The 50168-nt window shown below is 45.8% G+C and carries 42 protein-coding genes and 4 tRNA genes; 27 read left to right on the plus strand and 19 right to left on the minus strand.

Annotated elements, in window-relative coordinates; translation table 11 throughout:
- Positions 1-148 precede the first annotated feature (148 nt).
- On the minus strand, positions 149-1969 hold the full coding sequence (locus tag JFC06_RS11115; protein WP_193005872.1) for an acyl-CoA dehydrogenase C-terminal domain-containing protein: 1821 nt from the start codon (positions 1967-1969) through the stop codon (positions 149-151).
- Between the two features lie 398 nt (positions 1970-2367).
- Between JFC06_RS11115 and JFC06_RS11120 the strand changes: the two genes are divergently transcribed.
- Positions 2368-3495 carry an FUSC family protein gene (locus JFC06_RS11120; RefSeq protein ID WP_198335101.1) on the plus strand — a complete coding sequence of 376 codons (1128 nt, stop codon included), beginning with the start codon at positions 2368-2370 and terminating at the stop codon, positions 3493-3495.
- 96 nt (positions 3496-3591) lie between these two features.
- Here JFC06_RS11120 and aroE read toward each other — a convergent pair whose 3' ends face one another.
- Complete coding sequence (aroE, locus tag JFC06_RS11125) at positions 3592-4452, minus strand: shikimate dehydrogenase (RefSeq protein ID WP_198335102.1); 861 nt, start codon at positions 4450-4452, stop codon at positions 3592-3594.
- Between the two features lie 588 nt (positions 4453-5040).
- On the opposite strand from aroE, the gene JFC06_RS11130 reads away from it, so the two are divergent.
- The 4 genes from JFC06_RS11130 to tmk all read left to right on the plus strand — a co-directional run bounded on the left by JFC06_RS11130 (position 5041) and on the right by tmk (position 8905).
- Positions 5041-5715, plus strand: coding sequence for a hypothetical protein (locus JFC06_RS11130; protein ID WP_198335103.1), 675 nt, complete (start codon positions 5041-5043; stop codon positions 5713-5715).
- A 15-nt stretch (positions 5716-5730) separates the two neighbouring features.
- Positions 5731-6675, plus strand: coding sequence for an aminotransferase class IV (locus JFC06_RS11135; protein WP_198335104.1), 945 nt, complete (start codon positions 5731-5733; stop codon positions 6673-6675).
- Between the two features lie 184 nt (positions 6676-6859).
- Positions 6860-8116, plus strand: a complete 1257-nt coding sequence (gene mltG, locus JFC06_RS11140) for an endolytic transglycosylase MltG (RefSeq protein WP_198335105.1) — start codon at positions 6860-6862, stop codon at positions 8114-8116.
- 87 nt (positions 8117-8203) lie between these two features.
- Positions 8204-8905 carry a dTMP kinase gene (tmk, locus tag JFC06_RS11145; protein ID WP_198335106.1) on the plus strand — a complete coding sequence of 234 codons (702 nt, stop codon included), beginning with the start codon at positions 8204-8206 and terminating at the stop codon, positions 8903-8905.
- Positions 8906-9045: 140 nt separating this feature from the next.
- Here tmk and JFC06_RS11150 read toward each other — a convergent pair whose 3' ends face one another.
- Positions 9046-11337 (minus strand): cation:proton antiporter, encoded by a 2292-nt coding sequence (locus JFC06_RS11150; RefSeq protein WP_198335107.1) that lies wholly within the window; start codon positions 11335-11337, stop codon positions 9046-9048.
- A gap of 816 nt (positions 11338-12153) precedes the next feature.
- On the opposite strand from JFC06_RS11150, the gene JFC06_RS11155 reads away from it, so the two are divergent.
- The 6 genes from JFC06_RS11155 to JFC06_RS11180 all read left to right on the plus strand — a co-directional run bounded on the left by JFC06_RS11155 (position 12154) and on the right by JFC06_RS11180 (position 17511).
- Positions 12154-13518: a Do family serine endopeptidase gene (locus JFC06_RS11155; protein ID WP_227670217.1), complete on the plus strand. Its 1365-nt coding sequence runs from the start codon at positions 12154-12156 to the stop codon at positions 13516-13518.
- A 627-nt stretch (positions 13519-14145) separates the two neighbouring features.
- Positions 14146-15051: a 4-hydroxy-tetrahydrodipicolinate synthase gene (gene dapA, locus JFC06_RS11160; RefSeq protein ID WP_198335109.1), complete on the plus strand. Its 906-nt coding sequence runs from the start codon at positions 14146-14148 to the stop codon at positions 15049-15051.
- Between the two features lie 103 nt (positions 15052-15154).
- On the plus strand, positions 15155-15490 hold the full coding sequence (locus JFC06_RS11165; RefSeq protein WP_198335110.1) for a hypothetical protein: 336 nt from the start codon (positions 15155-15157) through the stop codon (positions 15488-15490).
- A 131-nt stretch (positions 15491-15621) separates the two neighbouring features.
- Positions 15622-16335: a phosphoribosylaminoimidazolesuccinocarboxamide synthase gene (purC, locus tag JFC06_RS11170; RefSeq protein WP_193005893.1), complete on the plus strand. Its 714-nt coding sequence runs from the start codon at positions 15622-15624 to the stop codon at positions 16333-16335.
- A gap of 162 nt (positions 16336-16497) precedes the next feature.
- A complete protein-coding gene (locus tag JFC06_RS11175) occupies positions 16498-17148 on the plus strand; it encodes a DNA-3-methyladenine glycosylase (protein ID WP_227670206.1) in 651 nt (216 codons plus the stop codon).
- Positions 17149-17199: 51 nt separating this feature from the next.
- Entirely contained in the window at positions 17200-17511 is a 312-nt protein-coding gene (locus tag JFC06_RS11180) for a Nif3-like dinuclear metal center hexameric protein (protein ID WP_198335111.1), read from the plus strand.
- Between the two features lie 140 nt (positions 17512-17651).
- On the opposite strand, the gene JFC06_RS11185 is transcribed toward JFC06_RS11180, so the two are convergent.
- The gene (locus JFC06_RS11185; RefSeq protein WP_198335112.1) at positions 17652-18098 is read right to left on the minus strand and encodes a hypothetical protein; all 447 of its coding nucleotides are present in this window, start codon (positions 18096-18098) and stop codon (positions 17652-17654) included.
- A gap of 844 nt (positions 18099-18942) precedes the next feature.
- Entirely contained in the window at positions 18943-19146 is a 204-nt protein-coding gene (locus JFC06_RS11190) for a CsbD family protein (RefSeq protein ID WP_193005902.1), read from the minus strand.
- Positions 19147-19556: 410 nt separating this feature from the next.
- Here JFC06_RS11190 and JFC06_RS11195 point away from each other — a divergent pair, with 410 nt between their 5' ends.
- Both JFC06_RS11195 and JFC06_RS11200 read left to right on the plus strand, forming a co-directional pair.
- Positions 19557-20309 (plus strand): TetR/AcrR family transcriptional regulator, encoded by a 753-nt coding sequence (locus tag JFC06_RS11195; RefSeq protein ID WP_198335113.1) that lies wholly within the window; start codon positions 19557-19559, stop codon positions 20307-20309.
- Between the two features lie 25 nt (positions 20310-20334).
- Complete coding sequence (locus tag JFC06_RS11200) at positions 20335-22545, plus strand: molybdopterin oxidoreductase family protein (protein WP_198335114.1); 2211 nt, start codon at positions 20335-20337, stop codon at positions 22543-22545.
- Between the two features lie 65 nt (positions 22546-22610).
- Here JFC06_RS11200 and JFC06_RS11205 read toward each other — a convergent pair whose 3' ends face one another.
- Complete coding sequence (locus JFC06_RS11205) at positions 22611-23936, minus strand: D-amino acid dehydrogenase (RefSeq protein WP_198335115.1); 1326 nt, start codon at positions 23934-23936, stop codon at positions 22611-22613.
- Positions 23937-24043: 107 nt separating this feature from the next.
- Positions 24044-24796: a CAF17-like 4Fe-4S cluster assembly/insertion protein YgfZ gene (gene ygfZ, locus JFC06_RS11210; protein ID WP_198335116.1), complete on the minus strand. Its 753-nt coding sequence runs from the start codon at positions 24794-24796 to the stop codon at positions 24044-24046.
- 257 nt (positions 24797-25053) lie between these two features.
- Here ygfZ and JFC06_RS11215 point away from each other — a divergent pair, with 257 nt between their 5' ends.
- Together JFC06_RS11215 and hemL are read left to right on the plus strand one after the other, a co-directional pair.
- Positions 25054-25407, plus strand: coding sequence for a zinc ribbon domain-containing protein YjdM (locus tag JFC06_RS11215; protein WP_286741306.1), 354 nt, complete (start codon positions 25054-25056; stop codon positions 25405-25407).
- 90 nt (positions 25408-25497) lie between these two features.
- Positions 25498-26799: a glutamate-1-semialdehyde 2,1-aminomutase gene (gene hemL, locus JFC06_RS11220; RefSeq protein WP_198335117.1), complete on the plus strand. Its 1302-nt coding sequence runs from the start codon at positions 25498-25500 to the stop codon at positions 26797-26799.
- A gap of 269 nt (positions 26800-27068) precedes the next feature.
- On the opposite strand, the gene JFC06_RS11225 is transcribed toward hemL, so the two are convergent.
- On the minus strand, positions 27069-27485 hold the full coding sequence (locus JFC06_RS11225) for a DUF962 domain-containing protein (RefSeq protein WP_198335118.1): 417 nt from the start codon (positions 27483-27485) through the stop codon (positions 27069-27071).
- A gap of 390 nt (positions 27486-27875) precedes the next feature.
- Here JFC06_RS11225 and ppx point away from each other — a divergent pair, with 390 nt between their 5' ends.
- The 5 genes from ppx (at position 27876) to JFC06_RS11250 (ending at position 33794) form a co-directional block, all read left to right on the plus strand.
- Positions 27876-29411, plus strand: a complete 1536-nt coding sequence (ppx, locus tag JFC06_RS11230) for an exopolyphosphatase (RefSeq protein WP_198335119.1) — start codon at positions 27876-27878, stop codon at positions 29409-29411.
- 192 nt (positions 29412-29603) lie between these two features.
- Positions 29604-30407 (plus strand): acetyl-CoA carboxylase carboxyltransferase subunit alpha, encoded by an 804-nt coding sequence (locus tag JFC06_RS11235; protein ID WP_198335120.1) that lies wholly within the window; start codon positions 29604-29606, stop codon positions 30405-30407.
- Positions 30408-30538: 131 nt separating this feature from the next.
- Positions 30539-32104 carry a tRNA lysidine(34) synthetase TilS gene (gene tilS, locus JFC06_RS11240; RefSeq protein WP_198335121.1) on the plus strand — a complete coding sequence of 522 codons (1566 nt, stop codon included), beginning with the start codon at positions 30539-30541 and terminating at the stop codon, positions 32102-32104.
- 163 nt (positions 32105-32267) lie between these two features.
- Positions 32268-33101, plus strand: a complete 834-nt coding sequence (gene proC / locus JFC06_RS11245; RefSeq protein ID WP_193005915.1) for a pyrroline-5-carboxylate reductase — start codon at positions 32268-32270, stop codon at positions 33099-33101.
- A gap of 123 nt (positions 33102-33224) precedes the next feature.
- Positions 33225-33794 carry a YggT family protein gene (locus tag JFC06_RS11250; RefSeq protein ID WP_193005917.1) on the plus strand — a complete coding sequence of 190 codons (570 nt, stop codon included), beginning with the start codon at positions 33225-33227 and terminating at the stop codon, positions 33792-33794.
- A 176-nt stretch (positions 33795-33970) separates the two neighbouring features.
- Here JFC06_RS11250 and JFC06_RS11255 read toward each other — a convergent pair whose 3' ends face one another.
- Positions 33971-34765 (minus strand): hydroxymethylpyrimidine/phosphomethylpyrimidine kinase, encoded by a 795-nt coding sequence (locus JFC06_RS11255; RefSeq protein WP_198335122.1) that lies wholly within the window; start codon positions 34763-34765, stop codon positions 33971-33973.
- A 340-nt stretch (positions 34766-35105) separates the two neighbouring features.
- On the opposite strand from JFC06_RS11255, the gene JFC06_RS11260 reads away from it, so the two are divergent.
- From JFC06_RS11260 to JFC06_RS11270, 3 genes are all read left to right on the plus strand, one after another.
- Positions 35106-35195 (plus strand) — tRNA-Ser (locus JFC06_RS11260).
- Between the two features lie 184 nt (positions 35196-35379).
- Positions 35380-35456, plus strand: a tRNA-Arg gene (locus JFC06_RS11265).
- A 199-nt stretch (positions 35457-35655) separates the two neighbouring features.
- Positions 35656-36315: an RDD family protein gene (locus JFC06_RS11270; RefSeq protein ID WP_193005920.1), complete on the plus strand. Its 660-nt coding sequence runs from the start codon at positions 35656-35658 to the stop codon at positions 36313-36315.
- Positions 36316-36388: 73 nt separating this feature from the next.
- Here JFC06_RS11270 and JFC06_RS11275 read toward each other — a convergent pair whose 3' ends face one another.
- The 10 genes from JFC06_RS11275 to JFC06_RS11320 form a co-directional block, all read right to left on the minus strand.
- Positions 36389-37366 carry a calcium/sodium antiporter gene (locus JFC06_RS11275; RefSeq protein WP_193005922.1) on the minus strand — a complete coding sequence of 326 codons (978 nt, stop codon included), beginning with the start codon at positions 37364-37366 and terminating at the stop codon, positions 36389-36391.
- 189 nt (positions 37367-37555) lie between these two features.
- Positions 37556-37936: an aspartate 1-decarboxylase gene (gene panD / locus JFC06_RS11280; protein ID WP_010196068.1), complete on the minus strand. Its 381-nt coding sequence runs from the start codon at positions 37934-37936 to the stop codon at positions 37556-37558.
- A gap of 100 nt (positions 37937-38036) precedes the next feature.
- Positions 38037-38618: an aminoacyl-tRNA hydrolase gene (gene pth, locus JFC06_RS11285; RefSeq protein WP_198335123.1), complete on the minus strand. Its 582-nt coding sequence runs from the start codon at positions 38616-38618 to the stop codon at positions 38037-38039.
- Between the two features lie 177 nt (positions 38619-38795).
- Complete coding sequence (locus JFC06_RS11290; RefSeq protein WP_198335124.1) at positions 38796-39485, minus strand: 50S ribosomal protein L25/general stress protein Ctc; 690 nt, start codon at positions 39483-39485, stop codon at positions 38796-38798.
- A 396-nt stretch (positions 39486-39881) separates the two neighbouring features.
- The gene (locus JFC06_RS11295; RefSeq protein WP_193005928.1) at positions 39882-40829 is read right to left on the minus strand and encodes a ribose-phosphate pyrophosphokinase; all 948 of its coding nucleotides are present in this window, start codon (positions 40827-40829) and stop codon (positions 39882-39884) included.
- A 110-nt stretch (positions 40830-40939) separates the two neighbouring features.
- Positions 40940-41015 (minus strand) — tRNA-Gln (locus tag JFC06_RS11300).
- A gap of 244 nt (positions 41016-41259) precedes the next feature.
- Positions 41260-41335: transfer RNA gene (locus JFC06_RS11305), tRNA-Gln, on the minus strand.
- Positions 41336-41496: 161 nt separating this feature from the next.
- Positions 41497-42465: a 4-(cytidine 5'-diphospho)-2-C-methyl-D-erythritol kinase gene (gene ispE, locus JFC06_RS11310; RefSeq protein ID WP_198335125.1), complete on the minus strand. Its 969-nt coding sequence runs from the start codon at positions 42463-42465 to the stop codon at positions 41497-41499.
- 47 nt (positions 42466-42512) lie between these two features.
- Positions 42513-43145 carry a lipoprotein insertase outer membrane protein LolB gene (gene lolB, locus JFC06_RS11315; protein ID WP_198335126.1) on the minus strand — a complete coding sequence of 211 codons (633 nt, stop codon included), beginning with the start codon at positions 43143-43145 and terminating at the stop codon, positions 42513-42515.
- A gap of 177 nt (positions 43146-43322) precedes the next feature.
- On the minus strand, positions 43323-45308 hold the full coding sequence (locus JFC06_RS11320) for a tetratricopeptide repeat protein (RefSeq protein ID WP_227670207.1): 1986 nt from the start codon (positions 45306-45308) through the stop codon (positions 43323-43325).
- Positions 45309-45823: 515 nt separating this feature from the next.
- On the opposite strand from JFC06_RS11320, the gene hemA reads away from it, so the two are divergent.
- The 4 genes from hemA to JFC06_RS11340 all read left to right on the plus strand — a co-directional run bounded on the left by hemA (position 45824) and on the right by JFC06_RS11340 (position 50056).
- Positions 45824-47224 carry a glutamyl-tRNA reductase gene (gene hemA, locus JFC06_RS11325; protein ID WP_198335127.1) on the plus strand — a complete coding sequence of 467 codons (1401 nt, stop codon included), beginning with the start codon at positions 45824-45826 and terminating at the stop codon, positions 47222-47224.
- 585 nt (positions 47225-47809) lie between these two features.
- A complete protein-coding gene (locus tag JFC06_RS11330) occupies positions 47810-48946 on the plus strand; it encodes an aminotransferase class V-fold PLP-dependent enzyme (RefSeq protein ID WP_198335128.1) in 1137 nt (378 codons plus the stop codon).
- A gap of 172 nt (positions 48947-49118) precedes the next feature.
- Positions 49119-49556, plus strand: coding sequence for a YeeE/YedE family protein (locus JFC06_RS11335; RefSeq protein ID WP_198335129.1), 438 nt, complete (start codon positions 49119-49121; stop codon positions 49554-49556).
- 77 nt (positions 49557-49633) lie between these two features.
- Positions 49634-50056 carry a DUF6691 family protein gene (locus JFC06_RS11340; protein ID WP_198335130.1) on the plus strand — a complete coding sequence of 141 codons (423 nt, stop codon included), beginning with the start codon at positions 49634-49636 and terminating at the stop codon, positions 50054-50056.
- Positions 50057-50168: the final 112 nt, after the last annotated feature.

Here is a 50168-nt window from a genome sequence, read left to right on the forward strand (position 1 = left end):
TCGTAACGCATAAAAATACCCCATAAGTTGTGTCCAACTTATGGGGGTCGGTTCAAAATGATAGGCACTTTTTTATGACAGGCACTTTTTATGACAGCTACTTTTTTAACAATGATCGACTAGGTGTGATTTACACTTAGCCCAAATTCTAATCGAGGAAAGAGAAGTGGTCAATTTCCATTGATGTCATGCTTTCGCTTGGTGCCACCATGGCTTCGGCATGACCGGAAGTACGTGGTAACAGCTTATCAAAGTAAAATTCGGCCGTTTGGATTTTCGCTTGGTAGAATTCTGGTGCTTCTGTTCCGCCATTTTTTAGCTTTTCATAAGCGACAGCGGCCATACGTGCCCAATGATACCCCATCATCACATAGCCTGAGTACATCAAGAAATCGTCTGAGGCAGCAGAGATGATTTCACGGTCTTTACGTGCCATGAGCATCAAACGTACGGTTAGGGTGTTCCACTCAGCACACAGCTTGGTTAGGGCCCAAACGAATTTACGCATGTCTTTATCAAGGGCATACTCGCCACACCACTTCATGATGCTTGAGGTGTAATCGCGGATGATTTTACCTTTAGACTGCAAGATCACTTTACGACCTAATAAATCAAGCGCTTGTACGCCAGTCGTACCTTCGTATAGAGTGGCAATACGAGCATCACGAGCGATGAGCTCCATACCCCATTCTTTGATATAGCCATGGCCACCATAGATTTGCTGACCATGTTTGGCAGCTTCGATGCCCAGTTCGGTTAAGAAACCTTTTAAAATAGGGGTGTAGAATCCCAGTTTATCATCCCATTTTTCGAACTCTTCATCATTGCCGTTTGCGATGCCTTGTGCCATTTTATCTGCATAGCGCGCTGAATGATAAATCATTGAGCGGCCACCTTCAGCAAAGGCTTTTTGCGTCAATAGCATACGGCGTACGTCCGCATGATGAATGATGGCATCAGCCACTTTTTCAGGGTCTTTAGTGCCTGATAAAGCACGCATCGAGCGGCGCTCTTTTGCATATGGTAGCGCGTTTTGGAAAGACAGCTCAGTATGCGCCAATCCTTGGATACCAGTCCCGATACGGGCCGTGTTCATAAAAGTGAACATGGCTTTTAGACCCTTGTGCGGCTCACCAATCAAGTAACCTGTCGCACCATCAAAGTTCAACACACAGGTAGAAGATGAGCTGATACCCATTTTGTGTTCGATGGAACCACAGACTACCGCGTTACGCTCGCCAGATTCACCGTCAGCATTTGGGGTGAATTTTGGGACGATGAACAGCGAGATACCGCGTGTGCCTTCTGGTGCATTTGGCAGGCGGGCTAAGACGATATGAATGATATTGTCTGTTAGGTCATGCTCACCGCTTGAGATGAAAATTTTGGTACCGCTAATTTTATACGTGCCATCATCTTGTGGGATGGCTTTTGATTTGACCTGTCCTAAGTCGGTACCACACTGAGGTTCAGTCAAGCACATGGTGCCGGCCCAAGAACCTTCGACCAATTTAGGTAAGTAAAGCTCTTTTTGCTCGTCCGTACCGTACTGGAGGAGGGTGTTGATACAACCGGTTGATAAACCTGTGTACATCGCCCACGGCCAGTTAGCCGTACCAATCATCTCAGCTTTGATGAGGTTGATTGAGGTTGGCAAATTCATACCACCGTATTCCTCAGGGTAGGAGATGCCTTGCCAGCCGCCTTCGACAAACTGGTTATAAGCTTCTTTAAAACCTTTTGGCGTAGTCACTTCTCCATTGTCAAAATGACAGCCTTCTTCATCAGCTGACTGATAGATAGGGGCAAGGACGTTTTCGGCAAAATCTGCCATGCCTTGTAAAATCATATCGATCGTTTCAGGATCGGCGTTTTCGCCGTTGTCCAAATCTTTATAATGAGTTTGAAAGTCAAAAACATCATTAATCAAAAACTTGATATCACGCAAAGGGGCTTTGTAAGTTAACATAGTCGCTCTCTTTAGTTATTCGCTATCGTAGCCTGTTGGCTCATCACAATGGAGCCACGGTTTACATAAACGGTTATTTAATGAGTTGGGGTAAAGGGGGTCAATACTACTGGTCGTCACTCAGCTATATGAAAAACAGCGTGTCCATTTTGATGGCCGTTAAGGCGTCCTTGATAAAAAACAGCTGTTCAGGCGTTAAGGTCAGTATAAGTCTTCTATAGCGACAAATATATAACTAATAACTAATATTCATGATTTATATATATAATTAAAACTTTAAGTGTTGCATTGTAAATTAAATTTTCACTAGTGCTGCTGATTAAGCGCGGATTTATCGTCAATATTCGCGTATAAAAACTCCCGTTTAAGCGCATTTATAGTAATAAGGAGGGCCAACCATGAGCGCATCAACGCGCAAGACAAAGCGAGCATCTTGGCTGACAAAGTTATTGGCTCGCATAAAAATTTTACTGGATGGTGAGCTGACCCATTTGTTGACAGTGAATCGTAGCAAAAGACCTTGGCATATGCCGATTATCGCGACGATCGCCATCAGCTTTCCTGTGTTTGTGGGGGCTTATTTTGGTGCTTTGCCATCAGGCATTAAGGCGTCTTTGGGTGCGATGGTGATTTTAAATACCCCATTAGCGGGTAAGCTGTCCTATCGCTTGGTCACGGTGATGGCGTGGGGGTTTGCTATGTCGCTGTGCTTTGCGCTGGGTTTGATTGCCCAGCAAGCTCCTTTATTAAAATTGCCAATATTTACCTTGATGGCTTTTGGTATCGTCATTTTCGGGCGTTATTATCGACAGCCGCCGCCAGCAGGATTGTTTGTGATGATGGCTGGGGCTATTGCGTTATTTATACCACTGCCTTTAGAGGACATTATGCCAGCCATAGGTTTGGTGATGCTGGGTAGTGGTTTCGCGCTCGTCATGGCGCTCGCGTATTCCTTGTTTCTATTAGCGACGCGGCCATCGACTCCTACGCCCACTTATAGCTACGAGCCAGACACGATCACTGAGAGTGTTATCGTGGCGGGTTTCGTCAGTTTAGCCCTGCTCATAGCATTAGGCCTCAATCTGACCAATCCTTATTGGGCAGCGGTCAGCTGCTTTCTTATTATTCAAGGTATTCATTTGCGTACCATGTGGATTAAGCAAATTCATCGCTTACTAGGAACGATCGTGGGCGTGAGTCTGGCGGGCTGGATGTTATCTTGGGGGCTATCGATATGGGGAGTGGCAGTGTCAATCCTGACGATGATGCTCTGTATTGAATCGTTGGTCGATCGACATTATGGACTGGCAGTGATATTCATCACGCCGTTGACGATATTTATCGCTGAGTATGGCAGTGGTTTACCACTTTATGAGCAAGCCTATCAGACAGTGATTCTTGCGCGCTTGTTTGATACGTTGATTGGTTGCTTAGTCGGTCTGGGTGGTGGCGTAGTGATGCATTCAACCAATTTACGAGTGCCGCTACGGCGTATGGAGAACTGGCTGCTGGCTCGTTTTGGGTAAATGACGCCCTTTAAATAAAGTGTTGTGAGTAAATAGTAATGAATAGTGAAAGGCGTATAAACCAGAGTTATACGCCTTTTTCATGCACGCTTTTCATTAATGATTGAGCAAAGTATGAGTGACTTTCGCCACATCAATGTGCTGACCTGTCCAGCGCTCAAAACTTAATGCGGCTTGTCCGATAAGCATGCCATAGCCGTCGGATACCTGCGCGCCACGGGCGCTAAAACGCTGTAAAAACGGCAGCGGGCGACCATACATCATATCGTAAGCATAGTGACAGTTGAGTGCTTCGCTAAGGGGTAGCGTATCACCTGATAAGCCAATAGACGTGGCATTGATGATGATATCAAATTGTCCGTTTAATTCAGCTGTGCGACAAGTGTCAATCTGTTGCTTATCAATAGTAGGACTGGCGGCACTCAGCTCATGGACCAAATCCGTCGCCTTGCTTAGGGTGCGATTAGCGATGGTAAGTGATGCAATACCCGCTTCTACCAGTGGCAGTACCACACCACGGGCTGCTCCGCCTGCGCCAATGAGTGCAACGCGTGCGCCCGCGAGCGGCCAGCGCAAACTCATGATGTGATTGACCAACCCTTGACCGTCGGTGTTATCACCATAGATGGCCTCTGCTATCGGTGTGCCGTTCTCCCGCCACGTTTTATTTAACAATAGCGTATTGACCGCACCGGCAACCTTGGCATGCTCTGATAAACCGCCGCGCGCCAGGCAGCAGTCATAAGCCACTTGCTTGAAGGGTACGGTAACGTTGGCTCCGATGCCGCCACCATGAAAAAACGCCTCAATCACCGCGGTAAAGCTGGCAGCATCAACGGGGCAATACTGACGTTGATAGCTAATATCGATGCCCGTTTGCTCGGCGAATCGCGTATGGATTTCAGGAGATTTACTGTGGGCAATCGGATTGCCAATAACGATAAAATGCTGAGTCATAAATGCTCCACTGGCGGTAAAAGGCAAAAAGTCATGTTTAAAAGAGGGGTCAAAACGCATTCATCATAAGGGATACTGCCACATTTAACAAACGCGGCTTAATGAATAAATAGTTAACGCAGGCGAGCGTTTTTTCACGTTAGAACTTTAACAAATTTGTCCTCTCTGGGAGTGGTACGCGTAACGTAAAGGGTAGTCAAGTGTTAAGCAGTTGGGTACACTAGGGCGTGTCCTCAGTTCAATCGATTATCCTCTAAATGGACTAAGAATAGCTAAATTTTGCCAAACAGCGGCAAATAGTTGGTTAATATCTCGATATTATCTGCACTATTTTTCTTGTTTGACGGCAATTTATCTTATTTTTATCACCGTTTTTAAAATGTGGACACGGCCTAGGGCGCATGAAATTGGTATGTCATTTTTGTGTCAATAGGCCACTAACGATGGCTAAATGATAAAAACTGAGGAATAACGTGCTCAGTGATAAGCAAGCTTATTAATAAAAACAGTCTTTATTAACCGCGGCATCTATCTGCCAGCTCGTTAATAATATTTTGAGACCAATCTGAAAATGTGAGTAAATTGTCCATGTGGAATAATACCCTACAGACGCTTCTGGTCGGTACGATAATGGCCGTTGGTGTGTCGATCAGTGGCTGTGATAGTAGCCAAGGTGATGCCCAAAATCAAGACGCTAACGCGCAAACCAGTGAACAGACAGATGCTGCTGATACGGCCGTACCGGCTAGTACGCCGACCAAGGCTGACTTAGATGGTGCGACGGTTCAGCAAGGCACACCAGTCAGATACGATGTCTCGGCATGGCATACTGATAACGTAGAGTCAGTTAATGTGGACGATTTAGACAGTATCAGATCGACTTTTGGTAAAGTGATCAGCACCGATGAAAACAGCTTAGACTATGCCAGCAACCCAGCAACCAAATACCGTTTTATGAACACGGACGCGCCTTATTTAGACATTATCGACTCTGAGAAGTATCTTGAACTTGGCTGGTATTATGCCAATCCTACCGACTCTGATAAAGAAAAAGAGCTGAGTCAAAATCATGCCAAAAAAGCTTATAAGCTCGCGCGGCAGCTGATGGGCGAAGAGGGTGGCACACTGATTGCTGACATGCTCAACGGTCAAATCGTCAAAAATAAAATGGTCGGTGGACAAAAAATAGAGCTGGCAAAATGCGAGTTTTATAGCTGTATGTTGGTCATCAATAAATCTGCCGCCCAAACAGACAATAACTAATGTGTGGTAGCTGTCATGCCGTCTAATAAGTGGCTACGTTTACCTGTATCAGGCGATATGACAGATGCCTCGGTGGCCACCATGTCACCGGACAATCGTGGTTTGGCATATGGTGATGGTTTTTTTACGACCATGGGCGTCATTGATGGGCGAATACTGTGGTCAGACTATCATCATCAGCGCCTTATTTCCCATGCTAAAGCCTTGCAACTCAAACTAGATAGCCATTCACTACTGACCATCTTACAAAGCCATGCTCAGCAATTGGCGCAGGGCATGCTCAAACTTGTGGTGACTCGTGCCGTGCAAGACGTTCGAGGTTATGGCTATACGCCCAGCCCCTCTGGGAGCGCTTGTGAGGCGTGGCTAAAAACCTCTGCAATGACTCTTGATACTGGTAAGCAATTACCTCTGTCTGATGGGCGCTTAATCCCTGTACAGCTTACCAGCGCTGCTATGTGTCTGTCTTCAAAAATTGCCTGCTTGCCATCATCACTGGCAGGACTCAAAAGTCTCAATCGGCTTGATAATGTGCTGGCGAGTGGTGAGTTACAGCGCATGCAGGCTGAGCCATTAGCGGCTGGCATCGTCACGCGTCTTGGTGAAGGGCTGCTGCGTGATATGAGCGGTAACTGGGTTGAGGGCACGATGAGTAATGTGTTCTATCAACTGTCAGAGCCAACACCCAGTATTAAGATTGATATAGATGCTCCCAATTATTTAACCACTGGTCAATGGTATACGCCTTCTATGGCACAATCAGGTGTCGCAGGCGTCATGCGGCAGGTGATTATTGATGCTTTATCTGATACTGAACGGCCCGTCGTGATAAGGTCGTTAACAGATGAGGATTTGCCCAGAGTAACCCGACTATTCTTTTGCAATGCGCTGCGCGGTATCATGCCTATGAGCAGCTTGAGGTTATTGTCAGGTGATATTGTGGATTTTGCCCCTATTTAATATTATTCGAAAAACTAAGTTTGTTATCGACAAATAGACACGCTAGCAATACCCACAAAAGCGATGAGTTTTAAGGCAGATAAATAAGCACCAACGACAAGTTAGTTCATAAGCTAAGCAAATACCATTGAAAATGGCACAGTTCAGTGCTAAATTCTAGCAAACATCTGCCTCGCGAGTTGCCATGAGTAAGCCTACACCTGAACGCCCTAATGAGTCACCACCCAATAAACAAGATAGCACTGTGGGAGAACGTGTCGACACCGCGCAACCGGACCCACAGCCAGTCAAAGAAGCGCCTGCGACAGATGTCTCGCTCATTAGCGGAGAGAGTAAGCCGCGTGAGTATAAAGTGGACAACCCCTCGTTCTTTATGCAGCGTGGTTATCAGGTACTGCTCGTACTTGGGCTTATTGCCGCGTTTTTGTTGGTGATGGTCTATCAAACGTTGTTTGGGCGTATTGAGCAGCCAGCGCAGATGGTCACCATTGAGAAGGGCCAGACCTATTATGGTTTGCTACCGCAGTGGCAACAGCAGATTCCGCTGTTTTCTGCTAGCGTTGCCAAGCTGTATATCAAGTCACAAGTTGATGCCCCACTCCATGCGGGTATTTACCAGTTACCAGAAAACCCCACCATGGCTGAGGCGCTGCAAGTGTTAGAGCAGGGCGCAAAAGCAGCGATGGTAAAAGTGCAGATTATCGAAGGGAAAACCTCTCAAGATTTGTATCAAACACTACGGGACAATAATGGGATCAAAAAAGAAGTCCTAACCGCTGATAGCGATAATACCAGTATTGCCCAAGCGCTAGATTTGGTCGGTATATTGCCAGCTGCCGTGGTGAATAGTAGCGATCCCATTGTCAATCACAATCTGGAGGGCTGGTTTGCGCCTGATACATATTATTATGGTGAAGGCACCAGTGATAAGCAGGTGCTGACAGACTTGTATAAACGTCAGCAGCAAACACTGACCGAAGCGTGGGAAAACCGGGCAGCAGATTTACCTTATAAGACGCCTTATGAAGCGCTGATTATGGCATCCATTATCGAAAAAGAAACCAGTGTGGTGGAAGAGCGTCCATTGGTCGCTGCAGTGTTTAAAAATCGCTTGGATAAAGGCATGCGTATGCAAACAGATCCAACCATTATCTATGGGATGGGTAGCCGCTATGATGGCAATATTCGCCGTAAAGACATTGACGAAAAAACGTCTTATAATACGTATCAAATCGATGGTTTGCCGCCAACGCCAATCGCGCTTCCTTCTGCCGCTTCTATCGAAGCGACTTTGCATCCAGCAGACAGTGACGCGCTATACTTTGTGGCGACTGGTACGGGTGGCCACAAGTTTACCAGTAGCTTGGCTGAGCACAATCAAGCGGTAAAAGAGTATTTGAGCGTCATGCGTGAGAAAAAATCACAAACGCCGCCGCAGTAAGTTACTTTTTGCGTATTGTTCATTAAGCAATTTATCATTTAATGAGTGTTATAAATATAATGCTCATGAGTGACATAAGGTCATATCATGTCAGCATCTGTACAAGAGCGTGTGTCTCAAACAATCTTGCCTACATCAACCAATGACACCGCGCCCCATCACGGGCGCTTTATCAGTTTTGAGGGTACCGAAGGCGTGGGTAAAACGACGGCTATTGAGCAGCTGTGCGCGCGTTTACAAGACAGCGGTATCGAATACCAGCGTACCCGTGAGCCAGGTGGTAGCCCGTTTGCGGAGCGGTTGCGTGCTATATTATTAGACCCTACGACCGATATTAATGACGATACAGAGCTATTGTTACTATTTGCGGCGCGCTGTGACCATATGCAGCAAGTGATTCTGCCAGCGTTGCAACGCGGTACATGGGTGATATGTGATCGGTTTACCGACTCGACCATTGCCTATCAAGGTTTTGGTCGCGCGCATGGTGATGATGTGATGCGTGCTAAGATTGACACACTTATCAACCAGTTTGTGCCGCAGTTACCAGATTTGACCTTGTGGTTGGATTTGCCCGTATTAGAGGGGATGGCACGCGCCAACAAACGCGGTGCTGCCGATCGGTTTGAGCAGCAGGCTACGGAGTTTTTTACTTGGGTACATAAGGGATTTAGTACCCTTGCTACTGAGTACCCTGCGCGGATACAGCGTGTTGATGCCTCAGGCACTGCTGATGACGTTAGCGCGAGAGTGTGGCAAACGGTGCAGGACAAGTTAGCGGCTCCCTAACTGAAATGTACTCTCAAAAATCATTGAAGCATTGAAGCATTGAAGCATTGAAGCATTGAAGCATTGAAAAAGCCCCAACATCGCGTTGGGGCTTTTACGTTTTATTACCGTTTAGACGGTCGTTAATAGTCTGTCAGTTATTACTTGTCTACGTTGTTGTCTGTGTTTTGACGCTCAGCATTTTTCGTGATATCGACGTCAGAGCTGACAGTATGGTCTTGGTTAGAGTCGGGTAGGCGATTTGGGTCAAGCGAACCTTTTTTGTTTTTAGGGGCGCTGCCATTGCCATTGGTACTGCTGTTATTGGCCGTTTTGTTCTTTGACGTTGCCGTCGCATTGGCTGACATTACCCCTTTATTCGCGGTATCAGTTAAGGCCTCTTTTGGCTCTGTCGCTTTGTCATTGGCCCCTTTTGCTGTGCTAGGGGATTTAGACTCCGAGCTGTCGTTTGGTTTAGTTGACGAGTCACTAACCGCATGTGTGGTCGTGTCTTTTTCGCCGTCTACTAGTGCCTCTGGTTTGATAGCATGATTACTATCATCGCTCAGCTCCTTTTCTTTGCGTTTTTCAGGCGCTTTTGAATTGGACTCAAAGTTAGCGTCTGCGGTCAGACGGGCTTGTTCTTGTTTAGCCGTTACATCTACTGGCTTTGGTTGCACCTCATCCTCTACCACTAACGAGATAAGCTTGCGATCACGTGGCACGGTACCATCAAATTTATCGGTAAAGACATGCAGCTTACCTTCTTTGTCGATGGTATAAAGCGGTACAAACTGTTTGTTGTCGGCTTTGTATTGCTCAAAGCTGTAGCTATCAGTGATGTTGGTAATTTTGATACGGGCTTTTTTTGACAGCATGCTGGCAAGCTTGGTGTAAGTGACGTCTTTGCCAAACAGCCACTGTGAGTGGAAGTTTGATTGCTTGTCCTCACGCTCGCTTCTGACTTTTTCATCACTGAATTTAAGACGGTATATTTTACGCTCACCGAATTCATGACGGTAATGAATCTCGGATAAGGTGTTCATCTCTTTATCCATACTCATGGCAAACAGGCGACCAATACCGATAAGGTCAAGATGATGATCTGCATGATCAGAGATGGGGTTACCAAAATAAGTACGCAAACCACTCATGCGGGCACGAGCAATATTGGTATAGTTATTGTGGGCGACGATGACGTCAAACCCTTGATCTTTTAAAGAGGTGGCGATCAAAAGGGCGATTGGGTTTGAGCCAACGATCAGGATACCATTGGTCTCAGGCTCACGGACCCCAAGTAAATTGCCGATCACTTTTGCCCCCAAGCCCTGAATCATCACCGTACCAATGATGACCATAAATACCAAAGGCACCAGTAGCTCAACTCCTTGGATATCATACTCTTGCAAGCGAATGGCAAACAATGATGAAATCGCAGCAGCGACGATACCGCGAGGTCCAATCCAGCTGATCATCAGTTTTTCATTGGTCCTGAGGTTTGAGCCAATAGCCGATGCCCACACCGATAAGGGGCGTGCCACAAACATCACGATAGCAAGTAGTACCAAGCCTGCGAAACCAACGCTCAATAAACTTGCCAACTCCACACGGGCGGCCAAAATAATAAAGAGCACAGAAATCAGTAGGATGGTTAATGACTCGTTAAACTCTAAAATCGTCTCGCGGGGGAACTTTGGCCAGTTCGCTAAGGCCACACCCAGCACAGTCACGGTCAATAGGCCAGACTCGTGCTCTAAATGGTTGGAGATAGAAAACAACACCAAGACGAAGGCAAGGGTAAACACATTACGCAAAAATTCTGGAATCATATGACGGCGCATCAAAAACGCCAGTAACCAAGCACCCGCCATACCAAGAGCCGTCGCCAGTATCACAATTTTGGCAAACAGTAAGATACTGCTGGCTTCACCACCTGAGATAATATACTCATAGACCAATACCACCGCGATAGCGCCGATTGGGTCAATGATGATCCCTTCCCACTTTAGGATATTGGAGATCGTCTTATTAGGGCGCACACTACGCAGTAGCGGCATGATCACGGTCGGACCAGTGACGCACACTAGGGCACCAAACAATAAGGCGATCAGTGGGTCGACATCGAATAACAAATAAGTCGATAACGCGACGATAGCAATGGTGATCAGGACGCCAACTGATACCAGCATTTGCACCACAGTACCGTGTTGTTTAATCTCATCAAACTCTAAGGTTAGCGAGCCTTCAAATAAGATAATCGCCACCCCCAAAGAGATGAAAGGGAACATCAGCTCCCCCAGTACCAAATCAGGGTCGAATACACCGAGCACTGGCCCCACGATAATGCCAATCAGTAATAAAAATAAAATGGACGGTTGCTTTAAATACCAAGCCAACCATTGGGCGGCAATGCCAATCCCAACCACGCCGGATAATAATAGGGCGGTATCCATAAGTTAATCCTTTTGTAATCTTGTCATATTTTATATCTATCAATCGCTTTTATAAAAAGGGCAGGCAGTGTCATCAATGAGATACCAGTACTTTTTATAAAGTTTGAGCTACAGTAACGCTAGCCGTCATGAGGTAAAACAGGCGCTAGATATGATATATATACTATAAAGTAGTAAAGACAAAAGCATTCCTAAATACATCTAGATATATAGAGTCACTTTAGAAATGCAAAAGATGAAAAATAAGGGTAATGATTGCCAATCTGATAAACTTATAGTTAGTAAAATTAACTTTTGTTTGTTTATAAAGTTATTTGGCTTGCTATCATAACATGGTTTTATTTCATACCTATCATGGCTGCTCTGACCACGATATCGTCGTTCAGCTATAAAACGGGATCAGGTAATGATGAAATAACTGCGCTTTAGGTGGTCTTGTACTGTCGAAACCATGACAAGATTACGTTACTATTTATCATACAGTAGCCGTGTTTATCCTGCACGCTCGAGTAGAACACTCGTCTTTGGGTGATTGGATATTGATACAGCCGCTGTGAAAACTTTATCCCAGCAGTACTATGTGGCTTTAAAAGCGTTTTCACGGTAGTAAACTGACTCATAGCGTTTAAGGCCATACTTTTTAAGATTATTTAATACAAATTACTACCAATAATAGCCAAAAATGGCCCTTAACAATAATAATTGACCACTCATATGGAAGACGATATGCCTATCAATATGTTTACAGCGCACGCTAAATTTGGAATACAGCATTGGTTGCAACGTGGCGCGTTGGCGCTTGCCGTCAGCACGGCGATGGTTTCTGGCATCACGGCCACGACCATAACCAGTGCACAAGCAGCAGTGACCACGGCAGACTTTTCTGGCTTGGTACAACAAGTCACGCCAGCGGTTGCTCGCGTGAATGTCACAAAAACGGTGAGTGAGGCCGAGCTTGCCAAGGCGCAGACGGCAGAGTTACTGCGGCAGTTCTTTGGTGATCGTCTGCGCATCCCCGATCAGGCCACCACGCCTGCGATTGAACACGCTTATGGCACTGGATTTTTTGTCACATCTGATGGTTATATGCTGACCAACCATCATGTGGTAGCCGGTGCTGATAATATTACTGTCACGCTCAATGATAGAACGGAGCTTGATGCGACCTTGGTTGGTAGTGATGAGCGCTCAGATGTGGCGGTACTAAAAGTAGCAGGTAGTCAGTTCCCAGCGCTGCCTATTGGTGATTCAAATGCCTTGAAAGTCGGGGAGCCTGTGCTAGCGATTGGTTCACCATTTGGTTTTGATTATTCAGCGTCTGCTGGTATCGTCAGTGCCAAGTCCCGCAGCTTTTCTCGTGAGACTAGTGTGCCGTTTATCCAAACAGATGTGGCACTAAATCCGGGCAACTCAGGCGGCCCACTATTTAACCAGCGCGGTGAAGTCATTGGTATTAACTCACGTATTTTTAGTGGGACGGGCGGTTATATGGGTCTGTCGTTCTCCATTCCGATTGACGCTGCCATGGACATCTATGAGCAATTAAAGACAGAGGGAGAAGTGGTACGGGCCTATTTAGGAATTTATCCACAAGATATCGATCGTAATTTGGCCGAAGCTTATAACTTAGACCGTCCGCAAGGCGCTTTATTGACACGGGTATCGCCGGACTCACCCGCACAAAAAGCCGGGCTAAAACCTGGTGATATTATTTTACAATATAACAATGTGCAAATTATGCGCGCCTCAGATTTATTGAACTTGCTCAATCGTGCCAAACCTAGCGATACATTTCGTGCCCAGATTCAGCGTAATGGTAAGCAGATGATCGTCAGCGGTAAACTCACTTATGCGCCCAATGATGTCAGAGCCCAAGGCGGCGATCAGCAAAATGATGACATACAATTAGGCCTGCGTTTGCGTAATTTGACTGCTGATGAGCAAGCAGAAATCGCCGTGGACAATAAAACGGGTATCTTGGTTACCGCGGTTGATCCGACGGGGCTGGCGGCGCGCTCAGGTATCTTGGCAGGGGATGTGATTACCAATTTTCACCAAAAGCCGATTCAGAAAGTCACTGATTTTTCCAGTGCTATCTCATCATTGCCCAAAAAAGGTGTGGTGACCATTGAGGTGATTCGCCAAGGCATCCCTGCTATTATCGGCCTCCGTATTGAGTAACAGTGATATGGTACAGGTATAAAGATGACCGGTAAAAACAGCGTGGCAGTATTCAAATAGTGTGCCCATAGAATTATTCATAGCGATAGTGGCAATCGGCACGCGAGGATTGCCTTTTCGTTTGTATCGTCCCACGATCGATGTGTTGAAAATTCGTTAACCGTGTCCAAGATTCTGATGTATATTTGCATTGGGCTTACTAATGACCAAGGGTTTAATCTATTACGTTGCAAGGTTAAAGCCCAGTATCTATAATTTATAAACAATAAAAAAGACGCTTGATTTGTTATTCACTGATTATATTGAACGTTAATTGATTGATAGCGGTCAAATCAAAATATGCTACACTAGCAGGCGTTTTTATTATTATATGTTTATTATTTAATCGCTATGATCAGTAACGGACGGAAATAACGCCAATACCGATTTGAGCACATAAAATTTATGCAGCGTACGCCATAATAATAAGCAAACATTTAGCATTACTATCAAGCAAGAGAACGGCCATATTGTTTATGCATGCACCTATGATGAGTGCCGACATAAACACGCGGAGGTTGGCACTTGCAAACGACCTATCATGTGACAGCTTTGAAAAAAGCTAGGATAATACAGTAAGGCACGGTTATGAGCACAGCATACGACGAGATCAAAACCCGACTACAAGGCTCAATGGTAGCTTTGGTAACGCCCATGCATCCTGACGGCACGGTTGATTATAAACGTCTGGCAGACCTCATAGATTGGCAGATTGAGCAAGGCACCCATTGCCTCGTTGCGGTCGGTACCACTGGCGAGTCGGCGACATTGTCTATGCAAGAGCATAGCGATGTTATTCGCTATTTTGTACAGCATGTCAAAGGTCGTGTACCGGTCATCGCTGGTACAGGTGCTAACAACACGATGGAAGCCATTAAGCTGACTCAAGATGCGGCGGATGCTGGTGCAGACTGCGCGTTATTGGTCGCCCCTTATTATAATAAGCCGCCCCAAGAAGGCTTATATCAGCATTATAAAGCAATCGCAAAAGCGGTGAATATCCCGCAAATGCTTTACAATGTGCCTGGTCGTACGGTCGTTGATATCGCCCAAGAAACCGTTGAGCGCTTAGCCGATATAGACAATATCGTAGCGATTAAAGATGCGACAGGTTCAGTGATCCGCGGTGAGCAATTGATCAAAGCCGTTGGTGACAGAATGGTGGTGTTATCTGGAGATGACGGCACGGCACTTGAGCTAATGAAGTTTGGCGGTAAAGGGAATATCTCAGTGACAGCCAATGTGGCGCCAAAAGCCATGAGTGAGACCTTTGGTGCAGGCTTGCGCGGCGATTTTGACACGGCTAATAAAGTACATGATGTGGTCAAGCATTTACACCGTGACTTATTTATCGAATCAAGCCCTATTCCCGCAAAGTATGCCCTCAATAAAATGGGTATGATAGATACGGGTATTCGCCTGCCATTAGTCTGGCTGGCTGAGCAACATCATGCGACCATCGATGACGCCCTAGTACGTGCAAACTTACTATAAAAATTTTGCTGATAAATGCTAAGTCAGTTAGTGATGACGTAGGCTTAGCAACCGCTTATAAGATTTTATCAAACGATAAGTCCATTGCCCAAATAAGCCATACTTGCTAATTCAGAGAGATAACATGATGAAGACATCATCAACGACTACAAAGATATTCCCTGTCATGCTCACCATAATTATGGGAAGCACCTTAGTGTTGAGCGGTTGCCAAGCAACAAAAAACTTACTTGGTAAACGTGACAATGGTAGCTTAGAGTATCAGCAAAGCAAAAAGCTTGCACCCGTAGAGCTACCGGCTGATCAAGAAACCGCGCCTTTTGTGCCTTTGTACCCAACTCCTAATGCGGGTGCAAACACGCTCAAACTACAAAACGAGTCAGGTAGCCAGTATCAACTGCCAAAGCCTCAACGTGCTGTCAGTAATCCTTCAAATTAAACCTATTTCTCTATTTATACCACTGCCTTTTTACTGTTATTCATTACACTGTGATTGATACAGTAATATAAGACCATAGTGGTAGCTGCGCGTTTTTACCACATAAGCTTGAACGAACAGGAACCCCCACAATGCAAAAGCAACAACTGCTGTATAAAGGCAAAGCCAAGTCTGTCTATGAAACAGAAGACAACGATCTTTTGATTTTACACTTTCGTGATGACACCTCAGCGCTTGATGGTAAGCGTATCGAACAATTAGCCCGCAAAGGCGTCGTCAACAATCGCTTTAACGCCTTTATCATGCAAAAATTGGCTGATGCTGGTATCGAAACGCATTTCGAAAAACAGCTGTCGGAAGACGAAGTGTTGGTCAAGCGTTTAGACATGATTCCCGTTGAGTGCGTGGTTCGTAACTTTGCAGCGGGTAGTTTGGTTCGTCGTTTGGGCTTGGAGGAAGGGCAAGCGTTGACACCGTCTACTTATGAGCTGTTCTATAAAGATGATGCGCTCGGTGATCCGATGGTGAATGAGTCACTTTCTGTCTCTTTGGGTTGGGCAACGAAAGCGCAATTGGCAAAGATGGAAGAACTGACTTATCAAGTCAACGATGTATTAAAAGCACTGTTTGATGCAGGCGATTTAATTTTGGTAGACTTTAAGCTCGAGTTTGGGGTATTCCATGATCGTATTGTTTTAGGCGATGAGTTCTCACCAGATGGCTGCCGTATTTGGGATAAGACTACCAAGAAAAAGTTAGACAAAGACCGTTTCCGCCAGTCATTGGGCGATGTGATCGAAGCTTATGAAGAAGTCGCTAACCGTATTGGTGTGCCATTAAGCTAAGCGTTTTGTTTGAGCTTTTTTGCCAATAAAATAAAAAGACTGAGCCATGTGCTCAGTTTTTTTATGCAAAAAATTACTGAATCGTTATGAAATGTGCACGATGTAGGCGGCGCACTGTTTTTATAATAAAGCTTCATTACTCAGCTAGGAGACTCAGCTTCTATGTCTAACCCTACAATGCCTAAGTCTATAACCAAAACAGTACTTGAGCCGATTTGGTTTGCTCGACCCACCTGTGTGGTTGCTGCTGATTTGGTGGGTAAAGTACTATGTAGGAAGCTGGTAGATACCGATGGTGTACCTAAAGTATTGCGTATGCGTATCTCAGAAACCGAAGCTTATGTTGGAGAGAGTGACCCTGCCTGTCATTCGCATGCGGGTAGCCGGACAGCGCGTACTGAAATTATGTATGAGCAAGGCGGCGTGTTTTACGTCTATTTGACTTACGGTATCCATCATATGCTCAACGTCATCACTGCTACCGCAGAATCTCCTGAGTCCGTGCTGATACGAGCTGGGTTTTTGCTGGATGATAGTGACCGTTTGCTAGATGAGCAATTGCTAAGATTAGACAAACAGCTCACTCATCCCAAGCAGTTTGCTGGTCCAGGCAAACTGACCAAGCGATTGCAAATTGATCGGCAGTTATATGGTAAACCTGTCGCACCTATTTCAGGAGTGTGGATAGAAGATGATGGCTGTGCGCCGCCGATATCATTGCGTCCACGCATTGGTATCGACTATGCTGGTGACGCCAAAGATTGGCTATTACGCTATACATGGACTGATCACCCATCTTTATCTAAGAAGTAGTAAGCGCGATCTATATTAATTTTATGCTAGCCGTATTTTAGGAGACAAACTATGTATAAGCTGACGGTTTTTATCCCCCATGAGGCATTAGAGCCAGTAAAGTCGGCGTTGTTTGCCGCTGGTGCTGGCACGATTGGCAACTATGAGCAGTGCTGTTGGCAAGTACAGGGAACAGGACAGTTTAAGCCATTGGCGGGCAGTACACCGCATATCGGAGCGCATGATAGACTCGAAAAAGTCGCTGAGTGGCGGGTTGAGATGGTTGTTGAGAAAGCAGCGATTCATGCTGTCATCACTGCATTAAAAAAAGCACATCCTTATGAGACGCCTGCTTATGATGTGATAAACGTCTTAGATTTTTAAGAGTTCTGACGCTTTTGAGTATTTGACCTTTTAATAAGGTAAAAAAAGATCAAATATACCAAGGGCTGGTATATTTGACCGAAAGCAATCACAAAGTCATCACTAGGTTGGTGATGTCAAAATCTTAACTTCTTTTTAAATCAATGATGCTTATTGTGCTTATACTTGCCTTTATGTTTGCCATTATTTTTATGTTTGTCTTTTTTGTAGTGGTCTTTTTTATATCTATCTTTTTGCCCGTTATTAGACCAAGAGCTTCTATTTGAGCTGATAAGTCTCAGACTAGGATAAGTGTACCTAAGCTCGTAGTTTTGATTGTTCTTTCTGGCATGGGCGATAAGGGCGCGATTACCACGATAGTCATCAGATTTGATATCCATAACCTGATAGCCTTTACGGCGTAAGTCCTGACGCAGCTGCTGACTGACACGATTGTAATTCACAGTGCTGTTATTGTTATCACGGTATATGGGTCGATTGTCATAACCTGGACCTGCAACGGTACAGCCGACGGTAGTGCCTAATAATATGGCCACAAGGCCAGTAGATATCACTGTCTTAAATGAAAAAGACTTTAGAATGTCCATAACTCAATATCCTATTATGTTTTCAAGTTGCTCGCTATGATGTTTTCTTGTGTCAGCGAAAAGCGTAAGGCACTTTGTGAGTTTCTGGTACGGTAGGATTTGTAGAGCGACTACGCTATTGTTTATTTGACCGCGTACAGTAGTGACGGCCCATTCTTCAAACCTATCATGGAATACTTAGAAACGTTTTCTTACATTATCTATGATAAGGGACAAAGATTGATAGTAAGTGTCGTTTGCGTTAATAAGTTGTAATTGATTGATAAAATGTAAGTCTTGTAAGCATATGCTTACATTCAATGACGCTTACGCGACTTAACAGCAGAACAAGAATTAGGCATTATAGCTACACGGCATTAGGGAATGTGACTCAAGGATTGAGTTGACCGCATTAAGGATAATGATTCATTTACTGGCATCAGGATGATAAAAGTAAATGAAGTAAGGACACATAACCTTTGCTGATAGCAGTAGTAAATACTGCTAGACGTAGTAAAAAGGGCAGGATGCCCAGTATCACAATGTACTGAATATTATGCAAGGATGCATAGGACGCAGTGGTGATAGGTAACATGGATAGTTAACAATAAAACCGCATAACATTCGTTGCTATGCGGTTTTATCGTGTCTGGGAGGTGCTCATTGGTCTTCTAACACAATGACGCAAATATTTTACACCAAGCGTATCTTCTCTTTATCTCTAGGAAAGGAATCTTTAGGAGAGGGTCGACACCAATAAAAAACCGCATGGCGCTCCATGCGGTTTTTTTACGTTAACTGTTTAAACAATATATAAAACGGTACCACTCAAAATTTATGAGTCAGCAATTCGCTACCTTAGTAATCAGTAGTTATTTTCACGACGCCAATCATCGACTTCACGTTCAGCATCTTCTTTCGCATGACCATAGCGCTCTTGTACGCGGCCGACCAGCTTATCACGGCTACCTTCGATATGGGTCATATCATCATCTGTCAGATCAGCCCATTGTTGTTTAACCGCGCCTTTCATTTGGTTCCATTCGCCTTTTAGAGTATGTTCATTCATTATTGTAATCCTTATTTTATTATGTCATTTATTATGAATTTTTTCACGAACGCTTTGTTCAGCAGCTATCGATTTAATCTAGCTGGTGATCTCTAATATAGGCACTCCTAATTGCCTTGTCTGTATACCCAGTGTTTAGAGTGTTGCACCATTATAGGAATCTGCACGACTGTGTTATGGGCCGCCTATTTATGTAATCCGTAGCGCTCTTCTAGATAAAGTAGGTAAAGAGCGTAAACGAACTGCGTCAGAAACGCTGCTGTCATGAGCGCCATTAAGCGCATGGTCTTTAAAGAGATGAATAGCGCTAAGAACTTAATCATAGACTTCAGGGTCAAATGACTATAAGCTTATAGCTGAAATAATAATGATTTTTAATGGTCGCTTTATAAAGCTAGGATAGATCGACAGTGGAGGCACTTAACCCAATGGATTTGACCGATACTATGATCGAAGCTCCTAAAGAAACAAAGCGTGAGCAAGCAAAAGCCAGAACTCGCCGTGCCTTACTAAAAAGTGCGTTGCAGTTGTACAGCCTAGAAGGGGCTCAAGGCATGAGCATGAACAAAATTGCGAAAGGGGCGGGTATTGCTCAGCCAAGTTTTTATAATCATTTTGAGAGTGTAGAGGCGCTGCAAGACGAGTTACGTGCCCAGTTAAAAGACAGCTATCTATCGCCCATGCGGATGGCGTGGATAAACATGCTAAAGGACTATGCAACGCTTACTAATGAGCAGTTTACCCAGCGGTGTCAGCAGTGCCTTACTATGATTTTTGATTCTGCCTTTCAAAATATCGCGCTGTTTCAGAACTTGCTCGAAGATCGTCCGCGATTTAGTGCCAACCGTTTTAGTACCAATCCAGAAAGCCAGACCTCCTCAAACACGGGCCTAGGCAATCTCATCATAGAGATACAAGCAGAGTGGACAGAGATATTTATTCAGGGATTACGGTTGTCCAACCGTTCTTTTGAACGTAGTGCTGTCAATCTTTGTGTCGATAGCGCGGCTGCCCAAGTTCACGAATTGATTGTGGGCTGTCATCAGCAGCGTTATTCAAAACAACAAGCGATTGCCACACTGAGCACAAGTTTTGATACGCTGTTCGCCAATTTTTGCAAGGACGCAACCCTAGTGAGTCATGATGCAGATCGTGAAGGCTAGGATTTTAAAAAAAGGGAGCATGACTATGACCATCACAACGGCTACAACCTCGGCCAATGAACAAACACACTTTAGAACTTGTACCTTATGCGAAGCGATGTGCGGTGTCGAAATAAAACACGATGGTGACAAAGTTTTATCGATCAAAGGGGATAAAAATGACCCATTCTCCAAAGGTTATATTTGTCCCAAGGCGACAGCCTTGCAGGATTTGCATGAAGATCCTGACCGTTTGCGCCAACCTGTCGAAAGAACGGCGGATGGCTGGAAAGCAATCAGTTGGTCAGAAGCCTTAGATAAAGTTGCTACAGGCATTCAGTCTATACAGCAAAAATACGGCCAAAATGCGTTTGGCGTGTATTTGGGTAATCCTAACGTACACAACATGGGCGGTATGTTGACCGTTAAGCAGCTACTTACTGGCTTAAAAACGCGTAGTCGCTTTTCTGCGACCTCGATTGACCAGCTGCCGCACCATATCGTCAGCATGCACTTGTTTGGCCATATGCTGCGTATTCCCGTCCCTGATGTGAATCGCACACAATATATGCTCATTATCGGTGGTAATCCACTGGCCTCCAATGGCAGTATCATGACCGCGCCAAACATGCGCCAAAAGCTAAAAGACATCAAAGCCCGTGATGGTAAAGTGGTTGTGATTGACCCAAGGCGTACCGAAACGGCAGATATCGCAAGCGAGCATCACTTTATTCGCCCTGCAACAGACGTATTACTGTTACTGGCCATGCTCAACGAGATTTATGCGCAAGGCTATGCCAAGGTGGACAGTAGAGCGGCGATGTTGGCACCAGAGATTGGGCGCATCGCAGACTTTGCCAAAGACTATAGTACTGAGTCCGTGGCAGGTATTACGGGCATTACTGCAAACGAGATCAAACGACTGGTTAAAGAGTTTTGTGAAGCCGAAAGCTCGGTCTGCTATGGTCGCATGGGTATATCGGTGCAAGAGTTTGGCTTGTTAAGTCAATATCTGTCTATGGTCATTAACATCGTGACAGGACGTTTAGATGAAGTGGGCGGACTCATGTTCCCCAATCCTGCCGTCGATGTGGTGAATAGCTCGGGCCCAGGCTATTTGGGCAAACGCCACAGCCGCGTGAGCAATCTTCCTGATTTTAATGGCGAGTATCCAGTTGTTGCGATGGCGGATGAGATGTTGGTAGAAGGGGAGGGGCAGTTAAAAGGTTTTATGAGTGTGGCCGGTAACCCTGTCCTCAGTACCCCTAACGGCGAGAAACTAGACGCCGCATTGTCAGAGCTAGAGTTCATGGTGTCGCTTGATTACTTTGTGACTGAGACCAGTCGTCATGCCCATATTATTTTACCGCCCGTATCACCACTCGAGCGTGATCATTATGACGTCACGTTTAATGGCTTTGCCGTGCACAATGTTGCTAAGTACTCGCCTGCCTTATTTAGCAAAAAGGACAATGAAAAGCACGATTGGGAGATTTATCTAGCACTGGCAGACCGCCTAGATAAAGACGCGCCAGAAGCAACACAAAAAGAACGTGCCGCGACAAAAGCGTTTGGGCCGAAGTTCTTGCTTGAGCAGGGTCTTAAATATGGGCCTTATAAAGAAGTCACATTGGATACGCTGATAGACAACCCACACGGCATGGATTTGGGGCCATTGCACCGCATGTTGCCGGAGGCCATCAAACACGCCGACAAGCAAATCAATCTCAATGTTGATTTTTATCAGGCAGATGTGGCACGTGTCAAAGAGATGATGCAGCAGTATGATAGTAATGAGATTCTGCTCATTGGCCGTCGTCATGTGCGCAGCAACAACTCATGGTTGCACAACAGCCACCGATTGGTAAAAGGAAAGTCCCGTTGTACGCTAATGCTGCACCCGCAAACGGCAGAGCAGCACGGTATCAAAGACGGTCAAAACGTCAGAGTCACTTCTCGAGTGGGCAGCGTGGTCATTGCCGCAGAAGTAACCGATGAGCTGATGCCAGGCGTAGTCAGTATCCCGCATGGCTTTGGTCACGGCCGTAAAGGTGTTCAGCAGAGGATTGCTCAAGCGCACGCGGGGGTGAGCGTCAACGATCTGACAGATGATACTTTGATCGATCAATTAAGCGGTAACGCGGCAGTCAATGGCGTGCCAGTACAGCTAGAGGCAATCGCGCCAGCTGCGCTTGATTTAGCAACGGATAACCCAGAAACAGCCAAGTCTGATGCCGAATCCAGCAGTGCGGCGTAAACTGCATGAGAACTATTTAATTTGAACAATTTGAACAAGCAGGGCGCTTATATAAAGCGCCTTTTTTATGCTGTGGCTCCAACAAAATCAAAGTCGACGGTGGGCGTCTCACCCTGTATCAATAAGCTGATGGCTTTGGCAGAGCCACAAGCATGTGTCCAACCTAACGTACCATGTCCTGTATTGAGCCATAGATTGTCAAAGGTGGCAGAAGCGTTGTGACTGCCATGTTTGACTTGACCGCAGTGCGCGCGACCAATCAACGGCACGTTCGATGGTGTCATCGGACGCAGTCCTGTCCAATATTGCACCGAACTTGCGATGATGCCTTTTGGAAATAACTGCTGTACACGGCGCGTAATCGCCGCACAGCGCGTCGGATTTAACTCTAAATTGTAGCCATTAAATTCCGCTGTTCCTGCCACCCGTAATTTATCTCCCAGCCGCGAGGTGACCAGCTTAAATTCATCATCAATCAAGCTAACAAAAGGCGCTAAATGCGGCGCACGGGGATTAACAGCATAAGTGGCGGAATAACCCTTTGCAGGAAAAATAGGCACGTGAATCCCCAAGGGTTTTAGCAGTGACACGCTATGGCTACCAAGCGCAATTACGTGACTGTCAGCGCTGAAGGTTTGCACATTTTCACCGGCTGGGCGAATGGTAACGCTGTGTACGTGCGGGCGCGTAGTATGCGCATCCGTATTGAGTGCTAAGATCTCAGTGTCATACAAAAAATTTACGCCTGCCTCTACGCAGCGCTGTGCGAGCCGTTGTGTAAATAAGTGGGCATTGCCGGACTCATCACGGCTGGTATAAGTCGCACCAGTAAGCTTGTGAGCCATCGGATAGAGCGCTGGCTCTAAGTTGACCGCGTTATTGATGTCAATCACATGGCGCTCACAACCGAGCGCTTGCATGCGCTCAGTGGGAGCAATAGCAGCCTCAAACTCTGCTTGACTGGTGTAAAAGTGCATAATACCGCGTGTTTGCTGCTCGTAATTGATACCGATATCCGCTCGTAGCTGCTGCAAAGTATCTCTTGAATACAGTCCCAAACGCACCATTTGTACCAGATTGGCATCGGCTCGTTCAGCACGGCATTCTTGCAAAAACTGCATGGCCCATTTAAGCTGCGCTTTATCAGCACGCAAGCGATAGAGCAGTGGCGCATCTTCTCTAAACAGCCATTTGAGGGCTTTCATGGGGGTGGCAGGATTGGCCCAAGGAGTGGCATGTGAGACCGATATTTGACCACCATTCGCAAACGAGGTCTGCATGCCTGCGGCAGGCTCACGCTCAATCACGGTCACATCATAGCCTGCTTGACGTAGATACCATGCGGTGGTCACGCCCACCACGCCTGCTCCGAGTACCGCGATATGTGTCATAGGACGCTCTGCTGTGTTTTTTGTGACTGTTAAACCTGTCATCAGCGACCGGTGACTAGGGTTGCTTTTTGTTGACGCTAATTTTAACGACTGCTACTTCTGGGCCGTTATTTTGGACGCGCGACATCTATTTGTAGTGCGGCTGGTAAATCCAATATCGTCAGCGCGCTTTCTGCCAACTGTTCAGGACGCGCGACGACGAGAGCAATAAAACCGTTTTCTTTTTCCATCGCATTGACCACTTGGATCTTATCGAGCTTGTCACCGGCTGCCGGTACCTCACCACTTCCTTGTACATAGTGCAAAAATGCCTTGGGTGCTGACTTAAAATAAATACGGGCAATGACTTCTTGTCCCAAATAACAGCCTTTATCGTAGTCCATACCGCCGCGCTGATGCAGACGCAGCTCTTGGGGCTGGAACTCACTTTGGGTAGCTGCGACTATCCAATAGTTACCGGTGGCGATACTACATTCCATCCACGCCTGAGTATCCTCAAACGTATTATGGTCATCTTTGTGGCTAAAAGTTGGCTCGTCTGCCAGCACACAAGGATAAATCGCGGTCGGTGCACTGGTATCAAACTTTGAAAACGCGCCGTATTTATTCAGATGAGCTTTTAAAGCATCAGCGCAATCGGCGCTGATGACCACATCAAAATGCTTTTCTGCTTGTTTTTTAATCCAAATACCAAATTCAATGCGTCCCTTTAAGTTACCGATGGCGGCTGCCTGATAGCTGAGTCCGAGCTTGGTAACATCACATGTTAACTGACCTTGAAGAAATTTTTCGGCATCCTCACCTTGGATAGTGAGTTGAGCGAACTGTGGTAACGCGGGTGTCTGTGAAGCTTGAGTCATTATTATTATCCTTCTAATGGAAGTTTATTCATTAAAGATTATGGGTATTAAATTGATACGATAAAAAACAGCGAATACAATACTAAATGAGACTAAGAAGAGTACCACAAAAAATAGGGTCATAAAAAATGTCATCGTTACGCCATAAATTGGGTATCGCGGCCATTTTTCAACGGTACAAATTGGTTAAAGATGTTGAGTTACGGTACAATGTTGACTCTATACCACCCTAATTTATGATGGCTGCCGAGGAAATGATGAGCTTACCAAATTGCCCTAAATGTGATGCTGAATATACGTACGAAGATGGTGCGTTACTGGTATGTCCTATGTGTGCTCATGAGTGGACAGCGGCTGAGACCAATGCGGCGCAGGCAGAAGAACAGGATGCTGTCATTCGTGATGCTGTCGGCAACGAGCTACAAGACGGTGATGCGGTCACCGTGATTAAAGACTTAAAAGTCAAAGGCTCTTCTACCATCATCAAAGTCGGCACAAAAGCAAAAAGTATCCGTTTATTGCCGGACGCGACCGATGGCCATGATATCGATTGTAAACTGGATGGCTACGGTCCGATGAAACTAAAATCGTCTGTGGTTAAAAAAGCTTAGAACCTCAAGTTTTCTTAAAAGATTTGATGATAAACAACGATAAAACTGATGTCAGTCAGAAAATATAAAACCTATAAGTAGAGAATAACTATGAGTACGAAAAACGAACAGCTCTTTGCACAAGCCCGCAAGCATATCCCAGGTGGCGTCAATTCGCCCGTCCGTGCCTTTGCAGGGGTTGGTGGTACGCCAATATTTATGCACCGTGCCAATGGCAGCAAAATTTATGACACCGAAGACAATGCTTATATTGATTATGTTGGTTCATGGGGGCCCATGATTTTGGGTCATGCGCATCCAAAAGTGATCGACGCGGTCAAAAAAGCCGCCGATGATGGCCTAAGCTTTGGGACGCCAACGCCGTTTGAAACCACTGTGGCTGATAAAATTTGCGATATCGTGCCGAGCGTTGAGATGATTCGCATGACCAGCTCAGGCACAGAGGCGACCATGAGCGCGATTCGTTTGGCACGCGGTTACACTCAGCGTGACAAAATCGTCAAATTCGAAGGCTGCTACCATGGGCACTCAGACAGCCTACTGGTAAAAGCAGGATCAGGTATGCTTGATATTGGTGAGCCAACGTCAAAAGGTGTGCCAGCAGACTTTGCCAAACACACCATCACCATTCCTTATAATGACCCACAAGCGATCAAAGGCTGTTTTGAAAAATGGGGTGAGGAGATTGCTTGCGTTATCTTGGAGCCTATCGCTGGCAACATGAACATGGTCATGCCGACGCAAACGTTTCATGATACGCTGCGTGCCCAGTGTACTGCTCACGGCGCTGTGCTGATTTTTGATGAAGTGATGACAGGCTTTCGTGTTGGACTTGGCGGTGCGCAAGCGCATTTTGGTATCACGCCTGACTTGACGTGTTTTGGTAAAATCATCGGGGCAGGCTTGCCGGTGGGGGCGTTCGGCGGTAAAGAAGAGATCATGTCTTGTATCGCACCACTTGGCGGTGTCTATCAAGCCGGCACATTATCAGGCAACCCACTGGCGATGCGGGCTGGTATTGCAATGTTTGAGGATTTAACGGTTGAAGGTTTTTACGATGAGCTTGCTGCAAAAGTAAACAAGCTGATTGATGGTTTTCAAGCCGCTGCCGACAAGCATGGCATCAACCTTCGTACCAATAAATTGGGCGGTATGTTTGGTATGTTTTTTGTCAAAGACGCCACAACCGAGACGCCAAAAAACTTCGATGACGTCACACAATGCGACATGGACGTGTTTAACACTTTCTTCCATGGCATGCTCGATCGCGGTATTTATCTGGCACCGTCTGCTTATGAAGCGGGCTTTATGTCTATCAAGCACAGTGCTGAAGATATTGACGCCTCGATTAAAGCGGCCGATGAAATTTTTGCAGAAATGGCAAAGAACTAATTTCATTGTTCAAACTGTCAGACTTTAAATACTTACATTTAAGTACTTAAAAATCACCAGCACACGTAAAGAATTACGGTGCTGGTTTTTTTTGTGGCCATAGTCAATCCTAAATAAAATTGGCACACTATGCCCCGTGCTACTGGTATTCATTTCCCTTGCGTGCTGTGCCTACGCCGACAGATGCTACGCAAAATCAGTACCAGTAGCACTGTCCCTATTTTAAAGTGAGTTAACTATTTTAAAGTGAGCTAGCTATATGATAAGGCTTAATGGGTTTTTCTGGCTCTGTCGTATTTGCGATCTTTTAAACTTAAGTTGCCGCGTAGCACATCGCCATACATGCGAAAATCACTGGCAAAGCTTTTTAGTGGAAACTTAAAAGAAGCAGGCTTGTTTTTTTCAAAGAAGAAATGGCCTACCCACGCGCAAGCGTATCCTGCCGCGATGCCTTTAAGTAAGGGTTTTGGCGAACGGTTTTTGATAGATTTTGCCAATCCTAACAACCCAAAGCTACTACCAGCGAAATGCAGTCGGCGGCAAGCCATGTTTTGATGTTCCTCTAAATAGAAGTCATAAAACGCCTGTTCTGTTGGTTGCTCGGTTGTTACGACGGCATTTTTAGCGTGTGCAGTAGTCTGGGCATCCGCTGTTTTAGGCGAGTTTTGTGTGACGATTTGATTCATGGTGCGAGCTTCCTTGCTGGTCGTTTATCAAATATCAATCAAAGAGAGGTTTTAGTACATAAAGTGAGGCTTACTGTCGTTAAGTGACTGGGCTTAGTCACCAGTAAGTTGCTGTTATTTAGTGTAATACTGATGGCTTTCAATGTAGCAAACCCATATAGTTAACACAAGTAATAGATGGCGCGCGTGCCTCTATTATGCGGTGTATGCGTGACTTACCTTTGTGCTAGGGTTGGGTGTCACTTGCCAGCTTATAACATAAATGCTTTAATGGCGAAAATTGCGTCGATGCCCACACATATTTATTTTTGATGATGGTTGTGAGTGGCAAACGCCTGATTTTTAACTCCTGTCTTTTCTCATTTATCCAACACGGTAATGATCTCTCCTATGCCTATTGATTATCTTACAAACCCACCACTCACTGATGATGAAATGATGGCCGCCATTGACATTGGTTCCAACAGTTTTCATTTGGCCATTGCGCGTCTTGACCATGGTGAGGTGCGAAAAGTAGTCTCTATGTCTGAAAAGGTGCAGCTTGCTGCTGGATTGGACGAAAACAATATCCTAAGTGCCGCAGCAGAAACACGCGGACTTGACTGTCTCAGCCGTTTTGTCGCGCGCTTGGATTCGGTGCCACCTGAGCGTATTCGGGTGGTTGCAACCAATGCGCTGCGCCAAGCCAAAAATGCCAACGACTTTATCGCTCGTGCCAATAAAATTTTGCCCAAACCGATTGAGATTATCGCGGGACGTGAAGAGGCGCGATTGATTTATTTGGGCGTGTCCCACACCAATGCCAGTAGCGACAAACGCTTGGTCATTGATATCGGTGGCGGTTCGACAGAGTTTATCATTGGTCAAGAGTTCGATCCGTTATTGACCGAGAGCTTACAGATGGGCTGCGTCGCCTTTACCCAAAAGTATTTTGCTGATGGTCTGATTACCAAAGAGGCGTTTAATAATGCGATTACAGGCGCGCGCAAAGAAGTGCTAGCGATTAGTGGCCGTTATCAAAAAACGGGTTGGAGTAGTGTGATCGGCTCCAGTGGTACGATTAAAGCGGTGCGCAATGTCCTTGTCTCCAAAGGCTGGGCCGATGAGCAAGAACGCATCACTTACAAAGGGGTCAAAAAACTAGAGAAGCTCCTCACCAAAATTGGTAATGTGAATGACATTGATTTAGAAGGTGTCAAAGAGCATCGTAAAGCGGTATTCCCAGCAGGCGTCGCGGTGCTGCGCGCGGTGATGAAAGTACTGGGTATAGCCACCATTACGTACTCGGATGGGGCATTACGTGAAGGCGTCATGTATGACATGCTTGGCCGTTTTGCGAGTGAAGATGTGCGTGACCGTAGTGTGTTGGCACTGATCAAGCGTTACTCAGGGGACAAAAAGCAAGCCAAACAAGTGGTAAAGACCAGTCGCCATTTGTTCGAGCAAGTAAAGAGTAAGCTTGCCCTCAGTAATGAAGACGGTGATTTGCTCAGGCGTGCGGCATTTTTACATGAAATAGGGCTGGCGATTAGTCATAGCAGCTATCATAAGCACAGTGCTTATCTGCTCGAATACTCAGACATTCCTGGGTTTTCACAAGTCGATCAAAAGCGTATGGCGCAGCTGATGCTCAATCATCGTCGCAAGCTCAAAGCAGATATGTTAGAGCAGACTTGTAATGTCGGCGGTGATCAGCTGGTTTATCTGTGTTTGCTACTGCGTCTTGCAGTATTGGCGCATCACAGCCGTAGCGATCATGGGTTACCAGAATTACAGTTAAACGTTGTTGAGAATAACAGTTGGCAAATCACCGTGACTGACAGTAGTGAGCATTATGCTTTCTTGTTGTCCGATCTGCGTACTGAGATTGATCAGTTTGCTAAGTGGGGTGTGAAGCTGAGTGTGGTCGAGGCTGACAGCTTTTAGTCGTTACGATTGCGATTATTGCGTTAAAGATTAACGTAACAAAACCTGCTTTGTCAGTAATGTCATGCTATATAAGATGTGCTACTATAGCTTCTATTGAGTTTACAACTGTACTTTCATTATCTGAATACCGATAACGATATTGTTCTTAAACATACATACATTAAGTATAATGATTAAAGGGAAGCGTCTATGAGCACTGTCTGGGATAGTGTGCAGCTTGCACGACACGCCAAGCGTCCATTATTTATGGACTATGTTAACCAGCTATTTACCGAATTTGATGAGTTACATGGCGACCGTGCCTATGCCGATGATAAAGCCATTCTTGGCGGCCTTGCCCGCTTTGATGGCCAGCCGGTGATGGTCATCGGTCAACATCGTGGTCGCAGCACTCGTGAGCGTATCGCTCACAACTTTGGTATGGCCAATCCTGAAGGTTATCGCAAAGTAATCCGGTTGGTCAAAATGGCTGAGCGCTTTAATATCCCTGTGATGACCTTTGTCGATACTCAAGGCGCATACCCTGGTATTGGGGCAGAAGAGCGCGGTCAGGCGCAAGCCATCGCCGAAAGTATCGCGGTTTTTTCTAGCCTAAAAGTACCTGTGATCGTCACGATTATTGGTGAAGGTGGCTCAGGTGGCGCGCTCGCCATTGGGGTTGGTGATAAAGTCAACATGCTCCAAAACAGCATCTATTCGGTCATCTCGCCAGAAGGCTGTGCGTCTATCTTGTGGAAAACCGCCGAAAAAGCCCAAGATGCCAGTGAAGCACTGAAGTTAAATGCGATCAATCTGTATCAAATGGGTTTGATTGATGCCGTCATTGATGAAGGTGAGGGTGCTCATCTCCAGCCGCAGCCCGTCATGGATGCCTTAAAAGCGCTTATTACCGAACAATTAGATGAGATTAAAGTTCTGGATGCGCAGGAACGCTGCGAGTTACGCTACGAAAAACTCAAGTCTTTTAATTCAGAAGTGATGTTACCTTGCTAATAGAGGGTTATCCTTAATGTTAAAATAAAAACGTGCCTTTTAATGGCGCGTTTTTTTATGCCATTTACTTATATGTTCATTCAATTATATGTCCACTCACTTATATCATTATCAAAATAATAAGGCGGATTATGACCAGCAGCGCAATTATACCCTATCCTATTGAGCCAATAGCAGCGCTGCCAAGCGATGAACACTTGGCAGCGGCTTTCTTGAATAGTATGGCGGAGTATGGCGCACAGCTGCATGCTCGGCGTATTTGGCTGGCATGTAGTGGGGGCCGTGATTCATTGGCGCTTGCGGCGCTGTGTGTGCAGCTCTATCGTCAAGGTAAGTTGTCACTTTTACCGCAGATGTTACATGTCGATCATGGCCTGCAAGCCGATAGTCAGCATTGGGCGGCGCACGTCGCCCACTGGGCAAAAGCGCAGCAGATGCCTTGTCATATTCTACCAGCGCAAGTCACTGGAAGTGATGAGCAAGCCGCACGCCAAGCACGCTATGACGTCATGCGCGCGTATATGAATCAAGAGGATGTTTTATTACTAGCCCATCATGCCGATGACCAAGCAGAAACGGTATTAATGCGACTGATCCAAGGGGCAGGCGTCAGCGGTTTGTCGGGTATGCAGCCTTGGCGTGTACAGTCGCAGGGCGCGCATCGGATGGTGCTATGGCGACCTTGGCTCACGATACGTCGTGCCGATATTAGCGCCTATGCCAGACGTTTAAAGCTCCCTTATATCGATGACCCAACCAATGCGACTGGTGATAATGTGCGTAGTGGACTGCGGCGTGACATCATGCCTGTATTGGCAAAATACAATCCAAACGTTATAGATAATATTGCTCGTAGCGCTCAGCTACTAAGCGATGCAGACACCACTGTCCGAGCACAAGCGGCTCAAGATTTGCAGCAGACAACAATTAGCTCACTACAACAGCCACCGCTACAGCGGGTGTTAAATGTTGATAAATTAGCCAAACTACCGCTTTATCGTCAGCGGCAATTATTGCATCATTGGTTAGGCCAAGATGAGCCGCTGCCGCCTGCCAAGCAGCTGGTAGATGATGTATTAAATCTAAGTCAACGCAGTGATCACAACCATCAAACCGAGCTGTTTTGGCAAGGCCGGAAACACGCGTATACCATCCGCCGCTATCGCCAGCAGCTTTATCGGTTGAGTAGTGACTGGCTAGCGTGGCTTAACATACCCATAACAGCGCAAGAGCGGACATTGGCTCACATTGTTTTGCCTGATGTGAGCTCAGTGGACAGTTCGCCCTTATCCATCAATTTACGCACGAGCGAGGACGTTATTTGGCAATTGCAGGTTGCGCCAAATGCGTTGGTGCGACTGCTAGACAATCCTGCGGGTGAGGTAGGGCATCAGACAGCATTGAAAATACGGCCATTAGATCGACAACAGCGCCTCAAAACGGCATTGTCTACACGCCCGCAATCGGGCAAAAAGCTGTATCAAACACTGGGTATTCCCATTTGGTTACGCGAGAGTTTGATTGTGGTCAGTATGACGTTTTTAAATGCAGAAACGGTAGAAAATGAGATACCTATCTTGTTACTCTCACCTTTTGATAGATGGATATTAAGTACTGATGATTTGGCCATGCGTACCGAAGCGCAAACGCTTGCTGTCTTTATTGACAGTCATTTATGCTCAAATCATACACGCTAACAATTTATTCATTCTTATTTAAGAAGTTTGTCGAAGAATAGGGCAGTAATTAGCGGCTTGAATTTAGCAAACGGTGACAGTAGCAGTATGGTAAACTGAGTGTCATTTTACCTAGCATTATGTTAGTTTGAATACTTTTGAATTTTGTGAGTAGGAGACAAGTATGTCAGTATTAGATAATAAAAAAATCAGCTTTATCGGCGGCGGAAACATGGCACAGGCTTTGATTAGCGGACTGGTCAGCTGCGGTATCCAACCGAATCTCATTACGGTGGCTGATCCGAGTAGTGATGCGCGTGAACAACTTGCTGCTAAAGGATTGAATACGGTAGATCCTACGGCTGATTCAACCGCTGCTATTGTCGATGCTGACATTGTCGTCCTGGCTGTGAAGCCGCAAGTTATGAAAGCGGTCGTTGGTGCCTTTGCTGATGCTTTGGACAATCAATTGGTCATTTCGGTAGCGGCAGGACTATCAACTGAGATCTTATCTGGTATGTTAAACGGTTATCGCAATATCGTGCGCGCGATGCCAAATACACCAGCTATGATTCAGATGGGCGCCACGGGTCTCTATGGTACGGACGATATCTCAGCCGAACAAAAGGAACTGGCAACTGCGGTGATGGAAGCCTCAGGGTTGGTCATGTGGGTTGATAACGAAGAGCACATGCATGCGGTCACGGCCGTATCAGGTTCAGCGCCAGCGTACATGTTTTACTTCATCGAGTCGATGGTCGATGGAGCAATCGCGTTGGGATTGGATCAAGAACAAGCATCAGCGCTCGCCATGCAAACCATGCTAGGGGCGGCAAAAATGGCGATGGGTAGTGACGATGCGCCTGCTGAGCTACGCCGAAAAGTGACGTCGCCGAATGGTACCACCCAAGCCGCGATTGAGTCGATGCAAGGCAATGAGATCGGTCGCCAAATCGGTGAAGCCATGCAAGCGTGCTACGATCGCAGTCAAGCTTTAAGTGAAGAAATGGGTAAGTAGTCAGCCACGTCAGGTGTGGCACTTTCTACAAGGAATGGCGCACCTGAGTGGTAACGTTAAGCATCTAATCATGACATTTGTCATCCTAGAACCTGTTATTAATGTCATATTGAGTAGCACTTCATGAACAACATGTTATTTCAAATCTTTGATTTGGTCACCACCGTCGCCATGATGTTGGTGTTTATCCGCTTTATGCTACAGTTTGCAGGCATGGACGCAAGAAACCCGATGATTGCACCTGCTTACAAAGCAACCCATATTGTCGACGTGTTTGGGCGTATTTTTCCAACTGTGGCACAAGGCCGTATCAGTCTTGCTGCTATCGTGCTGATGTTTTTAATTCGTCTGATTGATATCTCTGGCAAAGCGGCGTTAACGCATAAAGGCATTGCGCCTGTACCGTTATTTTTCACTGGCACAACCAGCTTACTTCTAGACTTTTTACGCATGTGCCGCTACTTGGTGATTGGTTCAATTATTGTCAGCTGGATTGTGGTATTTACCAGATCTGAGCATCCCATTATCGGTATTATCATTAATCTGGCTGAACCTATCTTGGCACCGTTTCGCCGTATTACGCCAAACTTAGGCATGCTCGATTTATCGCCAATGGTCGCTTTTCTGGCTTTTTATTTACTTGAGATATTTATTGGTGGGATTGCAGCGAACTTTATGCCAATGTTGGGCTAAGCGCGTCGCGTCAGTTTAAATAAAACTTGCGCCACAATAAAATACTTATGCAAAAGGCGCTCTATTGATATAGAGCGCCTTTTTTATGCTGGATACTTTAGAGATTGAGACAAGCCAATCCCAGTAGCCCTATCGTCTTTTAAACGACTCTTACGATAGTGGACGGGAAAAGTAAATTAAAAGCTAACAAAGCGGTTGGGTATCAATTGGGCCGTGGCGTTGCTTGGGTGGGGGACATCAGCTGCGCGTAAGGTTTGAGTAATCCAGCTGTCTGCCGCTTTGACGGCATCGACAAGTCCATCTCCCATCGCTAACCGTCCAGCGATAAAGCTGGCCAGCGAGCAGCCCGAACCGTGAAATTCGCCGTCTAAACGCGGCAAAGTGCTTTGATGCACCATCTTACCTTCTATATACAAATACTGCTCGATATCACCGCTATCAAAGTCATGTGAGGTCTTCACCAGTACGGCATAGGTACCCTGTGCGCATAATTTTTGCGCGCCAGTATGCAAGTCTTGTTCACCGCTTAACGCGCGCAGCTCATGACTGTTTGGCGTGACTAAGGTGGCGTAAGGCAACAGTTCTCTAAAGGCCGCAACTAAGGTTTTCTCATCGCCTAAGCTGCCGCCACTATTGGCGACCAACACTGGGTCTAATACAAAAGGGGTTTGGTCAGTGATAACACGCTCGGCAAACAAGCGGGTCAGCATCGTAATATTGTCCGTGGTACCAAGCATCCCTGACTTGATCACAGCAACAGGTAGATCATCAAGCACCGCGGTTGCTTGCGCCTTTACCAAGCTTGCAGCACAGGCTTCAAAACCAAAGACTTGCTGTGAGTCCTGTACCGTGATCGCCGTACACGCGATGGTGGCATGGGCGCCTGCTTGTCCGATGGCCTCGATGTCCGCTTGTAATCCAGCACCGCCTGATGGGTCCAATCCTGAAAAACACAGTACCACTGGTCGCATGACAGCTCCTATTGATGTAGGGTGAAGTAAATAATAAATACTATAGCCACCTGCCGCTAAAAAAGCCATCACCGTCTTGTGCCACTTAGCGGGTCTCACAACTACAGGCACTTTTACACAGAGTAGAGGTTATTGGTATGAGAAAACTACTGTTTTAAAGTGGCATAAGTTGAGATAAAGGACTAATTATGCCAAAAGCTTCATTAAATCTGTAGACAACGCTTGCAATTCGTTTTGGCTTTGTTATAATACTCGCCCACGACATAAGACGTATCATTAGCATTGATACTCTGTTTATACTGCTTTTTTATTATGGCCTTATAAGCGTTTTATATCGTTCGGTGAAGTGGGTGAGTGGCTGAAACCAGTTCCCTGCTAAGGAACCATACGTGTAAGCGTATCGAGGGTTCGAATCCCTCCTTCACCGCCATTTATTCAGTTGTTATGAGAGTGGTATCGCCACATATTGGCGTTAAATGTTTTTTAGCTATTAAATCAAAAAATATCTTGTTTTAATGAATAAAAATGTTGACACAAGCGATATTATCTATATAATGACCAACCTAATTTACTGCAATTGTTTTTAACAACGCAGTGGATAATGTGCAAAATACGCGCCTGTAGCTCAGTTGGATAGAGCACTTGGCTACGAACTAAGGGGTCGGGAGTTCGAATCTCTCCAGGCGCACCATTTGCATAATAGCTTGTCTACCAAGCTGAAGAAATACTAAATCAATCGCCTGTCTTATGACAATTTGGCGATTTTTTTATGTCCGCAATTTTTTTAAACCTTATGCCTTGGTTCAGTAGCGTCTTAGGATAATGTACGATAAGAGCGGGAATTACGGTACAATAGAGCTACTATTCACTGCTTGCTATGAGCTGGTACCATGTCAAAGAGTTTATCTAAACGCCCGTCAAAAGCTGCTGTTAAAGCAAAGTCTCAAAACGCCTCTGTGCAGCAAAATTCCGCTGAAGAACCTACCATTGCGAAGCCCATGACGCGTGTCGTGGCCATTCTTTATGATGGCATGTTGATTTTAGCGCTGCTGTTTTTGGTGGGCACCGTGCTCACGGTACTTGGGACCTTGATGACCATGGAGACAGGGTCGCAGTCATCGCAAGCGCAGTCATTGCCAACCTGGTATCAAAACGTCGTTATGACGCCCTCTTTTGTACTGACGCTGGTGGCGTTTTATGGGATATTTTGGCGCCGCGGTGGGCAGACGCTAGGTATGCAAACATGGCGTTTAAAAACGGTTAATAACGCCGGCCATCTGCTGACGTGGGGACAGTCTTTTAAACGTATTTTGGCCGCTTGTTTGATGCCGTTACTGTTTGGCATTATTGGCAGCTTAATTGGTGGGTCACGGGCTGTACTACTAACCGGTGCTTTTTTTGGCCTGATGTTCAATTACGTGTTTTGCTTGTTTAATCGTCGCGGCTTAGCGGTGCAAGACATGCTGTCCAACACCATTACCCTAAAAATGCCAAAAGTAGCGCATGAAGGGTTATGGCGTGGCTTTAAAAACCGCAAAAAAGACAAGTAACTTGGTTAGTAAGTAAAGCGTGTCAAGTTATGACAGTGAACGGTGTAGCAATGCATGCTATAAGGTCTAAAATTTACATAATAGCAGTTTGAATGAGCCACCCTGTGTAACCCACAAAAAAGAGCAGCAGTGTGGCGCCAGAAGTACGACCAAACTGTCGCTTCGTCAAGAAAGCAAAGCCGCACAGCGCAACGAGTAACAAAGTGATGAGACCCATCGCGAGTACATCACGAGACAAGATAATTGGATTGACTGTGATTGGTGTTATTAGTGCGGCAAGACCGACAACGCCCAATGTGTTAAAGATGTTCGAGCCAATAATGTTGCCAAGCGCCATATCATGTTCGCCTTTGCGCGCTGCTGACAAGCTTGATACCAGTTCAGGCAGTGATGTACCCACAGCGACAATCGTCAACCCGATAATCAGCTCGCTGAGACCCCAAAGCGTGGCTAGCTCCACAGCGCCCCAAACGATAGCGCGCGAGCTTATGACCAGCATTGACATACCAAGAAACAAACTACCAAGACCGCGTGCGATGCTTAGTTCTACTTCATCTGGGTCAGTCGCGACTACCACCTCATCCTCATGCTCATGATAACCTTCACGTAAGCTGAGCACGATCTGCATGCCTAATACGATAGCTAACAACACTAACAGTATGATGCCATCAGTTAGGCTTAATAATCCGTCACGCAGCTGCCACGCGGCTATAGCGGTAACCAGTAATAGAAGAGGTAAATCCCGCTTTATGATAGCCTTACGGATGATAATAGGGCTGATTAGGACGGTTGCCCCCAGTACTAGGGCAATGTTGATAATATTAGAGCCATAGGCGTTGCCCAGTGCCAACTCAGGGCTGCCTTCTAAGGCTGCCAACACGGATACCACCATCTCGGGTGCGGACGTCCCTATTCCTAATATCAAAACACCGATTAAGAAGCTAGGAACACTAAACTTCTTTGCCAGTGCGGTCGCCCCATCAATAAAAACATCGGCACTCCAAACTAAAACTGCCAGTCCAATCAGTATTGCAATCACTGCCAACCACATCAGTATGATTCCTTGTGTATGATGAAAATGTGAGTTTAATCAATAAAAATGGCAAAAAAAAAGCTGAATCGAAATGAAGATTCAGCTTTCATCTTAGCATGGAGGTTTTTGGTAATAATAACAATTAATTCAACGGCTTAGTTTGCTATTCACCCTTGCTTTACCCAAAAACCTCGTTATCTTGCCATGCTAAGCAACTTGTACAGGGATAATGTTTGCGGTGTCTTTAACGGTGTTGTCTTCGTTACAGTAGACCAATTTTGGCTGATACGTTGACGCTTCCACTTCATCAAAATGAGCATAAGCACAGATAATGACGATGTCGCCCAAATCTGCCATATGCGCCGCCGCACCATTTAACGAGATAATACCAGAGCCTGCTTCTGCACGAATAGCATAGGTACGAAAGCGCTTGCCATTGGTCACATTATAGATATCGATAGACTCATTTTCGCGTAGACCCGCAAGATCTAATAAATCACCATCGATACCGCATGAGCCTTCATAATGAAGCTCGGCATGGGTAACGCGCGCTCGGTGTAATTTGCATTTAAGCATATTAAGTAGCATAAGTTGCTTCCTTAGCGTAACTGATATTAAGTAACTAAATCAAAAGGTTAATGGGGATAAAATTACCAAAATAAAAGGCCACTATAATAGAGCCATTCCATTATTCAGGCAACTTAAAACCATTAATTTGTGAGCGTGCTTTTTCAACGTCACCATCTAACAGTAATGGTAGCGCCTCAAAAGCAGCGGTTAAAGCGCTATCAATAGCGATCTGCTCATCCGGAGACGCTTTCGAAAGAACGTGTCCACTAACTTTAGACTTATGACCTGGGTGGCCGATACCAATACGGAGACGATGAAAATCATTGCCAATGTGCGGGGTGATATCACGTAGCCCATTATGACCACCGTGGCCACCATCCGTTTTAAGTTTGATACTGCCAGCTGGAATATCGAGCTCATCATGAGCGATCAACAACTCATCATTATCAATGCCGTAAAAATTAACCATCGGCACCACTGATTGACCGGATTTATTCATAAAGGTAAGCGGCATCAACAAACGCACATCAGACCCATGAATTTGCCCACGTCCTGTTACCCCATGGAATTTTTTGTCAGGGGCGAGCGTAATATTAAACTGCTGCGCCAAATGATGGACAAACCAAAATCCAGCATTATGACGCGTAAACATATACTGCTGACCAGGATTGCCAAGACCGACAATAAGTTTTATGGCCATAAAAACACCCTGCTTGAATTTGATAAGTAATGCGTAAGGCTGAAAACGGCAACAGACAGTGTGTTTTCAAACCTTACTTACAAAAACAGCAGGAGATTTTAATCACCTGCTGTTTTGCTGACTAAACGAATCTGTTACTACGTAGCATAAAACAAAGCGCTACATAGAAGTGGTATATTACTCGTCGTCTTTCTTCTCTTCAGTTGCGCCATCAGCATTTTGCTCAGTAGCAGGTACTTCATCAGCATCAACGTCGTCAGCATCTTCATCAACTTCTTCAACCGTTGGTGGCTGCATGTTAACGATCGTGCGGTCATGGCCGTCTTCTAGCTCAAGCTCATGAATCACAACGCCTTCAGGAAGTTTGATGTCTGATAGACGGAACAAATCACCGATTTCCATACCAGATACATCTACTTCTAGATATTCAGGTAACTGTGATGGCATGCAGATGACTTCGATATCAGATACTAGGGTAGATAGTACACCAGCAGCAGCAGTACCAGGCGCATCTTCACGACCAGTGAAATGCACAGGAACATTCATGTGGATTTTTTGACCTTTTACAACGCGCTGAAAATCAGCATGCATTGGGAAGCCTTTAGCAGGGTGACGTTGCAAGTCTTTGATAACTGCTTGATGCTCTTCGCCGTCTACATTGATGGTCAAGATGTGCGAGAAAAACGCTTCGAATTCAAGTGATTTTACCAATTCGTTAAGCTTGATAGAGATTGCTGTTGGTTCTGCGTTACCACCATAGATGATAGCAGGAACTAGGTTCTGCTTACGTAGGCGGCGGCTCGCACCTTTACCTTGTTGTTCAGCAGAACGATCAACGGCGTTTAGTTCAAAATGATTAATGCTCATGGATATAATCCTATAAAAAGAATGATGAAGTGTCTGGTCATAAAAAAGTGGATTTGCGACCAATCCACTAATACGTGATGATAGCTAAGATTTATGGTTGCTGATAAAACGCACAATACCTAAATATAGCCATTTACTCCTGATAACGATTTTATGATAGTCATTGCATGACCGTCGTTATTAAAAGCATGATCAGCACTTTTGATAATGCCAACCCGATTAAATCAAGAAAACGGTCGGCACAGGCGCGCATTATACGTGTTTTTATAATAATAATAAAGACCTACGCAAAAGGCGGAGGCAAAAAACAGCGCCAAGTGGGGTCACTTGACGCTGTTTTTTGACTATTGCTTGACTGCTATAACGAACATCGCTAGCAAAAGATACAGTGAATGCTTAAACGTCAAACATGGCGCTAATAGATTCTTCGTTGTTGATACGGCGCAAGCTTTCAGCCAGCATCGGTGCAATGCTTACTTGGCGAATTTTGCTACAAGCTTTGGCAGCAGCAGACAATGGAATCGTATCGGTCACAACGACTTCATCCAATGCCGACTCGCTGATGTTTTGTAGCGCATTACCCGATAACACAGGGTGGGTAATGTAAGCTAAGACGCGGCGCGCACCGTTTTCTTTTAGCGCTTCGGCGGCTTTACACAGCGTACCTGCCGTATCGACCATGTCATCAACGATCACGCAATCACGGTCACGAACATCACCGATGATGTGCATGACTTGTGACTCATTGGCACGGGCACGGCGCTTATCAATAATTGCCATGTCGGTATCACCCAACTGCTTGGCCATTGCGCGTGCACGCACCACACCGCCGACATCGGGTGAAACCACCATGATGTTGTCATAATCTTGTTTTTGTAGATCGTTTAATAGCACAGGCGTGCCGTAGATATTATCAACAGGGATATCAAAGAAACCCTGAATCTGGTCTGAGTGCAAATCAACGGTCATGACGCGATCGATACTGACGATGTTCAGCATGTCAGCAACGACTTTGGCTGAGATAGGCACACGAGCTGAACGCGGGCGACGGTCTTGACGGGCATAACCAAAGTACGGCATAACGGCAGTGATACGGCCAGCACTAGAGCGACGCAAGGCATCCGCCATCATCATGATTTCCATCAAATTATCGTTGGTCGGTGCACAAGTAGGCTGCATGATAAACACGTCTTTACCGCGTACGTGCTCTTTGATTTCCACGGCAATTTCGCCATCAGAAAAACGCGTGATGTCAGCTTTACCAAGAGGTATGTGAAGATGATCGGCTACGGTTTTTGCTAATTCAGGGTGGGCATTACCCGTAAAAATCGCCAAATAAGGCATGACAGAAGTCCTATTGATTGACTCAAGCAGCGACCGCTAAGCAGTGACAAACTGCTCAAATTAAGAAAAGAGTGGTGAAAAGGGCTGAAGTATACTATTACAGTAAAAAATGGCAGGGGTAGCTGGACTCGAACCAACGGATGTCAGGATCAAAACCTGATGCCTTACCAACTTGGCTATACCCCTGTAATGTCTAGGCTGTGAACGTCCGATATCTACGAGTAACTTGTAGTAATAGTCACTCTTAGCGTGGCGTTACGACCTGATTGTTATCTAAAAAACGGATAAACCGTCTTAAACATAACTTTCCCTAGCGGTGTCCATTGCGAACTATACCGAAACTGGGATGGCGTTGTCAATGATCATAAGATAAGTGGCTATGTGACAACCACCTAAATAAATGCACATCAAACGCTTTCGAACTTAAAAATGGCAGGGGTAGCTGGACTCGAACCAACGGATGTCAGGATCAAAACCTGATGCCTTACCAACTTGGCTATACCCCTATATTGGCGACCTATTATAAATAAATATTTAGATTTTGCAAGTCATTTGCGCCTTTTTCTGGCTTTTATTCATAATAGGTGAATGCTGGCGCTATTCTAGCAAATTAAGTCGGTTAATCCTACCGCTGTCGTCATTTAGATGACTGATGGTTTAACCGCTATCAATACTGCGGTAAATTCCCTACCACGTAGCCGGCACAAGGTGCTTCTGAAATCCACCTTGCCACAAGTGCCATGTCGCTAACCACACTCGCGTCCAGCGGCAAAAACACCGCGCTACCAGAGCCAGTCATACGGGCTGTCCCTAACGCTTGCGGCTCTAAACGGTATAAATACTGTAGCGCCTCATCGACTGCAGGGGCAAGGCTTGTGACGACTGGTGTAAAAACATTCTGATAAGGCGCGGTGAGATTTTGGACATAATCATTGTACTGATTTCGAATGGTGGCAACTGATAACGGCGTGATATTTCGCTGTAGTTTGGGATGGGCAAAAAGCTTGGCCGTATTCACATGTGCGCTTGGCGTTAGTACTAAATAATGCTGGTCAGGCAAATCAATTGCTGTTAGCTCCTCGCCAATACCCATAGCGATGGCGTCTTGACCAAAGATAAATATGGGCACATCCGCACCCACCGTTGCACCAATTTTTATCAGTTCATCGCCAGTAAAGTCAAGCTGCCAAATCTCATTTAACGCTAATAAAGTGGTTGCGGCATTGGAAGAGCCTCCGCCTAGTCCGGCACCCATTGGTAAATGCTTATCTAAAGTAATGTGAACGGGCGGTAGTTGCTTCGGTAGCCTGTTTAACTGTACGGCGGCGACCAGCAAGGCACGCGCCGCTTTAAAGATGAGGTTATCCCTGATGCAAGTCGTTATGGACTCGGCACCAGCCAATGTCAGTAGCTGCTGACAAAGCTCATCGATGTCTAGTCGACTCTCTGAAGCCGGCAGGGCTGCATCACACTTGATCAAAAAATGCAGATAATCGCCCCAATCGAGCAGGCGAAAAACGGTCTGCAGGTCGTGATAGCCATCCGCCCTTTTACCAGTGATGTGCAAAAATAAATTGATTTTTGCGGGTGATAAGCGGGTGATGGTAGAGGCTGGCACGGCTAGGTTCTCAGTCATAAAAAGCTGTCTTAAAAAGCAGAGGTTGGCGATGAGTCTATAGGGGTTTAATGGTTGATGGTCATGACAACTTTATTGCCTTGGGGCTGAACCGCAGTGATTTTATTAGGCAGTTTATCAGCACCATTATAGGTAAAACTGGCACGCCAATCGCCATTGACCGAGCTGATCAAACGGTTTTGGGCATCCAGTTGTGGGGCGCTGTCTGTCGGGGCTGGACGTCCAGACACCCAATAGGGCAGTTGCGAGATAGGTGCTTGCCAGCCAGTGGCTTTCATAAGCAAAGTCTCAGGGTCATCGGCTGTCAAAGTACCTGTTTTTTCACTAACTAACGTGGCGGTTTGACCGTTGTATTCGATATTGGTTTTGCCAATGCCTAGTGCGCCGATCAATTCAATGGCAAAGCGATCATTTTCTTGTCCCCACGCATAAAACGCACTACCACCTTGAGCGCCTGTGTTGTCCTTTGCAGGCACTGTGACGCCTATCTTACCCGTGATATTAAAGCTTTCAAGCTTTTGTGGTTGCACTGCATTTTGGCCTTGGACGGTGGTGGTTGGCTGATTGGTGGTGCTGGCGGTTTTTAATGACTGACAGCCAGAGGTGATGACCAGCGCCGCCGTCATGGCTGTGAATAGGGCTAATTTATTAGGCTTATAAGAATTGGTTGAGGCTGACATAATGTTTTCTCGAAAATAGAAAATGGACAAATTAATAAAGATATCAGGATAAAAGGTATTTGTTACTCAGTGATGCGCGGCTGTTAGTGTCTTATAAGTGCCTTGTAGTCGTAACGTCTAAGGGCTTTGTCCAGTAGACAGTCGAGTAAAAATGAGTGATTAGCGTAAAAGAGGCTTTTAATATAACTGGATGCGGTCATTAATATTGTGCTGTCCAAATGAAAAGCGCTGCTGTAAATCTGCCAGTAGCGTCTCGACTCTTTCGTTGTTCCCTAAACCTTGATAAGCGCGTAGGAGTAAAGTCCCTGAGCGCAGGGTGGGCAACACATCATAAGGGGTCTGTAGATAGTCGATGACCTGTTGGTAGTTTTTATTGGCTAAGGCGTTACTTGCTAGCACGTTGAGCGCCTGTAGGTGCAGCTCATTGTCATAGCGTGGGTCATCGTAGTGAATTTGGATAATGGCTTGGGCCAGCGCTAGGCCCTGCTCAGAGTTGCGTTCATTGGCCAGCAATAACTGGGCGTAGCTCAGCTGATAAGACAAATTACTAGGATCGAGGGCTTGTAAGTGATTGAGCAGAGTCCGTTTAACGATGTAGTCACTTTGGTCATCAAGTAACTGGGCGCGAGCAAACAGTAAGGCTTCATTATCAGGGTATTTACGAGCCGCTCGCGTTAATAAACGCAGCGCTTCTGCGGCATCATTTTGCTGCCATAAAATATCGGCTTGTAGCACAAACGTATCAGGAGCGAATACGGGAAAGTCTTTGCGCAGTTTTTCTAGGGTAGCTATGGCGGCATCAACATTGTCGTTGAGCAACTCAAATGCCACTACTTTTCTACGCGCTTCTAGCACCAAGTCTTCTTGCATCACCCCATTAAGATAGTATTTGGCTTGCTCAAAACGCTGCTGGCGCTCGGCACTGATACCAAGATAATAGTAGGCTTGGTCAAGATAAGCGGGAGATTTGGCTAGTACGTTCAGTAGCTGGTCGGCACTCGCGTATTTTTCATTATCCAAACTCACCAAGGCGGCTAGCAAGGTAATCTCAGCGTCATCACTGAAGCGGTTATGGGCTTCAATTAATAGCTGCCATGCCTCTTGGCTTTGTTTTAAGTCCAATAAATAGCGAATCTCATAGAGGTACAAGCTTTTGCTATCAGGATTACGCAGACGCGCTTGGCTCACGTAATTGATCACGGTTTCTGCCGTGACAATTTTACGCAAAATGTCCGCTTTTAAGGTAATAAAAGGCACATAGTCCGGCTGTCGTTCTAAGGCTCGGTTGATGTGGACAATGGCAATCTCAGGCTCATTAAACTGGTAAAGCAAGCCTGCTTTTAGTACCGATAAGGAGGCGTTTTGTTCACTATCGAGTGGCTGTAGAGCGGCGAGCAACTCGCGCTTGTCCTCATCATTATTGGGATAAATACCAATAAGAATTTCACTTAAATCTGCGCGCGGATCATAACGCAAGATACGGTTTAGTGTTTCACCTGCTAGGAGATAATCGTGAGCGCGTAGGGCCAAATGCGCCACATAAAACCAAGCAGGCACGTGATCTGGGTATTGGTCTTGCCATGATTTCGCAAACTGTAATGAGTCTTCAACTCTTTCTGTGCGTAAAGACAGGCTCAGCGCTCTTTCAAACACTGCTGTCGCATCTTCTTTGAAAGACTGCTGCTTGTAGATAGTAAGCGCGCGCCGTTTATCACCACGATCGGCTGCAAACTCTGCATCTAATAGGGCATATAAGCTTGGCTCACTAAACTCAGGCTGCCATAGGCCTACCGATGCTAAGCCGTTCGTATGAGTGGTCGTCTCTACTGGTTGGACGTTTTTATAAACAGGTGCGTTCACTGCCGCACTATTGCTAGTCACATCATCGTTTTGGCGGGTAATGGACACTATGGGAATATTTGCTTTTAGAGCATCATCGGGGTGGCTGGCAGTGGCTGGCGCTGATAGGCACAGACAAATAGCCAACGACAAGGTTAGCTTATAACGTTGGCACAGCCGTTCAATAACGAGGTGTAATAAATCACGAAGACGCGACTGATCGTCATGCGCACGTTGTGATCGACGCTGTGATTGAAACAATGACCCAAAAAAAATCATAGATAGCCGTATTCGCTCATTGCTCACCGATACTTGCAAAGCCATATAGATAAAGCAATTTTATTTTAATCATTTCATGTTAAACGTTGGTAAAGAGTCGCCATGACAAACATTATATGAGTAGATTGACACGATAAACAATAGTGCCCGTGTTACTGCAAGATTGGCAATAGCAATACTACTGTCTTGTTTGTGGCGAGCACATTTGCTGATGATTGATCGTATTTGCGCTTTTACTTAGGTATAAGTGCTGGCATGAATACGTTGAAAATATAGCAAGTTAATGTGAAGTAAGCGAATAGTTTATGTATCTTTGGGGGACGCTCGCTAAAATTCGACTATTGGTTTTATCAATCACATAAGTAGTTGTTTTGTTACATCTGTGCCCAGATACAAGCAAATAGCCCTCATAGCTGGGTGAATGTTAATTAAAGCTGGCAATAATGATATAATGAGCGGTTTTTAGGGTCTTCCTTTCAGCGTTGTCGCCCAGAGTGTCTTTTTACAATAGTAAGATAGTGGGGTTGGCAGGTGAGCGTCATGTTTATGGTCTATCAATAATGAGATTAGTGGTCATTGGGGTCAATCACAAAACTGCACCAGTTGCTCTACGAGAGCGCTTGGCGCTTGTGGGTGACGATGTAAATGTCGCTCTTAAACAATTAGAGGCCTTTACTGATGGTAGTGTGATTGTTTCTACCTGTAATCGTACTGAGATTTATGCGCTTGTCCCGCATACCTTAACGGTGCAAAATCCAGGCGTGTCATCTTCAGAGTCGCAAGTGGCTGAAACTGCCGCACCGACCATTTCTAATAGTACGTTTAGCAGCAGCGCTCATCTTTCCTCTGCCGCCATCAGCGCTCATATCATCAAAATTAAAACTTGGCTGGCTAATTTTAAGCAGTTATCTCTCACAGAGATTGACCCGCACCTCTACGTGCATCGTGATACCCATGCATTGACGCACTGGCTTAGAGTCGCGGCAGGTCTTGACTCTATGATATTGGGTGAGCCGCAGATACTTGGCCAAATCAAACGCTCAGTGCACCTCGCGCAAGACCAACAAGCCTTGAGTAATCAGCTTGGCTGGATCGTCGATCAAGTGTTTGCGGCGGCTAAGCGGGTGCGTAATGAGACTAAAGTTGGGGCGCAGGCTGTGTCGCTCAGTTTTGCGGCGGCCAAGCTAGTCACGCAAATATTTGACGATTTGCCCAATCGCACTTTGCTCGTCGTGGCAGCAGGTGAGATGAATCGTTTGGTTGCCACGCACATCGCTGGGCTTGGGGTAGGGCGGGTTATTATTTGTAACCGTAACCCTGAACGGGCAGAAGCGCTAGCGGCTGAGCTGCGTCATCCCAATCGCCGCGTGGAAGTCACAACTCTACAAGCACTGCCACAGGTGCTGGCAGAAGCCGATATTGTCAGCAGCTGTAGTGGCAGTATGGATTTATTAATTGATAAAACCATGACGTTGCAGGCGCTCAAGCGTCGTCGTTATCAGCCAATGCTGATGATTGACTTAGCCGTACCGCGCGATATTGACTCGACCATTAGCCGTATCGACGATGTTTATCTGTACTCTGTCGATGATCTACAACACGTGATTGCGGGCAATATCGAGCAGCGCAGGCAAGCGGCGGTCGATGCCGAACTGCTCGTGAGTCAATTGGTCGTTGAGATGGATCGTCGCTTTCAAGTGCGACAAGTGGGCAAAGATATACAGCAGTATCGGGCGCACACTCATGAACAAGTGGACAAACTGCTGCAAGATTCCATGACCAAGCTACAGCAAAATCATGCTAGCCCTGAGGACATTATCACTGAACTGTCACGGCGCCTGACCCAAACCCTGACACACGCGCCATCGAAGCTGATGCGTAAGGCTGCCCGCGAAGGCGACAGTGAGTTGTTAGACTTTGTGGTATCAGGATTACAAGAGGCGCATCGTAGCCACCGATAGATAGCCACCATTCAACTGCCAAAAATCATACACGCCGCAAACGCCATCAAGGCGCAAACGTATCGTTGTCAACCTTCAATATCAATGCTAGTATCAAACTGTTATGAATATAGTAAGCGATGATAAACTTTTGTTATACGCTATCGGCTAGTTTGAAAAAGCCTTAGCACATTTATTTTAGCCTAATACTTATTCATCTCATCAGTGGTTAGTGATCGTTATTATTAGCCTACCTCCATGTAGCGCTTGTAATGGCGCACATGTTTTGTACGATCACACTATAGTCCATAAAACACAATAACCAACGGCAATAGCGCTAGGATAACGTGCTATATCGTCAATCTTGCGTCCTACTCTCGTCTATGACTTACCAATATTAGTATCCAGTTCATATTCCCTATTGTGGTATCTAGCGATTAGGCTACCTAAGGGCTATGTAATTTCTCGACAACAGAGGTGGTCACATTGGCTAATAGTATGGGGTGAGATTGCTTAAGGCGATGGTAGAGAAGGCAGTATATGGATTTTGCTGTCGCCAAAATTTAAAAATCATACAAGTATCTAACAATAAACTAGGAGCGTCCAATGACCGCATTACGTCAAGATATTGATCCAAACGGCTTATTAGAGTATTCAGTGGTCTATACTGACCGCGCCCTCAACCACATGTCCAAGGTCTTTCAACAAGTCATGAAGGATCTATCTAGCGAACTAAAGTCAGTGTATAACGCTGACGCAGTGGTGATCGTGCCAGGGTCTGGTACTTATGGGATGGAAGCGGTTGCGCGTCAATTGGCCAATGATGAAGACTGCCTGATTATTCGTAACGGTTGGTTTAGCTATCGCTGGACGCAAATTTTAGAAAAAGGCAAAATCGCCAAATCATCAACTGTTCTAACGGCTAATCGCACTGACGAAAGCGAGTCGCCAAAACCGTTTGCTCCCGTGGATATCGATGAAGCCGTTGCAAAGATTAAGGCTGAGAAGCCAGCCATTGTTTTTGCGCCGCACGTTGAAACGTCATCAGGCATTATTTTATCAGCAGATTATATCAAAGCGTTGAGTGATGCGGCCCATAGCGTCGGCGGCTTATTGGTCATTGACTGTATCGCATCCGGTTGCGTGTGGTTAGATATGAAAGATTTGGGCATTGATGTCCTTATTAGCGCCCCGCAAAAAGGCTGGAGTAGCACCCCATGCGCCGGTCTAGTGATGCTCAGTGATGCAGCCGTTAAAAAAGTAGACAGCACAGAGTCTGATAGCTTTAGCCTAGATTTAAAGCAGTGGTTGAACATCATGCGAGCCTATGAAAATGGCGGTCACGCTTACCATGCCACCATGCCCACCGATAGCTTGCGTCAGTTCCGCGATACGATCAATGAGGCCAAAGAAATTGGTTTTGATAAACTGTGTGATGCACAGTGGCAGTTGGGGAATCGTATCCGTCAGGTATTGGCAAATAAAGGGGTTAAGAGCGTTGCGGCCGAAGGCTTTGAAGCGCCCGGTGTGGTCGTCGCTTATACCGATCGCGATGATATGCATAAAGGCGGTGCTTTTGCTGAAGCAGGGATGCAAATCGCTGCTGGTGTCCCCTTAAAAGTGGGCGAGCCTGACAACTTTAAGACGTTCCGTTTGGGTTTATTTGGCCTAGATAAATTGACGGATGTAGACGGGGCGGTACAACGTTTTGAATCCGCACTTGAAAAAGTGTTGGCTAAATAACTTAAGTCATTTATTAGTTTGTTAGGGTGATAAACGTCTAAATACCAATACTGATCCTTAGCGTCACGCTGGGGTCAGTATTTTTTTACCTTTTTATTATATTTTATAATATAATGTATTTGTATAAAATGATTTACTCCACTTTTAATAAAAATTGGTTTAGGTAACTATGATGAGTGTACAAATAGACTGGCAAGCATTTACGCCAATCTCTTTGGTGGGTGGCTTATTGCTGGGCGTAGCGACGGTCATACTGCTGCTGGGTATTGGCCGTATTGCCGGTATCAGTGGTATTTTTTCAAGTTTGCTAAAGCCCAAGCGCGTAGAGGCGTGGCAGATCCTATTTATACTGGGTTTGGTTGTGTCGCCGTTATTATATGGTTTGATAAGTCCGCTCCCTGCTATAGAGGTGACTACCTCCTTGCCCTTGCTCATTGGCGCAGGATTACTGGTCGGCTTTGGGACGCGTTTAGGCTCAGGCTGTACCAGTGGGCATGGTATCTGCGGGAATGCGCGCTTATCGCCACGCTCGATGGCAGCGACAGTGATCTTTATGTTCTTTGGTATCGTGACCGTCTACCTTGGTCGCCATGTCTTAGGCTTAATTTAACAGCCGCGTAGGCGACAGTATTTAGCACTATCCATACAAGATAATAGCGTCATACAAGATAATAGCGAGACAGAGCAATGATAAAAAATATAATTGGGTTACTGGCAGGGTTACTATTCGGCTTTGGACTGCTGATATCGGGTATGACTGACCCTGTCAAAGTACAAGGTTTTTTGGACGTTTTTGGGGCGTGGGACATTTCTCTTGCGCTGGTGATGGGCGGCGGTCTTGTGGTAGCGATCGTGGGTGTGCAGGTGGCTCAGCGTCAACAGACCAGCTGGATTGGCACGTTGATTGAGATGCCAACGAAGACAACGATCAATAAAAAGCTTCTTATCGGCGCGATGCTGTTTGGTATCGGCTGGGGGTTGGTCGGTATTTGTCCAGGACCTGGTATCGTGCTGCTAGGGACAGGGCAATGGCAGGCTTATGTTTTTATTCCAGCGATGATAGTTGGCATGCTGGTCTATCAGTGGCTTGAGCCTAGACTTGGCGAATGAATAGTGGACTGAATCATTGCAGCATAAATAAAAAAGGTCAGCCTAATTCTATTAGTCTGAACCGACCCCCATAAGTTGGACACAACTTATGGGGTATTTTTATGCGTTACGA

Source organism: Psychrobacter namhaensis (assembly GCF_016107545.1).
Classification (GTDB): domain Bacteria; phylum Pseudomonadota; class Gammaproteobacteria; order Pseudomonadales; family Moraxellaceae; genus Psychrobacter; species Psychrobacter namhaensis.

What these genes read in the sequence shown, in the direction of transcription:
- JFC06_RS11190 (WP_193005902.1), bottom strand. Translation starts at nt 19,146, where the DNA reads ATGAATGAACATACTCTAAAAGGCGAATGGAACCAAATGAAAGGCGCG.
- JFC06_RS11250 (WP_193005917.1), top strand. Translation starts at nt 33,225, where the DNA reads ATGAACAACATGTTATTTCAAATCTTTGATTTGGTCACCACCGTCGCC.
- ygfZ (WP_198335116.1), bottom strand. Translation starts at nt 24,796, where the DNA reads ATGACTCAAGCTTCACAGACACCCGCGTTACCACAGTTCGCTCAACTC.
- JFC06_RS11335 (WP_198335129.1), top strand. Translation starts at nt 49,119, where the DNA reads ATGAGTGTACAAATAGACTGGCAAGCATTTACGCCAATCTCTTTGGTG.
- purC (WP_193005893.1), top strand. Translation starts at nt 15,622, where the DNA reads ATGCAAAAGCAACAACTGCTGTATAAAGGCAAAGCCAAGTCTGTCTAT.
- JFC06_RS11205 (WP_198335115.1), bottom strand. Translation starts at nt 23,936, where the DNA reads ATGACACATATCGCGGTACTCGGAGCAGGCGTGGTGGGCGTGACCACC.
- JFC06_RS11215 (WP_286741306.1), top strand. Translation starts at nt 25,054, where the DNA reads ATGAGCTTACCAAATTGCCCTAAATGTGATGCTGAATATACGTACGAA.
- JFC06_RS11180 (WP_198335111.1), top strand. Translation starts at nt 17,200, where the DNA reads ATGTATAAGCTGACGGTTTTTATCCCCCATGAGGCATTAGAGCCAGTA.
- ppx (WP_198335119.1), top strand. Translation starts at nt 27,876, where the DNA reads ATGCCTATTGATTATCTTACAAACCCACCACTCACTGATGATGAAATG.
- hemA (WP_198335127.1), top strand. Translation starts at nt 45,824, where the DNA reads ATGAGATTAGTGGTCATTGGGGTCAATCACAAAACTGCACCAGTTGCT.
- panD (WP_010196068.1), bottom strand. Translation starts at nt 37,936, where the DNA reads ATGCTACTTAATATGCTTAAATGCAAATTACACCGAGCGCGCGTTACC.
- JFC06_RS11130 (WP_198335103.1), top strand. Translation starts at nt 5,041, where the DNA reads ATGTGGAATAATACCCTACAGACGCTTCTGGTCGGTACGATAATGGCC.
- proC (WP_193005915.1), top strand. Translation starts at nt 32,268, where the DNA reads ATGTCAGTATTAGATAATAAAAAAATCAGCTTTATCGGCGGCGGAAAC.
- JFC06_RS11225 (WP_198335118.1), bottom strand. Translation starts at nt 27,485, where the DNA reads ATGAATCAAATCGTCACACAAAACTCGCCTAAAACAGCGGATGCCCAG.
- JFC06_RS11295 (WP_193005928.1), bottom strand. Translation starts at nt 40,829, where the DNA reads ATGCCTTATTTGGCGATTTTTACGGGTAATGCCCACCCTGAATTAGCA.
- JFC06_RS11115 (WP_193005872.1), bottom strand. Translation starts at nt 1,969, where the DNA reads ATGTTAACTTACAAAGCCCCTTTGCGTGATATCAAGTTTTTGATTAAT.
- JFC06_RS11200 (WP_198335114.1), top strand. Translation starts at nt 20,335, where the DNA reads ATGACCATCACAACGGCTACAACCTCGGCCAATGAACAAACACACTTT.
- JFC06_RS11175 (WP_227670206.1), top strand. Translation starts at nt 16,498, where the DNA reads ATGTCTAACCCTACAATGCCTAAGTCTATAACCAAAACAGTACTTGAG.
- aroE (WP_198335102.1), bottom strand. Translation starts at nt 4,452, where the DNA reads ATGACTCAGCATTTTATCGTTATTGGCAATCCGATTGCCCACAGTAAA.
- tmk (WP_198335106.1), top strand. Translation starts at nt 8,204, where the DNA reads ATGTCAGCATCTGTACAAGAGCGTGTGTCTCAAACAATCTTGCCTACA.
- JFC06_RS11255 (WP_198335122.1), bottom strand. Translation starts at nt 34,765, where the DNA reads ATGCGACCAGTGGTACTGTGTTTTTCAGGATTGGACCCATCAGGCGGT.
- JFC06_RS11320 (WP_227670207.1), bottom strand. Translation starts at nt 45,308, where the DNA reads ATGGCTTTGCAAGTATCGGTGAGCAATGAGCGAATACGGCTATCTATG.
- JFC06_RS11330 (WP_198335128.1), top strand. Translation starts at nt 47,810, where the DNA reads ATGACCGCATTACGTCAAGATATTGATCCAAACGGCTTATTAGAGTAT.
- hemL (WP_198335117.1), top strand. Translation starts at nt 25,498, where the DNA reads ATGAGTACGAAAAACGAACAGCTCTTTGCACAAGCCCGCAAGCATATC.
- JFC06_RS11270 (WP_193005920.1), top strand. Translation starts at nt 35,656, where the DNA reads ATGTCAAAGAGTTTATCTAAACGCCCGTCAAAAGCTGCTGTTAAAGCA.
- pth (WP_198335123.1), bottom strand. Translation starts at nt 38,618, where the DNA reads ATGGCCATAAAACTTATTGTCGGTCTTGGCAATCCTGGTCAGCAGTAT.
- JFC06_RS11150 (WP_198335107.1), bottom strand. Translation starts at nt 11,337, where the DNA reads ATGGATACCGCCCTATTATTATCCGGCGTGGTTGGGATTGGCATTGCC.
- dapA (WP_198335109.1), top strand. Translation starts at nt 14,146, where the DNA reads ATGAGCACAGCATACGACGAGATCAAAACCCGACTACAAGGCTCAATG.
- JFC06_RS11135 (WP_198335104.1), top strand. Translation starts at nt 5,731, where the DNA reads ATGCCGTCTAATAAGTGGCTACGTTTACCTGTATCAGGCGATATGACA.
- mltG (WP_198335105.1), top strand. Translation starts at nt 6,860, where the DNA reads ATGAGTAAGCCTACACCTGAACGCCCTAATGAGTCACCACCCAATAAA.
- JFC06_RS11235 (WP_198335120.1), top strand. Translation starts at nt 29,604, where the DNA reads ATGAGCACTGTCTGGGATAGTGTGCAGCTTGCACGACACGCCAAGCGT.
- JFC06_RS11185 (WP_198335112.1), bottom strand. Translation starts at nt 18,098, where the DNA reads ATGGACATTCTAAAGTCTTTTTCATTTAAGACAGTGATATCTACTGGC.
- JFC06_RS11290 (WP_198335124.1), bottom strand. Translation starts at nt 39,485, where the DNA reads ATGAGCATTAATCATTTTGAACTAAACGCCGTTGATCGTTCTGCTGAA.
- ispE (WP_198335125.1), bottom strand. Translation starts at nt 42,465, where the DNA reads ATGACTGAGAACCTAGCCGTGCCAGCCTCTACCATCACCCGCTTATCA.
- JFC06_RS11340 (WP_198335130.1), top strand. Translation starts at nt 49,634, where the DNA reads ATGATAAAAAATATAATTGGGTTACTGGCAGGGTTACTATTCGGCTTT.
- JFC06_RS11275 (WP_193005922.1), bottom strand. Translation starts at nt 37,366, where the DNA reads ATGTGGTTGGCAGTGATTGCAATACTGATTGGACTGGCAGTTTTAGTT.
- JFC06_RS11120 (WP_198335101.1), top strand. Translation starts at nt 2,368, where the DNA reads ATGAGCGCATCAACGCGCAAGACAAAGCGAGCATCTTGGCTGACAAAG.
- lolB (WP_198335126.1), bottom strand. Translation starts at nt 43,145, where the DNA reads ATGTCAGCCTCAACCAATTCTTATAAGCCTAATAAATTAGCCCTATTC.
- tilS (WP_198335121.1), top strand. Translation starts at nt 30,539, where the DNA reads ATGACCAGCAGCGCAATTATACCCTATCCTATTGAGCCAATAGCAGCG.
- JFC06_RS11155 (WP_227670217.1), top strand. Translation starts at nt 12,154, where the DNA reads ATGGTTTCTGGCATCACGGCCACGACCATAACCAGTGCACAAGCAGCA.